Origin of the sequence: Thermopolyspora sp. NPDC052614, assembly GCF_040678635.1 — a bacterium.
GTDB lineage: Bacteria > Actinomycetota > Actinomycetes > Streptosporangiales > Streptosporangiaceae > Thermopolyspora.
The window spans coordinates 499759-551892 of sequence record NZ_JBFATZ010000005.1 but is presented as its reverse complement, the minus strand read 5'-3'; the positions used below and the strand labels follow the sequence as shown (position 1 = coordinate 551892).

36 protein-coding genes and 1 pseudogene (1 of these 37 only partly in view) are annotated in these 52134 nt (G+C 68.5%); 24 read left to right on the top strand and 13 right to left on the bottom strand.

The annotated features are described in order from the left end of the window. Positions 1-769 precede the first annotated feature (769 nt). Both AB0K60_RS14540 and AB0K60_RS14535 read right to left on the bottom strand, forming a co-directional pair. Positions 770-973, bottom strand: coding sequence for a LuxR C-terminal-related transcriptional regulator (locus tag AB0K60_RS14540; RefSeq protein ID WP_364053505.1), 204 nt, complete (start codon positions 971-973; stop codon positions 770-772). A 426-nt stretch (positions 974-1399) separates the two neighbouring features. Then, positions 1400-2410, bottom strand: a complete 1011-nt coding sequence (locus AB0K60_RS14535) for an NADP-dependent oxidoreductase (RefSeq protein ID WP_364053448.1) — start codon at positions 2408-2410, stop codon at positions 1400-1402. Positions 2411-2526: 116 nt separating this feature from the next. Here AB0K60_RS14535 and AB0K60_RS14530 point away from each other — a divergent pair, with 116 nt between their 5' ends. From AB0K60_RS14530 to AB0K60_RS14505, 6 genes are all read left to right on the top strand, one after another. Then, the gene (locus AB0K60_RS14530; protein WP_364053445.1) at positions 2527-3099 is read left to right on the top strand and encodes a helix-turn-helix domain-containing protein; all 573 of its coding nucleotides are present in this window, start codon (positions 2527-2529) and stop codon (positions 3097-3099) included. A 407-nt stretch (positions 3100-3506) separates the two neighbouring features. Continuing rightward, positions 3507-4295 (top strand): 4-oxalocrotonate decarboxylase, encoded by a 789-nt coding sequence (locus AB0K60_RS14525; RefSeq protein ID WP_364053442.1) that lies wholly within the window; start codon positions 3507-3509, stop codon positions 4293-4295. 2 nt (positions 4296-4297) lie between these two features. After that, positions 4298-4537: a tautomerase family protein gene (locus tag AB0K60_RS14520; protein ID WP_364053439.1), complete on the top strand. Its 240-nt coding sequence runs from the start codon at positions 4298-4300 to the stop codon at positions 4535-4537. Between the two features lie 189 nt (positions 4538-4726). After that, positions 4727-6454 (top strand): PEP-utilizing enzyme, encoded by a 1728-nt coding sequence (locus AB0K60_RS14515; RefSeq protein WP_364053436.1) that lies wholly within the window; start codon positions 4727-4729, stop codon positions 6452-6454. A gap of 106 nt (positions 6455-6560) precedes the next feature. Continuing rightward, a complete protein-coding gene (locus tag AB0K60_RS14510; RefSeq protein WP_364053433.1) occupies positions 6561-7475 on the top strand; it encodes a PEP/pyruvate-binding domain-containing protein in 915 nt (304 codons plus the stop codon). Positions 7476-7814: 339 nt separating this feature from the next. Then, positions 7815-9068 (top strand): MFS transporter, encoded by a 1254-nt coding sequence (locus AB0K60_RS14505; RefSeq protein WP_364053430.1) that lies wholly within the window; start codon positions 7815-7817, stop codon positions 9066-9068. Between the two features lie 138 nt (positions 9069-9206). On the opposite strand, the gene AB0K60_RS14500 is transcribed toward AB0K60_RS14505, so the two are convergent. Next, positions 9207-10019, bottom strand: coding sequence for an SAM-dependent methyltransferase (locus AB0K60_RS14500; RefSeq protein WP_364053427.1), 813 nt, complete (start codon positions 10017-10019; stop codon positions 9207-9209). A gap of 133 nt (positions 10020-10152) precedes the next feature. Then, positions 10153-12657, bottom strand: coding sequence for a DUF262 domain-containing protein (locus tag AB0K60_RS14495; protein WP_364053424.1), 2505 nt, complete (start codon positions 12655-12657; stop codon positions 10153-10155). Between the two features lie 283 nt (positions 12658-12940). Here AB0K60_RS14495 and AB0K60_RS14490 point away from each other — a divergent pair, with 283 nt between their 5' ends. Both AB0K60_RS14490 and AB0K60_RS14485 read left to right on the top strand, forming a co-directional pair. Beyond that, positions 12941-13402 (top strand): DUF4365 domain-containing protein, encoded by a 462-nt coding sequence (locus AB0K60_RS14490; RefSeq protein WP_364053421.1) that lies wholly within the window; start codon positions 12941-12943, stop codon positions 13400-13402. Next, the gene (locus tag AB0K60_RS14485) at positions 13399-14499 is read left to right on the top strand and encodes a hypothetical protein (protein WP_364053418.1); all 1101 of its coding nucleotides are present in this window, start codon (positions 13399-13401) and stop codon (positions 14497-14499) included. The genes AB0K60_RS14490 and AB0K60_RS14485 overlap by 4 nt, the downstream gene beginning before the upstream one ends. A 163-nt stretch (positions 14500-14662) precedes the next feature. Here AB0K60_RS14485 and AB0K60_RS14480 read toward each other — a convergent pair whose 3' ends face one another. Then, entirely contained in the window at positions 14663-15205 is a 543-nt protein-coding gene (locus tag AB0K60_RS14480) for an ATP-binding protein (RefSeq protein WP_364053415.1), read from the bottom strand. A gap of 178 nt (positions 15206-15383) precedes the next feature. Here AB0K60_RS14480 and AB0K60_RS14475 point away from each other — a divergent pair, with 178 nt between their 5' ends. After that, positions 15384-16628, top strand: coding sequence for a helix-turn-helix transcriptional regulator (locus AB0K60_RS14475; RefSeq protein ID WP_364053412.1), 1245 nt, complete (start codon positions 15384-15386; stop codon positions 16626-16628). Positions 16629-16731: 103 nt separating this feature from the next. On the opposite strand, the gene AB0K60_RS14470 is transcribed toward AB0K60_RS14475, so the two are convergent. Genes AB0K60_RS14470 through AB0K60_RS14460 form a run of 3 tightly spaced genes read right to left on the bottom strand, consistent with a single transcriptional unit; the run spans position 16732 to position 28693 of the window. Next, positions 16732-20808, bottom strand: coding sequence for a DNA methyltransferase (locus AB0K60_RS14470; protein WP_364053409.1), 4077 nt, complete (start codon positions 20806-20808; stop codon positions 16732-16734). After that, the gene (locus tag AB0K60_RS14465) at positions 20805-23660 is read right to left on the bottom strand and encodes a helicase-related protein (RefSeq protein WP_364053406.1); all 2856 of its coding nucleotides are present in this window, start codon (positions 23658-23660) and stop codon (positions 20805-20807) included. Before AB0K60_RS14465 ends, AB0K60_RS14470 begins: the two co-directional genes overlap by 4 nt. 8 nt (positions 23661-23668) lie before the next feature. Continuing rightward, entirely contained in the window at positions 23669-28693 is a 5025-nt protein-coding gene (locus tag AB0K60_RS14460; protein WP_364053403.1) for a DEAD/DEAH box helicase, read from the bottom strand. A 394-nt stretch (positions 28694-29087) separates the two neighbouring features. On the opposite strand from AB0K60_RS14460, the pseudogene AB0K60_RS14455 reads away from it, so the two are divergent. From AB0K60_RS14455 to AB0K60_RS14415, 9 genes and pseudogenes are all read left to right on the top strand, one after another. Further along, positions 29088-29316, top strand: a pseudogene (locus tag AB0K60_RS14455) (DNA helicase); the annotation flags it as partial. A 39-nt stretch (positions 29317-29355) separates the two neighbouring features. Then, positions 29356-29913, top strand: coding sequence for an ATP-dependent endonuclease (locus AB0K60_RS14450; protein WP_364053400.1), 558 nt, complete (start codon positions 29356-29358; stop codon positions 29911-29913). 139 nt (positions 29914-30052) lie between these two features. Further along, positions 30053-30928: a xanthine dehydrogenase family protein subunit M gene (locus AB0K60_RS14445; RefSeq protein ID WP_364053397.1), complete on the top strand. Its 876-nt coding sequence runs from the start codon at positions 30053-30055 to the stop codon at positions 30926-30928. A gap of 1 nt (position 30929) precedes the next feature. After that, positions 30930-31430, top strand: coding sequence for a (2Fe-2S)-binding protein (locus AB0K60_RS14440; protein ID WP_364053394.1), 501 nt, complete (start codon positions 30930-30932; stop codon positions 31428-31430). Continuing rightward, the gene (locus AB0K60_RS14435; RefSeq protein ID WP_364053391.1) at positions 31427-33817 is read left to right on the top strand and encodes an aerobic carbon-monoxide dehydrogenase large subunit; all 2391 of its coding nucleotides are present in this window, start codon (positions 31427-31429) and stop codon (positions 33815-33817) included. The genes AB0K60_RS14440 and AB0K60_RS14435 overlap by 4 nt, the downstream gene beginning before the upstream one ends. 10 nt (positions 33818-33827) lie before the next feature. Beyond that, on the top strand, positions 33828-34913 hold the full coding sequence (locus AB0K60_RS14430) for an XdhC family protein (protein WP_364053388.1): 1086 nt from the start codon (positions 33828-33830) through the stop codon (positions 34911-34913). A 45-nt stretch (positions 34914-34958) separates the two neighbouring features. Continuing rightward, a complete protein-coding gene (locus AB0K60_RS14425; RefSeq protein ID WP_364053385.1) occupies positions 34959-35897 on the top strand; it encodes a MoxR family ATPase in 939 nt (312 codons plus the stop codon). Between the two features lie 28 nt (positions 35898-35925). Continuing rightward, positions 35926-36804 carry an SRPBCC family protein gene (locus AB0K60_RS14420; protein WP_364053382.1) on the top strand — a complete coding sequence of 293 codons (879 nt, stop codon included), beginning with the start codon at positions 35926-35928 and terminating at the stop codon, positions 36802-36804. 244 nt (positions 36805-37048) lie between these two features. After that, positions 37049-38269: a VWA domain-containing protein gene (locus AB0K60_RS14415; protein WP_364053379.1), complete on the top strand. Its 1221-nt coding sequence runs from the start codon at positions 37049-37051 to the stop codon at positions 38267-38269. 173 nt (positions 38270-38442) lie between these two features. Here the strand turns inward: AB0K60_RS14415 and AB0K60_RS14410 are convergent, their stop codons facing one another. From AB0K60_RS14410 to AB0K60_RS14400, 3 genes are read right to left on the bottom strand one after another with little or no spacing between them, the layout of a single operon-like run. Beyond that, the gene (locus AB0K60_RS14410; protein ID WP_364053376.1) at positions 38443-40545 is read right to left on the bottom strand and encodes a hypothetical protein; all 2103 of its coding nucleotides are present in this window, start codon (positions 40543-40545) and stop codon (positions 38443-38445) included. Beyond that, on the bottom strand, positions 40542-41729 hold the full coding sequence (locus AB0K60_RS14405; RefSeq protein ID WP_364053373.1) for a 5'-methylthioadenosine/S-adenosylhomocysteine nucleosidase: 1188 nt from the start codon (positions 41727-41729) through the stop codon (positions 40542-40544). The genes AB0K60_RS14410 and AB0K60_RS14405 overlap by 4 nt, the downstream gene beginning before the upstream one ends. Continuing rightward, positions 41722-42453 carry an NUDIX domain-containing protein gene (locus tag AB0K60_RS14400; protein ID WP_364053370.1) on the bottom strand — a complete coding sequence of 244 codons (732 nt, stop codon included), beginning with the start codon at positions 42451-42453 and terminating at the stop codon, positions 41722-41724. The genes AB0K60_RS14405 and AB0K60_RS14400 overlap by 8 nt, the downstream gene beginning before the upstream one ends. Positions 42454-42767: 314 nt before the next feature. Here AB0K60_RS14400 and AB0K60_RS14395 point away from each other — a divergent pair, with 314 nt between their 5' ends. After that, complete coding sequence (locus AB0K60_RS14395; protein WP_364053367.1) at positions 42768-44057, top strand: ATP-binding protein; 1290 nt, start codon at positions 42768-42770, stop codon at positions 44055-44057. A 251-nt stretch (positions 44058-44308) separates the two neighbouring features. Here AB0K60_RS14395 and AB0K60_RS14390 read toward each other — a convergent pair whose 3' ends face one another. Further along, positions 44309-46924, bottom strand: coding sequence for an ABC transporter substrate-binding protein (locus tag AB0K60_RS14390; protein WP_364053364.1), 2616 nt, complete (start codon positions 46922-46924; stop codon positions 44309-44311). 150 nt (positions 46925-47074) lie between these two features. After that, the gene (locus AB0K60_RS14385) at positions 47075-48034 is read right to left on the bottom strand and encodes a LysR family transcriptional regulator (protein WP_364053361.1); all 960 of its coding nucleotides are present in this window, start codon (positions 48032-48034) and stop codon (positions 47075-47077) included. Positions 48035-48143: 109 nt separating this feature from the next. Between AB0K60_RS14385 and AB0K60_RS14380 the strand changes: the two genes are divergently transcribed. The 5 genes from AB0K60_RS14380 to AB0K60_RS14360 all read left to right on the top strand — a co-directional run. Further along, a complete protein-coding gene (locus AB0K60_RS14380; protein WP_364053358.1) occupies positions 48144-48800 on the top strand; it encodes an ankyrin repeat domain-containing protein in 657 nt (218 codons plus the stop codon). A 379-nt stretch (positions 48801-49179) separates the two neighbouring features. Then, the gene (locus AB0K60_RS14375; RefSeq protein WP_364053355.1) at positions 49180-49425 is read left to right on the top strand and encodes a hypothetical protein; all 246 of its coding nucleotides are present in this window, start codon (positions 49180-49182) and stop codon (positions 49423-49425) included. A 23-nt stretch (positions 49426-49448) separates the two neighbouring features. After that, positions 49449-49676: a hypothetical protein gene (locus tag AB0K60_RS14370; protein WP_364053352.1), complete on the top strand. Its 228-nt coding sequence runs from the start codon at positions 49449-49451 to the stop codon at positions 49674-49676. A 132-nt stretch (positions 49677-49808) separates the two neighbouring features. Then, entirely contained in the window at positions 49809-51734 is a 1926-nt protein-coding gene (locus tag AB0K60_RS14365; RefSeq protein ID WP_364053349.1) for an AAA family ATPase, read from the top strand. Positions 51735-51744: 10 nt separating this feature from the next. After that, on the top strand, positions 51745-52134 hold the start of the coding sequence (locus AB0K60_RS14360; RefSeq protein ID WP_364053346.1) for a UvrD-helicase domain-containing protein. It continues 1071 nt past the right edge of the window; the window shows 390 of its 1461 coding nt (coding positions 1-390); the start codon lies at positions 51745-51747; its stop codon lies beyond the right edge, outside the window.

Genomic DNA, 52134 nt, shown 5'->3' with positions numbered 1-52134 from the left:
CGCTACCGCCCCGGCGAGGTCATGCGGCGGCTGGTCCAGGCCCGCGACCAGACCTGCCGCTTCCCCACCTGCCGCCGCCCCGCCACCGGCTGCGACCTGGACCACACCCGCCCCTACGACGAAAAGGGCCCCACCTGCCCATGCAACCTCGCCGCGTTGTGCAGGCGGCATCATCGCCTGAAACAGACCGATGGGTGGAAACTCACCCAGCCCAGCCCCGGCACCCTGGTGTGGGAAACCCCCGCCAAACGCACCCACACCGTCCGCCCCGACCTGACAACCCCCCCGGGGGCAACACCCCCCACCCCACAACCACCCCCGCAAGGACCCCGGCAAGGACGAGGCAAGGACACCGGACGAGGCACCTCGCCACCGACCGGTACCACTACGCACGCCGCCTCGGCTGCCCATCCTGACCGTCCGTCCCGGCTGCCGGTTCCGGCGGAAGACCGACCCTGGCACTGATTCGGTGATCTTCCGCCGGTCGGCTGCGGGGGTTGCCGACCATGTCGGATGACGATCTCGGAGTCGCTCGCAGGCTTCTTTCCCCTTTGCGGGCCGATCGCGGAGAGGATGAACGTTGCCATCTCAACTCGACTCCTGCGCCTGCTCTGAGCTGCACGATCAAGTTGGAAAAGCCTCCTTGAAGCGGCTGCCCGGCGGCGTACCCGAGCCACGGTAGTCGGATTCCGCGACGGCCGCCGTGAAAAGCGCCAGGGGGACGACGACCGCGGAGAGCCGGTCGGCCCCGGTGGCGCTGCCGCTATGGTCAGCCCGTCATCAGGCCGGTGACGTAGCCCATCTCCCAGGCCCGTACGGCGATGCCCACGCGGTTACGCACGCCGAGCTTGCGCTGGATGCTCGCGACGTGGGTCCTCACCGTTCCCGGGGAGATGAACAGCTCCGCGGCGATGTCGGCGTTGGTCTTGCCCTCGGCCGCCTTGCCGGCGATCTCGATCGCGCGCTCCGTCAGCGGCTCGAGGGGCGGTCGCGCGTCCCGTCCCCGGCCGGTGACGTGGCTGAGCAGCCGAACGGTGATGGACGGGCTGAGCGGGGGCCGAAGAGATCCGGCAGGTGTATGAGCGACTGGTGGCCGATCGGCCTGTCTTTGCTCGCGGGCGGCAGCAGCCGACGCTGTGTAGTGGAGATCTGGCTCTCACCTCGGTGCGTTTGCCCGACGGGGGCGTCACCGTCGAGGTGGCTCGCCGTCAGGATGACGGGACGTGGTTGTGGGTGATCGATCGGCCCAGGCTTGTGGGATAGGCCGTTCGTTGGGGGGTGCCGTTGGGGGCGGTTGTGGGGTGTCGGGGCCGCCTTCGTGGGTGTGGTTCAAGGCGTTGTGTGAGGCGTTGAGTGAGAGTGGGCGGCGATGGAGCAAGGGTGGCGGGCTGATGCGGCGCTAGGCGGTCGTGAGGACGATCTTGCCTTGGATGTGTCCTCGGGCGGCGCGTTCGTGGGCTGCTTGGGCGTCCGCGAGGGGGAATGTGCTGTCGATCGCGGCGCGGATCGTGCCCGTGTCGAGTAGGCGGCCTAGTTCGGCGAGTTGTGCGCCGCTGGAGCGGACCTGGGTGGATGAGACCGTGACGTTTAGTTTTGTGAGTTCTTCGGGGTCGAATTCGGCGAAGAACACCGGGTACAGGGCGCCGCCGGGCTTGAGCGTGCGCAGGAAGCGGTGGCTACCGGGGCCGCCGACGGTGTCGAGGACGAGGTCGAGGTCGTGGACGTGGTCTTCGGGGCGGTTCCTGGTGTAGTCGATGAAGCGGTCGGCGCCGAGTTCGCGCAGGAACGATTCGTGTGCGGACGAGGCGACCGCGGTGACGTGCGCGCCTTTCCATTTGGCCAGTTGCACGGCGAAGTGGCCGACGCCGCCTGCGGCGCCGTTGACGAGCATTCTCGTGCCGGGGCCGAGCGGCGCCGGGCGATGCCGCTCCGCCTGGAAGGGCGACGGGTGGTCGTGGCCGAGTTCGATGAGGAACTGCCAGGCGGTGAGGCCGGCCATCGGGGCCGCGGCGGCGTGCACGTGGTCGATGCCGGGGGGTTTGCGGGCGAGGTCGGCTGCCGGTGCGGTTACGTACTCGGCGTAGGCGTTGGCGCCGACGGTGGGGAAACGCAGGAGGCCGAAGACCTCGTCGCCGACGGACAGGCCGGGTACGTCGCCGGCGACGGCCTCGACGACGCCGGATGCGTCCGTGCCGGGAATAAGGGGCAGGTCGATCGGGGGTCTCATCTCGGGGGGCACGTTGGTCAAGCCGTCGCGTATGTACCAGTCGGGCGGGTTGAGGCCGGCCGCGTGGACGCGTACGAGCACCTCGCCCGGCTTCGGCTCGGGGATGGGTACGTCCTCGTAGCGCAGCACCTCGGGGCCGCCGTGCTCATGAAATCGGACGGCCTTCATCGTGTGTGTCGGCATCGCTTTCTCCCGCTTCCGCTACGGCATAGGCTGATCGGATCGGTGATCCGGTAAATCGGATCACTGATCCGAATATGAATATACGGATCACTGATCCGGTTGGTCAAGAGGGACGGATGCGCGCCGACGCCAGGAAGAACCACGATCACCTACTCGCCGTCGCGGACGCGGTCATCACCGAGCAGGGCGCCGACGCCTCGCTGCGCGACATCGCGCGCAGAGCCGGCGTGGGCCTCGCCACGCTGTTTCGTCACTTCCCGACCAGGGAGGCGCTGCTCGAAGCCCTGCTCCGAGACGGCTTCGACGAGCTGACGGCGAGGGCGGCCGAACTCGAAACCACGAGCCCGCCCGAAGAGGCGCTGGTGGCGTGGCTGCGCGACTTCGTCGCGTGCGCGCACAACTATCGCGGTGTCACGGCGGCGATGATGACCGCCATCGAGGATCCGCAGTCCGCGCTGCACGCCTCGTGCGAGGCGATGCGCTCCGCCGGCACGCGACTCCTCGCCCGAGCCCAGGCCGAGGGCGTGGCGCGTACCGACATCGACGGCACCGACCTGTTCGCGCTGGCCGGGTCGCTCGCCTGGCTGCACGACCAGCCTGCGCTCGCGCCCCGCGCCGATCGACTCTTCGGCGTCGTGGTGAACGCGATCCTGACGAAGAGCGGCGTGGCGTCGGCCGGGGAGGGGTGAGGTGCTCAGCGACATCCGGATGCCGCTCCTGGAGGGCACGGCCGCCCGGCGGCGTCTCAGCGCGGAATCACCCAGCCCGGCACCCGGGCCGTGCGCGTCACGCCGCCGTCCGGCCTGGCACGGCGGCTCCACCACCCACCGGCGCCCACCGGCTCATCTCACCGGCTCTTTCGCCCGGTGGCCGCGCTTCCGCTCGCCGTACCCGATGACCGGCTGACCGTGCCTGGTCGTTCCGGTGCGCGGAACGCATGGAGGAGGCGGCCTCGCCGGGTCTTAGTCTGCCGGTGCGGCCGTGTGTGCCGGAAAACGATGAGGAGTGGGCGATTGAACGGGACGACGCGGGGGTGTGCGGCACCTGCCGGAGACTGCCGTACGGGCCGGGGGCGGCTGACGGGTGAGGTGCGGGCATGAGCGGGGCCGTTTGGACGGTGGATCGGGCGGCGGAGGTGCTGCTGGAGGCCGAGCGGGTACGGCGGGCGCGAGGGCCGATCACCGAGGAGTGGCCGGAGCTGGATCTCGACACCGCCTATCGGGTGCAGGACGAGCTGCTGCGGCGCAAGCAGGCGGCGGGGGAGCGCGTCGTGGGGGTGAAGCTGGGGCTGACCTCGCGGGCCAAGCAGCGGCGGATGGGGGTGGACTCGCCGCTGACCGCGTGGATCACCGACGCGATGGTGCTGCCGATCGGGGAGCCGGTGCCGGTGGGGGAGCTGATCCATCCGCGGGTGGAGCCGGAGCTGGTGTTCGTGATGGGGGAGCGGCTGTGCGGGCCGGGCATCACGGCGGCTCGGGCGATGGCGGCGGTGGCGGCGGTGCACGGCGGGCTTGAGGTGATCGACAGCCGGTACGCGGACTTCCGGTTCACGTTGCCGGACGTGGTGGCCGACAACGCGTCGTCGGCGCGGTTCGTCGTCGGCGGGGTGGCGGCGGATCCGCGTGGGCTCGATCTGGCGATGGAGGCGTGCCTGCTGGAAGTGGACGGGCGGGTGGCGGACAGCGCGACCGGCGCCGCCGTACAGGGGCATCCGGCCGAGGCGCTGGCGCTGGCCGCGAACGCGCTGGGGGAGCGGGGCATCGCGATCGAGGAGGGGTGGCTGGTGCTCACCGGAGGCATGACGGACGCGGTGCACGTGCGGCCGGGGACCAGCGTCGTGGGCCGGTTCACCCATCTCGGCACGGTCGCGTTGCAGGGGGTCTGACCATGCCGCTGGTGGAGATCACCATGATCGAGGGGCGCCCCCCGGAGCGCGTCAGGGCCCTCATTCACGAGGTGCACGAGGCGGTACGGCGCAGCCTGGAGGCTCCGCCGGAGAGCATCCGGGTGGTCGTCCGGGAGGTGCCGCCGACGCACTGGGCGGCTGGCGACGTCACCATCGCCGAACGGCGGGCCGCGAGCGGGGCCGCCTCGGCGGACGGCGGCGGCGAGGGCGCGGGGGGTTGACGGCCCTCCCTCGTCTACACCCCTGGTTCTACTTTGTAAAGGACGTGGCGTCGGCGCGCGTTCCTCCTCAGCCGTGCTCAGCCGTACAGAATCAGGGCGATCGACGATGAGATCGGGCTGAACTGATCATTCCAGGCTTGCTCGGCGGTTGTATCGTTCGGTCATCGCCGTGAGCAAACAGGGACGCACATGAGATCAGCCCCCGCCACCCGCCGTGCCCTATCCGTCTTCCCGGCCGATGAGCCCTGGTATCCGCACGGACCCGAGCCGGGTGAGGCGGTGGCATGGGGCAAGCGCGGAGGTGAGCCTCCCGCCGTGCTCGCCGCCGGTGACCTGCGCAGGTCGTGGCATCTGGACTTCCACCAGCCGCGCGGCGTCGTCCCGCTGGGAACCGGGCTCGTCGCCGACCTCGCGGACGGGGCGCAGCGGGCGGCGGAGGAGCTGCGGCTGGAGCACACCGGCGGGCTGGCCGTACGGTTCGTGGGGCCGCACGTCTATCTGGGGACGGCGCCGGCGGGCCGGCAGCCCGCGGCGGAGGTGGAGCGGGCGCGGGCCGCCATCCGCCGCTACCCGGAGGAGTTCCCGCGCGCCTGGCAGGCGGCACGGTCGCGCCTGGAGACCGCGTTGACCGCGCTGCAGAGCGAGCCGCTGCACGACCGTACGCCCGCCGAGCTGGGGGAGTACCTGAAACGCGCCTGGGCCGTGCACGCCGACGCGTGGCGGGTGCACTTCGCGGTGATGTACCGCCTGCTGCTGTGCCACGAGATGCTGCGCGCCGAACTGGCCGAGGCGGGGGTGGGCGAGGAGCTGCTCACCTCGGTGCTGCAGTCGGCGGGCAACCGGGTGCTGGCCACCGACCGGATGCTGCACGCCCTGGCCCGGCGCGCCCGGGACGACGGCCTGGCCGGGCTGTTCGAGGCGGAGGGGGCGCTGCTGCCCCGGCTCGCCGCGCATCCGCCCGCCGCGGGCTGGCTGGCGTACTTCAACCGGTTCATCCGGGATCACGGCCATCGCGCCGACGCCCCCGGCGACCTGACGAGGCCCTCCTGGCGGGAGGACCCCGAGCAGGTGGTGTCCCTGCTGCGCCCGGTCGTTCTCGGCGACACCCCGCTGCCGGACGCCGCGCCCGGCCTCGCCGAGATCGGCCGCGACGGGGCATGGCCGACAACCGGCGTTCGTGTCCCGAATCTCAGCGACACCGCCGCCGCCCTGGTCGGCGAGGCGGTGACCGCCAACGTGGTGGAGTGGAACGAGGACCACAACCTCGTCATCGACCTGCGCGCCCACCTCCCGGTCCGCGCCGCCGCCCTCGCGCTCGCCGCGGCCACCGGCGCCCCCGCGGCGGACGAGGTCCTCTTCCTGTTCCCCGCCGAGGCGATGGACCTCGCCCACGGCGTCGTCACCTGGGGCGAACTGGCCGGCCGTACGGCGGCGCGCCGCGAATACCACCGTTCGTGGCTGACCTGCCGCGCCGCCCTGCCCCGCAAGATCGGGGACGGCGGAGATGAGACGCCCGATCCGGTGATCGCCCAAATCCTCTGCGCGGACGTCCACCGCCTGCCGCTCCCCGACCGGCCCCTCGCACTCACCGGCCTGGGCGTGTCCCGCGGCGTCGCCACCGGTCCCGTGCGCGTCATCCGCTCCGCCGACGCGTTGTCCGCCGTACGGCCCGGCGACGTCCTGGTCTGCGAGGCCACCTCGCCGAGCTGGACCCCGGTGTTCAACCTGCTGACCGCCTGCGTGTGCGACACCGGCGGCATGCTCACCCACGCCGCCGCGGTGAGCCGTGAGTACGGCATCCCCTGCGTGTGCGACGTGCGCACGGCCACGACCACGCTGCGCGACGGCGACGTGGTCGAGGTGAACGGCACCACCGGCGTCGTCACCATCCTGTCTCGCCGGGACGGCACGACGTGATCGTCGTCGGCGGCGGCCCGGCGGCGGGGCCGTTGCCGCCGGGTCCGGGATCGCCGGAAAGGGTCGGGTGTCCCGGGGCCGCCGTATGAGCTCGTGGGTGCTGCCGGTGGGCACCGATCCTCGCCTGTGCGGGAACAAGGCGGCGGCGCTCGCGCGGGCGGCCGAGGCCGGGTTGCCCACCCCCGGAGGGTTCGTGATCTCGGCGGACGCCTTCGCGGCGCTGGTGCCGGTGCGCGAACTGGCCGAGCCGGTGCGGGACGCCTCCGGGCGCGGAGGCGCCGATCTGGCCCTGCTGGGCGCGGTCGCCGAGCGCGCGGCCGAGGTGATCAGGGCGCTGCCGTGGCCCCGGGCGTTCGCCGGTGAACTGGGGGAGCGGCTGCGCGCGCTCGGCGGACCGCTGGCCGTCCGCAGCTCGGCGACCTGGGAGGACACCGGGGCGCGTAGCTTCGCCGGGCAGTTGAGCAGCGTGATCGGAGTGAGCGGCGAGCAGGCGGTGCGGGAGGCGGTGGCGGCGGTGTGGGCGAGCGCCTTCTCGCCGGGGGCGATCAGCCAGTTGCTGCGGGCGGGAGCCTACGAGCCCGGCCCGGTCGCGGTCGCGGTGCAGCCGCTGGCCGCCGCCGAGCTGTCCGGGGTGGCCTACTCGGCGCATCCGGTGACCGGGGACCCGGAGGTGCTCGTCGTCGAGGCGGTGGCAGGGCTGGCCGGGCCGCTGGTGGAGGGCAGGGTCACGCCCGAGCACGTCGAACTGGACCGCGCCGGGCGGGTGCTGAGCCGCCGTCCCGGCCGCCAGCATCTGATCGCGGCCTACGATCCGGCGGCCGGCGCCGTCGTGGAGCGGCCGGCGGAGGCCGAGGTGGAGCTCGCCGCCGGGTGGTTCGATCCGGTTCACGCCGCGCTGCTGCGGGCCGAGGCCGCGCTCGGGCGGCCGGTGGACATCGAGTGGTGCCTGAGCGGCGATCGTGATTTCACTTTGATCCAGGTACGGCCCATCACCCACGTGACCGCTCGCCACCCGACCTGACGCGCTCGGCCTGAAGTCGCTGCTGGTGGCATGGTGAGCGAGCGCCACCGCGAACGCGCGGACCGACCGAGGGCCTCCCGCGGGTCCGGCGGTCGCGGATCGGTTCACGTGGAGGGAGATCATCCTTTGAAAAACTCGGTGATTTCCGCAGGGTGGCCATGTCAACGTGGGTAACAGGAGCGTCGGCCCGGGGATCGCGCGGACGCGGGCCGGGCGACGGCGACGACAGGACCGACCGCTAGCATGAGACCTGTCTGGCGCTCCTGGTGATTCCGTTGTTCGCCGACGACCCGCGCGGGTGTCTCCGCGTCCGGTCGCGGGTTCCGAGGGGAGACTCACGTGTTGCCTGGAGGCCAACAAGTCGTGCTCGGCCGCCGCTGGTGGCTGCCGGTCACCGTGTCGTACGTCGCCTTCATCATCACCGGGGTGGGCGCCGCCGCGACCGGGGTGCTGCTGCCGGCGCAGATCCGCGACTACGGCGTGGACATGGCCACGATCGGCACCACCTTCTTCGCCTTCTCCGCCGGCTTCATGCTGGCCGGGTCCACCGCCGGCCCGGTGATCCACCGTTTCGGCATCCGGGCCGCGCTCGTCATCGGGGGCGGAGTCTACGTGGCGGCCTGTCTCTACACCGCCCTGCGGCCGCCCTTCCTGGCGTTCGTGGCCGTACAGGTGGTCGTCGGGCACGGCATGGGCACGCTGGAATCGGCCCTCAACACCTTCCTCGCCGGCCTGCCCAATTCGACGACCCTGCTCAACCGTCTGCACGCCTTCTTCGGCGTCGGCGCCCTGATCGGCCCTCTGCTCGCCACCTGGATCCTCGGCTTCGCCCCGTGGACGATGGTCTCGCTGGTCCTCGCCGTGGCGACCGTCCCCGTGCTCGTCGCCTTCGTTCTCACCCTGCCCGCCCGACCCGCCCCGGCCGCAGAAGCCGCACCGGACCGTACGCCCGAGGCCGCCCCGAAGCCGGGGGAGAAAGGCGGCGGCAGCCTGCTCGGCGCCGTCGCCCGGGAGCCCGCCGTCCTGCTCGGCGCCGCCTTCCTCGCCGTGTACGTGGGCACCGAGATCAGCGTCGGCAACTGGGCCTTCACCTTCCTCACCGAGGAACGCGAGCTGACCGACCGATTCGCGGGCTACATCGTGTCCGGCTACTGGCTCGGCCTGACCGCGGGCCGCTTCCTGATCAGCCCGCTCGCGACCAGGCTCGGCCTTACCCCGATCGGCATGACCTTCCTCTGCCTGTTCGGCGTCACCACCGCGGCCCTGCTCACCTGGGTCTTCCCGGGCACCATCATGGCCGCCGCGAGCCTGACCCTGTTCGGCTTCTTCCTCGGCCCGCTCTTCCCGACCACGATGGCCGTCGCCCCCCAACTCGCCTCGCCCGCCCTGGTCCCCACCACGATCGGCCTGCTGAACGGCGTCTCCGTCATCGGCGGCGCCGTATTCCCCTGGCTGGTCGGCGCCATCGCCGAAGGCATCGGCGTCTGGACCCTCCCCCCGTACGCCCTGACCTTGGCCTTCCTCCAACTCACCCTCTGGTGGGCGGTCGCCAACCGCCTGTCCCCCACCCCCGCCCTCCCCACCACGCCGTAACGGGCCGAGTCGAGCGAGACTGCGTCGTCAGGTGTTGCGCAGGCCTACAGCATGTGGGGAAAGACCGATCAAGCCGTACGTGCCTCGCTCGTCGCTGAGAGGATCGCGCCCCTCGAACTCACCAGACCCGGCCATCGATCAGCGTGCGTCGGTGCGGATGCCGACCCCGGCGTAGCCGTCCACGCCCGGAAGGGGTGGGAGGGCGAGTTCGTCGTCGAGCCACCGGCGGGTGGGGACCAGACCGGGCCGCAGGAGGTCGAAGCCGTCGAAGAAGCGCAGCACCTGGGCGTGGGTGCGGGGGGTCGGCAGGCCCGTGTCGGCGCGGGCGTAGACGGCCTGGCCCTCCTCCACCTGCTTCTCGTCGAGGTCGCCGCTGGTGAGGTGGGTGATCGCCAGGGCGCTGCCGGGGACGAGACGGTCGCGCAGGGTGGCGACGATGCGCTCGGCCTCGGCCTGGTCGGGGACGAAGTGCAGGACGGAGAGCATCAGCAGGCCCACCGGCTTGGTGAAGTCGAGGTGGGCGGTGACCTGCGGGTCGTCGAGGATCGCCTCGGGTGTGCGCATGTCGCCGTCGAGCACGATCGTCTGCTCGTTGTCGGCGAGCAGGGCGCGGCCGTGGGTGAGCACGATGGGGTCGTTGTCGATGTAGACGATGCGGGAGTCGGGGGCCGCGCTCAGCGCCACCTGGTGCACGTTCTCCTGGGTCGGCAGGCCCGCGCCGATGTCGAGGAACTGGTGGATTCCGCGTTCGGCCATGAGCAGCACGGCCTGTTTGAGGAAGCGCCGGTTCTCGCGGACGCCCTCTCTGACGTTCGGCGTGATCTCGAGGAGTTTCTCGGCCGCCGCCCGGTCGACGGCGAAGTTGTCCTTGCCGCCCAGGAGGTAGTCGTAGATCCGTGCGGCGCTCGGAACCGTGGGGTCGATCCCGCGCGGCGCCTGTTCCATTTCCATCAGGTCCAGCCTTCGGGGTTGGTGCCACTGATCCCCAAAATAGTGGATCGATCACCTTCCGCGGACCGGTGCCGAGAAAGAGCATCAGGGCCATGACCCCGAAGCCGATTGCGCCGCCTCCCGACACAATGCGTCATCTGCCGTCGGCTGCCTTGACCCGGTCGGCGCACCAGTCGAGAGCCGCGACTACGATGTCCCACACGGCCTCGTTGGCCAGCAGCGTGATCGGGACAGACGGACGGAGTTCCAGCTTCGCCGCCGGAATGTCCACGCCCGGAGCCTCGTTTAAGCGGCGCCTCAGCTCCTCGCGCAGCTCCGGATCAGTGAAGGGCGCCCGCTTCTTCAACGTGTCGAACGGAATTTCGACGGTATCGGAGTAGAAGCGAACAGGGTGCACCATTTCGTGGCCGCGCTTGACCGTCGGCGCGCATGACGCCCCCGCCGATTGGCCAAACCGCACCTCACCACCCCGGCTCCTCCACCAGTCCAGCAGGCGGGACACCGCGCCCGCGACCTGCGGCCCGCTCGCTTCGCCGAGCTGCTGGAAGAAGCGCTGCTCTCCGTCGTCGATCGTCTCCAGGTCGGGCGACGCGGCCTCGGCCTCACTCAGGTCGTCGGCACCCGGCAGACCGAGCAACTCGGCGAGTTCCCGTGCGTTGATCCGCTGAGCGGGGTCGGCCCGCCCGACCTCATCGAACTTGACGCCATCCGCCATGAGGACCTCATGGACGTCCCGATCGTCGTCCTCGTCCGGCCAGCGGAAGCCGTCCGACACCTCGCCTGTGCTCCTCAGCACGCGATGCGCATTCAGGCCACCGCCCGCGAGGTGGACGCCAACGGGCACCGGGTGCGAGCCGATCAGTTCCGCGAGGTCGCCGTAAGTGGTCCAGGTGCCGGGCGGCAGCGCGGCGAGCGCCGAGTGAAGCAGGCTCCAGTCGCGGGACGGGCCGGCAGGGGCGGTCTCGACCGGGCTTGGCCAAATGCTTACCGCGCGGTCGGCAAGTTCCTCCGCTCGGGCGATGATCTCGGCCTTCCCCCAGCGCTCCCGCTCGGCGATCAGCTGATTCATCACCAGTCCGCTGTGTGAGAGAAGGTCCTTCTTCTTGGCAAAAGGCATGTTGCCCAGTTCGGAGTTGTAGCCCGTGAGCGTGAGGTTGCCCAAGGTGTGCACCAGCTCCTTGTGCAGAACATTGGGGTCGCCCTCGGCCGTCAACTCCTGAAGCCAGCCAACGTCCGGGCTTTGGGGCAGCACGTGCTCAATAGTGATCTTCTTGTCGGACAGGTCCACGCGCTCTTTCGCGCCGTAGGACTCCTCCAGGCGCCGCAACACCAGCTTCTGCTGCGCCGTACGGCCTTGCCAGTAGAACGCCTTTTCCTTGATGTCCCTGCGGAACTGCTCGTCGGAGGACCAGTAGAACCGGGGCTGGGACAGGGCGGAACGCAGCACCTGCGCAACCGATTCGTCGCCCGTGAGCTGACGGGTCACCCGCATGAAGATCCTGTTGAGGTTGGCGGAGGTGACGCCACCGATGAGCCGGCGGACGAGGAAACTCTCGATGTAGCCGAGTGCCTCGGCGACCTCCTTGTCGGTGGCCTCACCCTGGTCGCGAAGCTCCAGGAGCCGCATAATCGTCGGGTAGGCCGTGTTCGCCTTCCAATCGTTGAGGAAGCGGAGCCGGGCGTCGATGACCGTGTCGCCCTTGGGCTCCAGAATCCGGTGCAAGTAACGTGCCCGCCGGGCCAGGTCCTTCACGTACTGCTCGATGAGCTCCTCACTGCCGCCGGTGGCGCGAAGGAGCTCCTGATGCCCCCGGTAGGCGTCCTTGTACTGGGCCTCGTCACCGTGCTCCAGCACCAGCACCAGGTACATGAGCTGATCAAGGCCCTTGGCGCCGAGGAGTTTCTGCGTCGGCAGCCAGTAGGTGCCGTAAACATGGTGGCTCCTGGTCGGCAGGCACATGAATATGTAGTTGCGGATCAGGTCGACCTGGCTGAGCCCCATGCCGGTGTTGTTGATGGACTCGAAGATGCGGAAGGCGTTGTCGTCCTTGTCGACCTGGATGTGCACGAGGCTGAGCCGATCGAGCACGACGCGTTCGATGCGGTGCACGTCGTGCTCGTCCGCTGGGTCGTCGATTTCGACCAGTTTGGCACGGAAGAACTGGTAGGCGCTGCCCACCCGGCTGTCCGGGTCGGAATGCGGGTAGCCCTCGATGCAGGCCTTGAACGCCTCGCGGTCGACCTGTGTCGGCAGCAGCCGATAGCGCAGGTCGCCGTCCTTGTATTTGTTGATCAGGTGAAGTTCGTTGATGCGGTCCACACTGCGGGGATCCTCGGCGGCCTGGTGGTCGCGGATCGCGCAGAGCGCCAGCAGCAGCGAGGTGAGCCGCTGCTGACCGTCCACCACCACCCACTGGTTGAGGCTCGGGCTGAGGTCCGGTCCGGGAGCGAGCACCACCGAGCCGAGGAAATGGCTGGCGATCTGCCCTTTCATCAGTGCCTCCGCCTGCGCCTCGATATCGGCCCACAGCCGTCGCAACTGTTCGCGCTCCCATGCGTACGGCCGCTGATACAGCGGAATGATCAACTGGATCTCACCCTGGACGAGGTTCCGCAGAGTGGTTTCGTTAGCCTTCACCGCAAGCTCCTGGACCGGTGCATCAAGTACACGCCGATGATGGCACAGCACGCCGACAGTCCACGGACGCATGAGAAATCGTCGGAATCCTGCACAAAACGTTGCCTAGTTGGCCCGTTGCCCCTTATGGCCGCTACTTTAGTAACCACCGAAGACCTTGTAGCGTGTGCTGGGAATAACGGTGTGACCCAACAAAGGCGCCAGGGAAACGTGGAGGCGTGCCCTGAACTGCGAGTGGTGTCTGGACAGGAACAACCACCAGGGCTGGTACGGAGAGTGCTTCGTGCAGGTGCTGGGCGCCGCCGCCGGCCTTCAGGTGACCTCGCTCACCCCGGACTGCACCGGAGCCGACTTCTACCTTGGCCTGCCCCGCGAGATCGACGGCGACTTCCCAAGGATGGAGGTCCAGGTGAAAACCTGGTCGGTGCCGAGAAAGCGCGACGGCTACTGGCGTTACCGGGAGCTCACCGAGAAGCGGTTCAACGCGCTCGCCGGCACGCGCCGCATACCCCGGTACCTCTTCCTCGTGATCGTCCCTCCAGACGTCCGCGACTTCGCCCACGCCGATGAGCGGGCGCTGCGGCTCAGCCATGCCGCATACTGGGTTTCGCTGGAGGGCGAGCGGCGCATCACCGCACCCGACTGCAAGCGGAAGGTCGAGGTGCTGGTCCCGGAGAGCAACCTGCTCACCGTGGACAGCCTACTGAAGCTGTTCGACCCTCTCCGGACGGTGGAGGCGCCATGAGCGACCCGACGAGCGCCGTCGACCCGGATGAACTCGTCGACTACCTCGCAAGCCGGGGCTGGCGGCACGAGGGCTCCTGGCGCGGGGCGATGGTCTGGCGGCGCGACGCGGCGGGCGAGATTCTTGTCCCGGCCCGGCGCGAATACCCCGACGACGACGAGTTGCTCCAAGCCGTGGTGCGCAGGCTCGCCGAGTGCGAGGACCGCCCCGAACGCGATGTGCTGCTCGACATCGCCGAACCCGCGATCGACATGCCCTCGTTCACTCTCAAGCCCGACACACCCTCGGGCACGATTCCCCTGACATCGGCGGTCAAGGCGGTGCAGGGCATCCACGACCTGCTGAAGATCGCCGCGCACACCGTCGAGACCGGCCCGCGTCCGCTGCTCTCCCGCCAGCGCTCCCGACCGGTGGACAACTTCCTGAAACGGGTACGGCTCGGCACCACCCGGCCGGGCAGTTACATCTTCGACGCCCGCATCCCGATCACCCAGCCGCCGTCGACGTTCCAGTCCATGTCCTGGAACGACGAACTCTCTGGCCGAGACGTAACGGCCGCGCTGCACAGGGCGCTGCGCGCTGCCCATGCGGCCGCCACCACGGCGATCGCACGCCACGACGCCTCCGACGTTTTCGGCGATCATGTCGAGGACGGGCTCTCGGCGAACCTGTGCACCGCGTTCAGCGACCTCAGCGACAGCAACCCGCTCACCGTCCGCTTCACATGGGCACGCGCGGAACCGGTCGAGGTCCCTGCGGAGCCCCTCGACTTCAGTACGCCCATGATCCGCGCCCTGGCCGCGGCGGGCAAGGAAATGGAGAAGATCGCCAAGACCGGCAGCGCGACGTTGATCGGCGAAGTCGAGACCCTCCAGCAGCCGCAGGGCGACCAGCACCGCGTCAAGATTCGCGGCGAGCTCCACAGCGGGTCCCATGTTTCCCGCCGCTCCGTCTGGGTGGTGCTGAGCTTCGCCGACTACCAGCACGCCTTCCACGCCCAGATCCAGAAGCGGCGTCTTCGGATCACCGGTCAGCTCGATCCCCACCAGCGGCGATTCGAACTACGACCGGACGAGGGCGGGTTCGAAGTCCTGTGACACGGACCGTCAGCAGGACGTTCGACTCCACCGAGCAGCAATCTACGCGGTGAGCCTGCAGCAAGCGTTCCATTCCCGCTCGCCGCAGGCTCGGGGGTCGCCGCCTTCATCGTTGCCCGACATCGTACGGCAGCACGATGACCGGGTGCCTTCGAGGCCGGTTCTAGCCGGTCGCGGGGAGGGCCAGCTCGAACCACGTGGTTCGGCCGGTCCCTGCCTCGTACCAGCCCCACTTGGTGGCGATGCTCTCCACCAGCAGCAGCCCGCGTCCATGCTCGTCGTCGTGATCACCGTCGAGACGAGGGCGCGGCTCGCTCACGGGCGATCCGGAGTCGGTGACCGCCACGCGCAGAGTGCCGGGGATGGGCTCGCGGAGGGTCAAGGTCACGGTCTCGCCGGGCCGGTGAGCCGAGTCGGAGTGCCGGACCGAGTTGGCGACCAGTTCGCTGACGAGCAGGACCACCTCGTCGCTCACCTGGAGGAACCGGGGAGTCAGGATCTCGCGCACAAAGCCGCGGGCTCGCCCCGCCGACTGCTCCCGAGCCGGTAGCCGGATGTGACCGAGGTGCCTCGACACCGCCTTCGGTCCGTCGGCGTCGAGCGGTTGCCCGTGCACCTGTACGGCGGGGGCGACCACGGGGGGCGTCCGTGTCCTCGGTGTGCCGGGTGGGTCCGGCTGGGGAACCGCCATGTCCGGCTGTGTCATGGGCGGTGATGCCTCCTCTGCGTAGCTTCGGGGTGCGGACGCGCTGAACCTGGGCCGGTAGCCGTAATGTGATTGCAAAGAGCGTTCGCATGATTACGCTTGGCAGCATGCGTGGACGGTCCGGGACCACGCGAGGGGGACGCCTCGGGAAGCAACCCGGCAACCTGGGGAGGCAACCATGACCTTCGGTCGGCAACTGCGGCACTGGCGGCAGCAGCGCGGCATGTCGCTGGCGGCCCTGGCCCGGGAGAGCTATGTCTCCAAGGGATACCTCAGCCGCGTTGAGCGAGATTTGCGCCGCCCACAGCGGCGAATCGTCGAACTCCTCGACGCGGCGTTGTACGCGGACGGGGAACTGTTCGCGGCATGGGCGAGTGAGCATGAGGTGCCTATCCTGGAGAGGACCGCAGGAGGTGACACCACGAAACGGCGGTTGTTTATCAAGAGTGCGGCCCTGGCTTCGGGGCTGGGCTTGAGCGGTGAGCATGTCCGTGCCGATCAACGCGAGGCCCAGGTCGCTTTGCTGCGTGACGCCCTGATTCCCGATTCGCCGACGAGCGCCGATGCCCGTGAGCCGATGGTCAACTACTCGCGGGCAATCGCTATCGCCCGTCGCGATTTCGCCGCAGCCAGATACGAGCTCCTTGCCGACAAGCTGGTGCCTTTGACCACCGCTGCCCGCAACGCATCCGGTCCCGAGAACCTGGCCCTTGCCGCGCAGGTCTACCATCTGGCTGCGCGAACCCTTATCAAACTGAGCGCGACGCCATACGCCTGGACAGCCGCACACCTGGGCGAGCGGGCCGCCAGCGCCAGCGGGGATATCGGTGCGATGCTCCAAGCCCGCCGGAATTTGGTTAGTCTGCTCCACCGTGTCGGCGACTACGGAAAAGCTCGCGACCTGGTCACGGCCACCGCAGAAACCATGCGTCCATACCTGGCTTCGGCACGCCCGGCCACTTGGGGAGCCTATGCGGCTCTACTGTCAACCGGCGCTATAGCGGCGGCCTACGTAGACGACCGTGAGAATGCCAGCGACATGCTGAACGAAGCTGGACATGCTGCGAACCGCGCCCCTGCGCTACTATGCGGACCAGGGCATGTGGCCACCTATTGGATTGGAGTTTCCGTTATTCTCGGCGATGCCGGAACCGCCATTCATCACGCCGACCGTATTGCTCCTGGCCAAATCCCCACGGCCGAACGCCGCGCTAGCTATTACACGGGTATGGCGCAGGCGTACACCATGTGGGGAAAAATCGACCAGGCCCTACGCGCGCTGCTGATCGCCGAGAAGATCGCGCCCGCAGAGCTTACCAGATTCGGCACGCGTCAGACTATCGCTGATTTGCTCACCCGTGACCCCAAAAGCCGACTCTCGGGCCTCCGTGCCCTCGCTCACCGTGCAGCGGTGATCCTTTAAAAGCTGCTGCGTTTCGTCCGCAGGAAAGGCATCGAGCTTAACCGCCGCGGGTTCCACCGTGCGTGGAGGCTCGTTCCAGCCCGCCGCCCGCCTGGAGTGGGAATCAGCGCTTTGGGTAGCGGGGACCCTCGCCAGGAGGTGGGGAGAGGGGGGTCTGGTAGGGCCTGTACCCGTCGATAGCGCTCTGCATGGCGTCGTAGATCTCAAGAATCAATCGCTTAGTGCGGAACTCACCATATTTGGCTAGGTCTTTACGCTTAACGATTGTGAACGTCTCCAGTATGTGATGTATGTCATCCCGTGCGACGCCATAGAGGTGGAAGAGTGCCGCATCGAGCTCCGCTCGAATCAGTTCTCGCCGCTCCACATTCCATACAAACGGCGTTCCGTTATCGCCCAGATCTCGGGCAAACGGCTCCATATCATAGGCGGTATAGGAGAGTTCGAAGACTCTGCTCTCGATCCACGATGATAAATCACTCTCTCCCATGCCCTCTGCGGATTGCCGCCACGGGATCCCACCTTTGAAGACTTGAGGGATGGGTACGGGGATCTGCTCGGAGGTTGATTGGGGAATGCTCGGCTGCGTCAGGCTGCCGCGCAGCAAATAGTCGTAGACGAATGAATTGAAGACGGCGGCGAGAAGGGTTAGCTCAAGAGCTGATGGTCCTGCTGAGATGATCCATCCATATGAAGCGGCTCCCCAGGGCATGAGAGTGGCGATACAAGTTCGATCGTCAGTGTTTCTGGCCACTCGCCTATGTCCGAGAAACGCCGTACGACACCTGAATGTGTGACGCGCCTGCTCCTGTTCGGTAGCTGATTCGGGTACCCAATATCGGGGAATAGAGAGGATGTCTGGGCTCGATTTGACGATAGGGCTCAAATCGGTATCGCCCGGTCCTGTGAACATTGAGAATCTATGGTCGAAAGCATGCCCCATTTTACCCTCTTGTAAGGGGAGCATGCGGGCATCATTTTTCACATAGATATTACCCTTCGGTTCCCAGGAGTCGGATTCAAGTTGTTCTCTTGTGTGGAATAGATGCGCATCGTCGGTCATGTCGAACATGCGTGTGAAATTGACGTTCCACGAGTTAACTTCCGGCGCGCTCTTCCTGATGAATATAGGTACTCGTTGATAGATGCCCAGAGTGATCTCGGCGTCCCGGCGTGTACGAAAGACTGGGCATGTGCCCGTGTTGGGATTGAGTGTATTGATTTCACTGGCAGTCAGAGTAAAGCGAATTTCTCTGTCGGTAAGATGTGATGGGTCCTGGAGGAAGAATGCAAAATCAATGTTAGCTTCTCTGTGGTTCGACCTGATGGCAGTGAGAAGGCTGAACTTATAGCTACGGTGTACTCTCGGGAAGAGTGCTCTGGAATTCTCAAAGTCGTAGAGAGAGACCAGAGAGTGTTTGGCTAGTAGGTCTTTAAATAGAAATTGACTAGCAGCATCCGTTGCGAAGTTGGTCGGTATTATCAGGCCGAGGCGGCCGGTTGAGCTGAGAAGAGTTCGATTCTTCTCTATAAATAGAGTGTCTGTTTTATAAGTGTTGACTCCTCGAACTTCTCTCATGCCGCGAGAATTAAGAGGGAAAAGGTTTGATGTGCCGACTAGATGGTGAGTTGCCTTCGTTGCCCGAACGGCAGCTTGATATTCGGACGCCAAGGTGGGGTTGTTTTTTGTTAACCCTGCGATCAGATGTTTCCTTCTGACGCTCGTTGCTTTGGCGATATCCGGGGCCCGGCTTCCAAAAAATTCCTTATCATTGAATACTATGCTGTCCCATGGTGGATTACCGAGAACGCAGTTAAAACCGCCGGACCAGCCGGTTTCGGGGTTGATGCCGGGCACGGATCCGCCGGTGCGAAATACGGCGGGGAACTCCAGATACCAATGGAAAAAGCCGTACTGCTGGCGCAGCCTCCGCAGTTCGTCGGCCCGATCCTGCGCGAGTGAGACCCCGGCCTCTAGGCTGCGGATGGTGGCGGTGGTGATCGCATCGGGGGCTTCGTCGTGTTTGCGCCAGACGAATGCGGCGCACCAGGAGTCGGCGACTAGGCGGGCGCGCTTGAGGTCGTCGGATTTATCCAGTTCATAGAAACGCCGTTCTTGCTCACGGACGTCGGCGACCCTGGAGACTGACATGGTTGCCAAGGCGCGCGTCTCTTCGGCGAGTTTCTGATTGCCCGGCAGATCTGTCTCGTCGAACAGCGCTTCCTGCGTGCCGCGCTGGGCGCTGTCGGTCTCCCGGAGAGCACGCTGTACCTCTCGCGCGTTTTGCCTCTTCAGGGCGCTCACGACTTTCCTGTCGTCGCCTTCGATGGGTTTGAACGCGTCGTCGGGGATGCCAGCGGTGATAAGTCGAGGCGTGGTGCCAAGCAAGGAGTTGCCGACCTTGATGTGGGCGTCGAGGAAGGCGAGGGGCTTGCCCGGTTCCAGGGACTCGATCCACAGCGAGACCTTGGCCAGTTCGGCGGCGAGTGGATTGATGTCCACGCCGTAGATGCAGGTGGCGACGACCTTGTACATGGCCTCGCGGACGGCCGAGGGAACCGGCTCGTCCTCGCCGGTCACCATCGCCGCGTGGCGCTTGGCGATGCGCCGGGCGGCGGCGACCAGGAAGTGTCCGGAGCCGCAGGCCGGGTCGCAGACGGTGATTTTGAGCAGGTCATCAGGATTGCCCGACTTGGCGTGTTCGTCGATGACCGGATCGAGTGCGGTGTCGAGCAGCGACTCGATGAGGGAACTGGGGGTGTAGTACGAGCCGGTGAGCTTACGGTCGTTGCCGGAGACCTTCTCCTTCAGCTCGAACTTCGTGCCGGCGCCGTTCGTCTCGGCGTACGGCACGAGTTCCAGCAGGGATTCGTAGATGCTGCCCAGTTCCTCTGCCCCCAGGTGCCGGTAGTCGACGTCGCGCGGGCGGCCGTCCTTGGCTCGGACCGTGCAAATCTTGCGTACCGCCGTGAGCAGGGCGTCGTTGGAGAGGTCGCAGCGCAGGAGTTGGTCGGGCCGGGGCTCATCGGTGAGGACGGCGGGGGAGTCGGCCGTACGGAAGAAGAGGCCGCCGAGACCGGGCAGGGCGAGGCGGGGCAGGCCGTCGTCGTCGCCGAGGGCGGCGATCACCATGGCGGTCGCGCGCCACAGGTCGCTGTGCCGGTCGCCAGAGCGGCGGATCGCCAGGCGGCGCAGGCGGCGGCTGGAGAAGTAGGCGGTGTAACGGTCCTTGGCGTCCTGGGGCGCGTCCGGGTCGAGCAGCGCGCCGCGGTCCTCAGAGACGAAGATGAAGATGAGCTGGTAGGCGAGCCGCAGCAGCTCGTGGTGGAACTCCTCGCGGCTGAGTCTGCCGGAGGAGAGCTGCGCGCGCAGCTTCGGGTTCCCGACCAGGAAACCGGTGCCGAGTGCCTCCAAGGCAGCCTTCACCCCGTCCCGGAGCTGGTCGCGGGCGCGCAGGCCGGTTTCGGCTGCGAACGCGCGCCACTTCTCCAGCCAGCAGTCGGCGCACGTGGGTGTCGCGTCGTCTCCGGCGATCAGCTCGAAGCGGGAGGCGTGCAGCAGCGTGTAGAGCAGCACGAACTCGGCGTACAACTCGCCATCGAAGATCGCTTCGAGGTCGAATTCGACGTACGAGGAGCCGACGAGCGAGGTGGAGTCGCGTAGGACGCGCAGCCGCCGGCCGTTGGACAGCACGCCCCACAGGTGGTCGTCGGAGAGGTTGAGGAACTCTTGCAACATCGGCTGCGGCGCCCGCCTGGTGACGCCGGGAATGCTCTTGTCGAGCTCGGTGTGCCACCCCAGCAGGTGCATGGGAACGCTGTGCCACAGGTGGGAGATTGGGAAGTCTTTCCCGTCCGCCTGCAGGCCGCCCCGGTTGAACGGGACCCGGCCGAAGCCGAGTTCGCTCAGCAGCACGAGCAGCCAGCGTTCACGGGTGAGCGTCGTCGCGGCCTCGCCTCCCGGAAGCTTCTCCAGCCGCTCGCGGAATGCCCGGTAGGCGCCGAGGAGGTAGTCCCAGCGGCGGCTGGCCGCGTCGCCGAGCCGTTCGGAGGCGGCGAGATGGTAGTCCTCGGGCCGCATGCCGGGCAGTTCTCTGTCGGCGGAGGCTATCCGGGAGAGCACGTCCTGCGGCAGCAGGCTGCCTTGTACATCGACGGCGAGGTAGGTGGTGTTGCTCACCGGGCACCGCCCGCCGGGAGGTAGACGTAGACGCCGAGCACGTCAGCGGGATGGTTGGGGGTCACCTTCAATCCTCTCGTTCCCGAGCCGATCACGCCCCGGACCCGCTGGTGCGCCTCGGCGAGCCGGGCGGCCAGCGCGTCCCCACGGGCGCGTAGCGCCTCCGCGAACTCGGGGGTCGGCTCGCGGCTGACCATCCCGGTTTCGTCGTCCTTGGTCTCGGCGACGAGTTCGCCGATGACCCGCTCGGCCGTACGCTGGACCAACTCGGGCAGCGTGTTCTCCGGCTCGGCGGCGAGCACGGCCTCGATTTCCTCGTCCGTGAGCCACTCCCGGCCGGACGCGCCACCCCGGTAGCCGATGATCTGCGCGTCCTCGGCGATGATCGTCCGGGAGCCGCCGGACCCGGGCCGACCGGGCAGCGTGACGTGGAAGCGGTAGCGGACCAGCAGCAGTACCGTGCGCAGCGGCACCGCGCCGGTGCGGACGACGCCGCAGCGCCGGGCCGGGCCAGTGCCGTCGAGGGCGGTGTCGAGCACGGTCCGGGCGAGCGCGCGGACCATCGGGTCGGTGCGGACCAGGGCGTGCTCGCCGGGCGGCGCCGGGACGTCGGCGCGGAAGCTCAGCCTCTCGGGCGTTCCGTCGAAGCTCAGGCCGAGCGCGTGCCGTACCGGCACGGGAAGCTGCCGAGTGTCGGCGCGGAACCCGTCCGGATGGGCGTCGATGATCGCGCCGAAGCCGGACAGCGCCTCCCGGGCGAAGCGGGACATGTCGGCGGGGCTGCCGAGGGCGGCGCGGATCTCCGCCACTTCCCGCTGCACCTCCTCCAGTCTGATGGCGGAGTGGGCGTACTTGGTGAGGGCCTTGGACTCGCGCTCGGCCGCGCTCTCCCACACCCGGTGGACCTGGTCGCGGGTCCTGGTCACGCCCAGATCCAGGCCGAGTTGGTCGGGGTTGTCGTCCTTGCGCAGCAGCAGTCCCTCGACCAGCGCCTTGATGATGTCGTCGCCGCCCGTCGGGACGGGTACGGCGACGCCGGTCTGGCGGGCGATCGTGCGGTGCTTGCGGATGAGCACGTCGAGGACGACGCCGTCGATGCCGTTGTCGAGGCCGTACATGGTGATCGCGCGGACGATCGGGGCGCGCTGGCCGAACCGGTCGACGCGGCCCTCCCGCTGCTCGTGGCGGGTCGGGTTCCAGGCGAGATCGTAGTGAATCACCGCCTGGAAGCTCTCCTGCAGGTTGACGCCCTCGGAAAGGCAGTCGGTCGCGACCAGCACGTGCTTGCCCGGCTCGCGGGCGAGGTCTGCGATCGCCTCCTGGCGGGCCTCCGGCGGAAGCTGCCCGGTGACGTGGCGGACGTTCGCCCGCCTGCCGAGGGCCTTGGCCAGGTGCTCGGCGACGTACTCGGCCGTGGGAATGAACCGGCAGAACACGATCGGGTCGTATCCGTCCTTGAGCAGCGCCTTGACCTCGTTGATCAGAGCGGCGAGCTTGGCGTCGGCCTCCGGGCCCTCGATCGCGCGGAAGCCGCGCGCCAGTCGTTTGAGGCGTTCGCCGTCGTCATCCTCTCCGCAACGGCCGCCCGCCGCGGCGTCGATGCCCTCCAGGGCCTCCTCATCGGTGAGGTCGAGGACGCTGGAGCGGCCCAGCTCGTCCGCCTCGGCCGCGGTTTCGGCGGCAGCGGCGGCGGACCGGGTGCGGAGGGTGGCGGCGGCGGCGCGGGGGGAGGAGGCCACCGAGCGGAGCAGCGCAAGCGCCGACCACCAGGAGACCCGCTGGCGCAGGCCGCTGCCCGGCCTGCGGACCGTTTCCTGGGCGTAGACCAGCACCTGCTGGGCGAGCTTGGCGTACTCGCCGGTCAGGGCATAGGACACGTCGCGGGTCTCGCGATCCTTGGGGAAGGGCGTCTCCTCGTCGAGGTAGCGGCGGATGTCCCTGCGGCGGCGCTGCACGAAGTGTCTCGCCAGTTCCTGCCGGCCCTTCACGTCCTCCAGGTTGAGGGTTGCCAGCTTCGGATCCAGCAGGCCGACCAGGTCGCGGAAGGCGTCCTCCTTACCGCTGTGCGGGGTGGCGGTGACCAGCAGCAGGTGCCGGTTATGGTCGGCGGCGAGCTCCTGCAGCAGCCGGTAGCGGAGCTGGCGCTGCCTGCTCGACGAGCCGGTGGCCACGCAGGTGTGCGCCTCGTCCACGATGACCAGGTCGGGGCAGGTACGGACGAAGCGCTGGTAGCGGCGGTCGGATTTGATGAAGTCGAGCGAGACGACGGTCACCGGGTGCCGGTCGAAGATGGACTCGTCGAGCCGCAGCTCCCGTTCCAGGCGGGTGGCCGTCGAGGGGAGTACGAGCGTCGCGTCGATGGCGAACTTGTCGCGCAGCTCGGCCTGCCACTGCTCGGCGAGCGCGGGGGAGCACAGCACAGTCAGGCCGCTGGCCTCGCCGCGTTCCATTAGCTCCTTGGCGATGAGGCAGGATTCGATCGTCTTGCCGATGCCGACGTCGTCGCCGATCAGCAGGCGTACCGTCGGCATGCGCAGGGCGAGCAGCAGTGGGACGAGCTGGTACTGCCGGGGATCCACGGCGATCGACGCGAGCGAGCGCAGCGGCCCGGCGCTGGCGGTGAACCCGGTGCGCAGGGCGGTGCGGAGCAGCCCGGCGGCGGCGTTGTCGCCGACCTGGTCCGGGGTCGGCGGCGGGAATGTCGCGTCGGCGACCTCGTCGGCGAACAGGCAGGTCTCGAAGTCGGTGTCGCCGTTCAGCGGGCGGGCGAGCAGGAAATCGGTCCCGCTGCCCGGCTGAACGACCCACTCGCGTCCTCGGGCGGTCACCAGGCCGCCGACGGCGTACCTCATCGTCCGGCTCATCGGCCGCCTCGCCCGGTGCCGAAGACGCTCGGATACCTGCGCACGATCTTGTCCCAATCCTCGTCGTGTCGGAATCTGATGACCAGCCAGCCAAGATCCATCAGGCGGTCCTCCGCCGCCATGTCGCGCTCGGCCACGGCGGGAGCGTCATGGTGAGGACCGTCGATGAAAATGGCGATATTTCCTGCCTTTGTGCGGTAGATGAAGTCGGGCTTCGCGTAGGCGTCGGAGACCAGTACCTGGACACCGTCCGGAAGGCGGTAGTCGCCGGTGCGGAGGAAGTCCAGGAAGGTGTGCTCCAACTCGCTGTCGGCGGACTCGTGCAGCGCGTCGGCGTGCTCCTCCGCCGTTCGGTGCTCGCCGGTCGGTTCGGTAGTGGACCGGGACAGGTCCATGAGGATCGCCACCACGCTCAACCGGTCGATATTTCGATGCCAGCGCTGGTTGGAGTAGGAGAGCAGGCAGTCGTAGCAGCCTCGCTCGCACCGCTCCCGGGCTCCCTCGGCACGGTCGCGATCCTCGCCGGTGTCGGAATTAACATGGATGATCTCGAGCGCGCGCCGCGCCACGTTGGCCAGCGCGTCCTTCTCGTCGTGCAGGCGTCGCAGGGCTCCCGCCCCGCCCTCGGCGCTCTCGATGAACAGCATCCGCCCCCGATGGTGCGGGTCGGGCAGCGGCTCGCTGGTGAGTTCGGCGTCCTCCAACTGGAACTCGGCCTCGATGCCGCGCTCCAGCGCGTACCGCAGGGTGGTGGCGACTGTCTCACTGACCGGGGTGGCCAGCCGTAGGACACAGATGTTCTTGCGATCCTCCACGTAGGGCACGACCTTGACGACGCGCTTGGCCTTGTCGAGCGGCAACAGGCTCGCGTCCTCGGGGGCCTGATTCGACCTGTCGGAGTCCTTCGCCCATCGGCCGCGCACCGGGTCGAGCCAGTAGCCGATGTCGTTGCGGTTCTTCCGCCCGAGACGTCCCCGGTTGATCACACGTACGGTGGCGGTGTCGCCGTAGATCAGCCCGGCCACCTGGTCGTCTTCGTGCTTGACCTGCGCTTCCAGCCGACCGGGGCGCACGCTGTGGCTGTTGAACGCGTAAGTGATCAACAGGTCGAATCCCGCGCGGCGGCGTTCCTCCTCATCCGAGGAGATCCGCTGACGGCGGATGGTCTCCACGGTCTGCAACGGCATCAGCCCGGCCAACGAGGTGAGGCGTTGACTGTCGCACGCGTCACACTTGTCCGTCCCGGCCTGCCGGTTGTACCAGTAGCCGCATCCGGCGCAGATCCTCGCCTCGGAGGTGATGACCTCGCCCTCGTCTCCAGTCGGTACTTGAATCTTGGCGACCTCGTAGCGGCCTCCCTCGTGGTAGATGAGGGCGCCGGGACCGAACTCGCTGATCGCGATGAAGCGGGGGCGCTGAATGTACTCGCCCTTGCGCCGCTCGCCCGGTATGTAGGCGGCCAGGGGGAGCCGGGGGAAGGAGTATCCGGGCAGGAAACCCTCGGAGGCGAAGTAGCGGTAGGTGTAGAAGTCGCTGAACTGGCGGTCGGTGTCCTCGTTCTTCAGCAGCCGGAGCTGGTTCTCCGCCTGCTGCCGTTGCCGCTGGGCGATGCGCTTCTCATCGGGGGATGAGGAGTAGTCCATGACCCTGTTGTTCTGCTCACGCTGTTCGGCCAAGGCGGCCCGGTACAACCCGCGCCATCGGTCGCAGCGCTCGTCGAATCGCTTCGCCGCGTTGCGTACGGTGTCCTCGATCCACCCCTCGTGCCACCAGCTGCTCTTGGTGACGTTCTCGCGACCCAGGACGTCGGCGAGGACGTTCTTCGCACGCTGGACGGCGCGGCGCTTCGCCGCCTCGTCGTCGAACTGTGTCCGCAGATGCTCGCGGAGCGGCAGAGCGTCTTCCTGGGAGATGTCCAGCACATCCGGCATCCGCGAGTACAGGGAGGCGCCCGTCTCCGCCAGCCAAATGGCGTGGACATGTGAGCTGACCAGGTCCTCGTTGGTCAGATCGAGCCGGGGTGCTTCGACGCTTCCGGACACCATGCGCTCCGGGCGGCGGAAGTAGTACTGGTCGTGCGGGCTGCCGGTGGAACAGTAGGTGGTGATCAGCGCGGGCCGGCCGCTCCGCCCGGCGCGGCCCGACCGCTGGGCGTAATTGGCGGGGGTGGGCGGGACGTTGCGCATGGCGACGGCGTTGAGGGTGGCGATGTCGACGCCCAACTCCATGGTGGGCGAGCAGTACAGCAACGGCAGTCGCCGGCCGTCGCGGAAGAGCTTCTCCCGCTCCTGCCGCCGGACCGCCTGCACCTGCGCGGTGTGCTCGGCCGCCTGGATGCCGACGAACTCGCCCGCGACGGTGGCGTACAGATCCTTGAAGAACTCGCTGACCCGGGTCCCGACCTCCGGGTCGACCGTCTTCCGCAGCGGATCGGACGCGCCGCTCTTGCCGTCTCCCGCCCGCCAGATCAGCTCGGAGGCCTTAAGCCGGTACCCCTTGGCGCCGTCTCGCGTCTCCGCCACCTCGGCCAGCAGGCCGTACTTCTCCAAGGCCCAGAGCAGCCGCTCAATGAGGAACTGGGCCTCGTCGATAGTGAGCTGGCCCTGATGGTGTGAGAAAGCGCGATGGCGGCGAAAATAGCGTCCGAGCGCGTTGCGGCCGGTGAAGTTGACCCGGTTTCTGCTCTCACCGGGCCGCCCTGGCTGAGCGAAAACGGTCGTCGCGTCGACGCGGGTGTCCGGGTCTCCGAGCATCCACACACCGGTCAGATGTTGCTGGGACTGGTTGAAGACGCGCTCGTACCCCTCATAGGTCAATACGTCCACGTCGACCGCGAGGGCGCGCCGCATCTCGTCCAAGACGATGCGAATCAGATCCGCGCGGTGGCCGGGCTCGTCGTCGCGAAGGAGCGGATGGGCCTCGGCCCAATACTCGTTGTCGTGGGCGATCTCGTCGAGTGCGACATAGTCGAAGCGGAGCAGGCCGGTCTGTTCCAGGTTCGGCATGGTGATGCGCCAGCCGCGCGCCAGGTCCACGTAGATCAGGTAGGAGAGCGCGCCGCGCAGTGCCTTCATCACGTGCTCGCGCTGGCCGAACTTGACGTCGGGGTTCTGCGCGAACGCGGTGAGCGGCAGGTTGAGCACCCGGGCGACCCGCTGGGCGATGTCGTCGTGCCGCAGGCCGTCCTCCCCGGCGGTGTCGGCGGCACGGAACAGGGCACCCCGTACCTGCGTGACCTGCACGAAGTCGTTGAGGTGACCGGCCTGGAGGCTGGCGTCCTGCCGGTTGTCGACGAAGGTCAGCAGCTTGCGGGACCGCTCGTCGAGTTCGGTCTGGTGGCGCAGATTGCGTACGATGCTGGTGCTGATGAGCGACACCGCTGAACTGCGGCCCTCCGACGCGAAGGTGGCCAGTTTGGCGAAGTCGCTGCCGCGTGCCTGCTCATAGGACACCCGACAGCGCAGGCAGAACTTGAACGGCTCGCGGAAGTACCAGGCGCGCTGTCCCTCGCCGGCCGGGGTCTCTCCGCCTCCCGGGCCGAGCCAGATCTCCTTTGGGAGATCGTCGCGCCGTGTGGACCGGACCTGGGTGCCGCCATCGGCGGCTGGCTCCAGCCACGAATCGGGAAGCCTGCCCTCGGCGACGGGATCGGCCGGCCAGGGATGGTTGGAGCTGACGTACAGGTATCCGTTGACGGCCTCGCCGCCCGCGACGTCCGCCTCGGGCCGGGCCTCGTAGCCGCCGCCCTTGCGCTTGCTGACGACGAGATACTCCTGGCCGCATTCCCGGCAGAAGGCCAGCGGGAACAGCATTTTGTCCCGCTGGCCGGGGACGCTGATCTGGTACTGGCTGGTGATGTGCCGGTCGGTTTCCGATTCAAGGCTGACGTAGACAGTGTCGCCCTTGGACAGAAACTGGTGCAGCCGGAACGCGAACAGCGGCTCGTTCTTGTCCGGGTGGAGCGCCTTGGCGCCCTCCTGCAGGAGCTTCTCGATGACGAGGGCGCAGTCCTGCGGGGATCGTCCGGTCAGTTCGGCGAGACCATCGGCGGCGTCGGCCACCCGGGTCGGCGTACGGCGCACCAGCCGGTCAGTCCTTGGCTCCCTGTCCAGGCCGAATGTGGACTCGACCCAGCTCGCGAGCGGGTCGGCCGCGAGCTCGGCGTAGCCGCGGCCGCTGCCTGCCGACTCCATGGCGGCACGCAACTGGGGACCGGTCGGCTGCTGGTCGAGGGTGGCTCTGACCAAGGTCTCGCCGATGACCCGATCGGGCGTCACATCGGTGCCGAACAGCCGGGTCGCGACCTGCGCGATGACCTCCTGCGCTTCGGCGAAGGTCGCCGTGGTGGCCATGGTGGCGGAGGTGCCCACACACTGCAGCCCGGGTGCCGCGCACGCGTCGCGGAGTCGACGGACGAGGAGGGCGACGTCGGCACCCTGCCTACCGCGATAGGTGTGCAACTCGTCCAGGACCAGAAAGCGCAGGCCCTGCGCGGCCCCGATCAGGTCCCTGCGCTCGGCAGGGCGGGTCAGCAGGTATTCGAGCATGACGTAGTTGGTCAGCAGGATGTCCGGCTTGCGGTCCAGGATCCGCTGACGCTCCTCTTCGCTCTCCTGACCGGTGTAGCGGGCGAACGTCACCCGCTGCTCATGTCTGGCCAGGCCCCACAGCAGGTAGCGTTCGAGTTCCTCAAGCTGGCTGTTCGCGAGGGCGTTCATCGGGTACACGACGATGGCCTTCACCCGGCCCGGCTCCGGGTCGCGCAGGACGGAGTCGACGATCGGCACCATGTAGGTGAGGCTCTTGCCGGAGCCGGTGCCCGTGGTGAGCACGTAGCTGGCGCCGTCGCGAGCGGCCTCGATCGCTTCATGCTGGTGCCGGCGGAGGGAGAGCGGCCGAGCCCCTGGATCGTTCCTGTCGGTCTTGATCCGGAACAACCGGTCGCACATGGGGTGCAGCAGGTTGGTCTTGACCAGGTCGGATACGGTGCCGCCGTCGGCGAAGCTCGGGTTCAGCGACACCCATGGATGCGGCCAGCGAACGCGAGCCTGGCGCTCATCTTCGAGATGTTGGCGTATCCGTTCGTCGCGGACATGGACAAGCGATGAGGTGAACTCGTCATAGTCCGCGATGAGCTGTTCGTGCACCTGGAAGACGTCCATTGCCAGGCCACTGCTCCCTAGATGGTGACATGTGGATTATATGTTCGATTTATTTCATGGGTTTGCGAAGTGCGATTTCGACGATATTGCTAGAGGATGGTGGTGAGCTAGGGATCTTCATGGAACTGTCACCATGAAGATGGCATTGCGCGTACATATCATTACCGTCGGTGGGCTTCGTGATTGCGTGGAGGGTGCGTGTGGCATGACACGGTTTGGTGCCTAGAGGGACTTCTTCCGGCGTTATGTCAAGCTGGAGAAGCCCGTTCGGGACCAGGTCGTCACGGTGTTCTGCGAAGTTTGAGGCGGCCACGTATGTAGGTCTGCACTCGGAACAGGTGAAAAACGACCGTGATGGTCGAATATGTACTATTCGTGTCACAAACTTCTGGCGTGGTGTCGTGCTCGCGCCCGAGAAAGGCGACCTATACGTCCTGCTCAACATGCTGCCGCATGACAAGGCATACGAGTGGGCCCCACGGTGAAGCGTCACAGCCAACGCGGCAACGGGTGTCATCGAATTGCGGGAGGTTGGAGGAGTCAGCGGCAAGTCGGCCGTCGAGGCGCTGGCCGGGCGTCTGGGGCGGGACCTGACGGCCGAAGGCATCTGTCTCGTGGCGATGGGCGGCGCCACGAACGTCGGGAAGTACCTCGGCATGTACGGCCCGCGCGGTCGCGGCCTCCGGGTAACCGGGCTGTGCGACGCCGGGGAGGAGGACGGCTTCCGCAGGAGGCTGGAGCGGGCCGGGCTCGGATCCGGGCTCAGCCGCAGCGATCTGGAGGCGCTCGGGTTCTTCGTGTGCGTCGCCGACCTGGAGGACGAGCTGATCCGCGCCCTCGGCACCGCCGCGGTCGAGCGCGTCGTCGAGGCCGAGGGCGAGCTCGGCTCGTACCGCACGATGCGCAAGCAGCCCGCGTGGCGGGCGAGCACCGCGCACGACCGGTTGCGCAGGTTCATCGCGGCGGGCAGCGGCCGGAAGATCCGTTACGCGAGCCTGCTCGTCGCCGCGCTCGACCTCGATCGCGTGCCCCGGCCGCTGGACCTGCTGCTGGACCACCTCGATTCGGCAGGTCGTTGACGGCGTCGCCGCCCTCCGGGGCGGAAAGCCCGGCGGGCAAGGCGTTCCGTGCCGATTAAGGGTTTGCTTAGGTCGGCGTTGACAGCGATCGGGGTTGGTCGTGGACTGAGCGTCTACCGTCGCACGAAGGGGTGCTTTCATGCAGGTACCGGCGCCGCTGGAGTACGAGCGTGCCACCAGCGTCGATCACGCCATCGGGCTGCTTGAACGGCTGGGCGGATCGGCGCGCATCCTCGCGGGCGGGCACAGTCTGCTGCCGATGATGAAGCTTCGGCTGGCCAGCCCCGAGTATCTGATCGACATCAACGAGCTGCACGCCGAGCTCGGCTACATCCGGGTCGAGCCGACGCGGATCCGGATCGGGGCGATGACGCGGCACCGGGAGCTGCTGGAGTCCGACGAGCTCGCCGAGTCGTTCCCGATCTTCCGGGACGCGGAGAAGGTGATCGCGGACCCGATCGTGCGCAACCGCGGCACCCTGGGCGGCTCGCTGTGCCAGGCCGATCCGTCGGAGGATTTGTCGGCGGTGTGCACTACCGTGGCCGCCGAATGTGTCATCCGCAGCAGCTCGGGGGAGCGGGTCGTGACCATGGAGGAGTTCCACCGCGGGCCGTACGAGACGGCCGTCGGCGACGCGGAGATGCTGACCGAGATCCGCGTCCCGCTGCGGCCCGGCGGCTCCAGCGCGTACGAGAAGGTGGAGCGGCGCGCGGGCGACTGGGCGATCGTCTCGGCGGGCGCGGCCGTCTGGCTGGACAACGGCGTGATCACCGACGCCCGGGTGGGCCTCGCCGCCGTCGGCCCCAACACCACCGGCATCCCGGCCGTGTCCGAGCTGATGCGCGGCAACCCGCCCTCGGAGGAGCTGTACGAGCGCGCCGGCGCGATCGCCGCCGAGAGCTGCACCCCCGTCACCGACCAGCGCGGCAGCGCCGACTACAAGCGCCACTTGGTCGCCGAACTCACCAAGCGGGCCCTGCGCCGGTCCGTCGCCCGAGCCAACGAGAGGGTCTGACATGCAGGTTTCGATGACCGTGAACGGCGAGCCGGTCGGCGGCGAGATCGAGCCCCGCCTGCTGCTCGTCCACTACCTGCGCGACCACCTCGGCCTGACCGGCACCCACTGGGGCTGCGACACCAGCAACTGCGGCGCCTGCGTGGTGTGGCTCGACGGCGAGCCGGTCAAGTCGTGCACCGTGCTCGCCGCCACGGCGAGCGGCCACGAGGTGCGCACCGTCGAGGGCCTGGAGCGGGACGGCGAGCTGGACCCGGTGCAGCGCGGGTTCACCGAATGCCACGGCCTGCAATGCGGCTTCTGCACGCCCGGCATGATGATGACGGCGCGGGCGCTGCTCGACCGCAACCCCGACCCCTCCGACGAGGAGATCCGCGAGGCGATCTCGGGCCAGATCTGCCGGTGCACCGGCTACGCCACGATCGTCCGCTCGGTGAAGTGGGCCGCCGCGTACGAGGCGGGACAGAAAACGGCCGCGAGCAGCAACGGGAGCGCGTCATGACCGCCGTCGAGCACCGTCCCGCCGGGTTCGAGAACAACGACCAGAAGCCGGTCGGCTTCGGCCGCATGCTCCGCAAGGAGGATCCGCGGTTCATTCGCGGCAAGGGCCGGTACGTCGACGACGTGCAACTGCCCGGCATGCTGCACCTGGCGATCCTGCGCTCCCCGCTGGCGCACGCCCGCATCGTCAGCGTCGACACCAGCGCCGCCGAGGCCCACCCGAAGGTGAAGGCCGTCGTCACCGGCGCGATGCTGGCCGAGAAGGGCCTGGCCTGGATGCCGACGCTCTCCAACGACGTGCAGGCCGTGCTCGCCACCGACAAGGTGCGCTTCCAGGGCCAGGAGGTCGCGTTCGTCGTCGCCGAGGACCGCTACGCCGCCCGCGACGCGCTGGAGCTCATCGACGTCGAGTACGAGCCGCTCGACCCGGTGATCGACGTGCGCAAGGCCCTCGACCCGGACGCGCCGGTGATCCGCACCGACCTGGAGGGCAAGACCGACAACCACATCTTCGACTGGGAGACCGGCGACGCCGAGGCCACCGAGGCCGTGTTCGCCTCCGCCGACGTGGTCGTCAGCCAGGACATCGTCTACCCGCGCGTGCACCCGGCCCCGCTGGAGACGTGCGGCGCGGTCGCCGACTACGACCGCGTCGACGGCAAGCTCACCCTGTGGTCCACCACGCAGGCCCCGCACGCCCACCGAACCCTGTACGCGCTGGTCGCGGGCCTGCCCGAGCACAAGATCCGGGTGATCGCGCCGGACATCGGCGGCGGCTTCGGCGGCAAGGTGCCGATCTACCCTGGGTACGTGTGCGCGATCGTGGGCTCCCTGCTCACCGGCAAGCCGGTCAAATGGGTCGAGGACCGCTCGGAGAACCTGATCAGCACCGGCTTCGCCCGCGACTACGTCATGCGGGGCGAGATCGCGGCCACCCGCGACGGGAAGATCCTGGCGATCCGCACGAACGTGCTCGCCGACCACGGCGCGTTCAACGGCCAGGCCGCGCCGCTGAAGTTCCCGGCCGGGTTCTTCGGCGTGTTCACCGGCAGCTACGACCTGCAGGCCGCGTACGCCAAGGTGACCGCCGTCTACACCAACAAGGCCCCCGGCGGGGTCGCGTACGCGTGCTCGTTCCGCATCACCGAGGCCGTCTACCTGGTCGAGCGCATCGTCGACTGCCTGGCGTACGAGCTGAAGATGGATCCGGTCGAGCTGCGCATGAAGAACTTCATCCGGCCCGACCAGTTCCCGTACCAGACCAAGACCGGCTGGGTGTACGACTCGGGCGACTACGAGCCGACGATGCGCAAGGCGATGGAGATCGCCGGCTACCACGAGCTGCGCGCCGAGCAGGCCGAGCGGCGCGCCCGCGGCGAGATCATGGGCATCGGCGTGTCGTTCTTCACCGAGGCGGTGGGCGCCGGGCCGCGCAAGAACATGGACATCCTCGGCCTCGGCATGAACGACGGCTGCGAGCTGCGCATCCACCCGACCGGCAAGGCGGTGGTGCGGCTGTCGGTGCAGACGCAGGGCCAGGGGCACGAGACGACGTTCGCGCAGATCGTCGCCGAGGAGCTCGGCATCCCGCCCGCCGACATCGAGGTCGTGCACGGCGACACCGACCAGACCCCGTTCGGCCTCGGCACGTACGGCAGCCGCTCCACGCCCGTGTCCGGCGCCGCGGCGGCGCTGGTGGCGCGCAAGGTGCGGGACAAGGCGAAGATCATCGCCTCGGGCATGCTGGAGGTGTCGGTCGCCGACCTGGAGTGGACGAAGGGCGCGTTCCACGTGGCGGGCGACCCCACCCGTTCGGTGACGATCCAGGACATCGCCATGCGGGCGCACGGCGCGGGTGACCTGCCCGAAGGTCTCGAAGGCGGCCTTGAGGCGCAGATCTGCTACAACCCATCGAACCTCACCTATCCGCACGGCGCGTACATCTGCGTCGTCGACATCGACCCGGGTACGGCGAAGGTCACCGTGCGGCGGTTCATCGCCGTGGACGACTGCGGCACCCGCATCAACCCGATGATCATCGAGGGCCAGGTGCACGGCGGCCTCGCCGACGGCGTCGGCATGGCGCTGATGGAGATGATCGCCTTCGACGAGGACGGCAACTGCCTCGGCGGCTCGCTGATGGACTACCTCATCCCGACCGCCCTGGAGACGCCCGACTGGGAGACCGGCTACACCGTCACCCCCTCGCCGCACCACCCGATCGGCGCGAAGGGCATCGGCGAGTCGGCCACGGTGGGCTCCCCGCCCGCGATCGTCAACGCGGTCGTCGACGCGCTCAGGCCGTTCGGCGTCCGGCACGCCGACATGCCGCTGACCCCCTCGCGGGTGTGGGACGCCATGCGCGGCGTACCGCAGCCGCCCATCTGAGCGGAGCACCATGGTGTCGAGCATCTCCGGGTCGAGCCTTTCCGGGTCGAGCATCTCTGGGTCGAGCATCGCCGACCGCATGAAGGAGCTGGCCGCCGACCGCGTGCCGTTCGTGCACGCGGTCGTGGTCCGCGCTCAGGTCCCCGCCTCGGTACGCCCCGGGGACGACGCGATCGTCCTGCCCGACGGGTCCATCGAGGGCTTCGTCGGCGGCCAGTGCGCCGAGCAGTCGGTCCGCACGGCCGCGCTGGGCACCCTGCGCGACGGGCGCAGCCTGCTACTGCGTGTGCTGCCCGAGGACGAACAGGACTTCCCCGACTCCCCGGGCGCCCAGGTCGTCGTCAACCCCTGCCTGTCCGGCGGCGCACTGGAGATCTTCCTCCAGCCGCTGCTGCCGCCCCCGGTCCTGTGGATCGTCGGCGACACCCCGATCGCCAAGGCCCTCGCGCAACTGGCCGCCCCGCTGGACTTCGCCGTCCGGCCCGCCGCCGACGAGCAGGGCCCCGCCGGCGCGACGGCGGTCGTGGTGGCCAGCCACGGCCGCGACGAACCGGCCGCCATCCGCGCCGCCCTCGACGCGGGCGTCGGCTACGTCGGCCTGGTCGCCAGCCGCCGCCGCGGCGAGGCCGTACTGACCGAGATGGGCCTGACCGAGGACGAGCGCCGCCGCGTACACTCCCCGGTCGGCATCGACATCGGCGCCCGCACCGCCCCCGAGATCGCCCTGTCGATCCTCGCCGAGATCGTCCGCGAGATCCGCAGATCCGACCTCGGCCCGGCCCCGCTCGCCAAAGCCGACCAGCCCGCCGCACCCACGCAGGCGGTCGATCCGGTGTGCGGCATGTCGGTGACGGTGACTCCGCAGACCCCGCATCTGCTGGTCGGCGGCGAGGATGTGTGGTTCTGCGGCACCGGCTGCCGCGACCGGTACGCGGCGGCCCGGCAGGCGGAAGCGCCGGTGCAGGCAATTGATCCGATTTGTGGTATGACGGTGACCGTCATGCCGGATACGCCCCATTTGGCGATTGATGGCGAGGATGTGTGGTTCTGCGGCATGGGCTGCCGCGACCGGTACGCGGAGAAAGGCGGGCGGTAGAGGCGTGTTCGCCACCCGATCCGGTCGTGGCACGGGTGCCACGCGGTGAGCCACGTGTTCGCCGACACCGAGGAGGTGCGGCGGCGGCTCGACGAGGTCGGGTATCTGGTCGACGAGGGCATGGCCGCCGCGCTGTTCTTCGCGCTGACGCTCGGGCAGCCGCTCCTGCTGGAGGGCGAGCCCGGCGTCGGCAAGACCACGGCGGCCAAGGCCCTGGCCCGCGCCCTCGGCACGCCGCTGATCCGGCTCCAGTGCTACGAGGGCCTCACCGCGAGCGAGGCCCTGTACGAGTGGAACCACCAGCGCCAGCTCCTCGCCATCCGGCTCGCCGAGGCCCGGCACGACCGGCTCGCCGACGCCGACCTGTTCACCGAGGAGTTCCTGCAGGAACGTCCGATCCTGCGGGCCGTACGCCACCGCGGCCCCACCCCGCCGGTGCTGCTCATCGACGAGATCGACCGGGCCGACGACGAGTTCGAGGCCCTGCTGTTCGAATTCCTCGGCGAATCCTCGGTCACGATTCCGGAACTCGGCACGTTCACCGCCGAACGCCCCCCGATCGTGGTGCTGACCTCGAACCGCAGCAGAGACCTGCACGACGCCCTGCGCCGCCGCTGCCTCTACCACTGGATCGACTTCCCCTCCCCCGAGCGGGCCGCGGAGATCCTGCGCCGCTCGGTCCCCGCGGCGAACGAGCCGCTGATCAGGTCGGCCACCGAGTTCATCGGCCGGGTACGCCGGCTCGACCTCGACAAGGCCCCCGGCATGGCCGAGACCATCGACTGGGTCGCCGCACTGTCCGCCGTCGGCGCGACCGAACTCGTACGGCAGGACGTCGTCCGCACGCTGAGCGCGATCGCGAAGACCCCCGACGACCGTGAGACGATCGTCGCCGCGCTCGACGAGCCGGACAACCGCGACGAAGGACGGCACCGGACTCCCGGCGTCCCCGCCGCCGCGTCGCGGCCGTGGCCCGAGGCGTGACCCTGAGCACACCCCCTGGAGAAACCCAATGAAGATTGACAACGAGTTCACCGTGAGCGTCCCGATCGACCGCGCCTGGGCGGTGCTCACCGACCTGGAGGCCATCGCCCCCTGCATGCCCGGCGCGCAGCTCACCGGAGTGGACGGCGACGTCTACTCCGGCAAGGTGAAGATCAAGGTCGGCCCGGTCGTGTCGCAGTACGCCGGAACCGCGAAGTTCCTGGAAAAAGACGACGTCAACCACCGCGCCGTCATCGACGCCAAGGGCCGCGACTCACGCGGCGCCGGCAACGCCTCGGCCGCGATCACCGCCCAGCTCCACCCGGACGGCGACCGCACCCGCGTCACCGTCGAAACCGACCTGAAGATCACCGGGCGGATCGCCCAATTCGGCAGCGGCATGATCAAGGAGGTGTCGACGAAGCTCCTCGGCCAGTTCGTCGCCAGCCTCGAGGAGAAACTCCTCGCCGACAACGCCCCCACCGAAACCTCCACCGCCGAGTCCACCACCTCGACCACCACCGCCCCCGCCGAGACCGCTCCCGCTCCCGCCTCCGCCGAGGCCCCTGCGGCCGAACCCACCCCCGCCGCGACCACGACCGCCGAAAGCGTGGCCGCCGAAAGCCCCACCGCGCCCATAGGTGCCCCCTCGGCCGCCACCACGACCACGGAGGCGGCCACCACGTCCACCGCCACGTCCGACGAACCGCCGTCCGCCGCGACCACCACGACCACCACGACCCCAAAGCAACCCGCCACCGGTGCCCGCGTCATCGCCCCGGCCGCCGAGGCCGAACCCTTGGACGTACTGAGCCTCGCGGGCGGCTCCATCTACAAGCGCCTGATCCCGGTCGCCATCGCCGCCGTCGTCATCATCGCCATAGTCGTCTATCTCGTTGTCTCCTGACACCTCTCTTCCCACGAACGGCCCGCCGCCCGAGCGCGGGCCGTCCAAGCCGAGGCCGCCCGAGGCGGAGTCGCCTGAAGCGGGGATCGTCGAGCCGGGGTCACCTGAGCCGGGGTCGCCTGAAGCGAGGACCGCCGACCTGACGACATCGGACACGAGACCGTCTGAGATGAGGACTTCCGGGTCCAGGTCGTGGGAGTGGAGGCCGTCTGACCTAGAACCGTCCGAGGCGGAATCGCCGGAGGTGAGGCGGTCGCCGAATGGGACGACGACCCCGGGTGGCCTGCTGGCGAACGTGGACCGGGCGGCGCTCGCGGTGGCGTTCGCGGAGCGGCTGCGGCGGCGGGGAGTGCCGGTGGGCCTTCCCGCCGTCGAGGCGTTCGTCCGCGCGATGGAGGTCTCCCCGCCCGACTCGATGCCGCGCCTGTACTGGGCGGCCCGCATCGCCCTGGTACGGCACCGCTCCGAGATCGAGATATTCGACGCCGTGTTCGCGGCGGTGTTCGGCGACGTCACCCTCGGCGTCGACCCGCACGCGCGCCGCCGCCGACGCCCCCTCCCGCCCGCCGCCACCGGCCGCTACATCACCGCCCCCGGCACCGCGGGCGCGAACCAGCAGGGCGGCGGCCTGCCCTGGGCGACGCCGCCCCGGGTGATCGGCGACGCGGAGCCGTCCGACAGCCCCCTGACCGTGCCCGAACCACTGCCCAGCGCCGTCGCCGCCTTGGCCGACACCCCCTTCGAGCACCTCGACGACCACGAACTCGACCTCCTCGCCACCTGGCTGCGCTCGGCGATGACCGACTGGCCCACCCGCCGCAGCCGCCGCTTCACCCCCGACCCCCGCGGCCGTCGCATCGCCCTGCGCGCCACCATCGCCCGCTCCCGCCGTACCGGCTGGGAACCCCTGCGCCTGATGCGCGAACGCCCCGCCCGCCGCCCCCGCCGCCTCGTCATGCTCTGCGACGTCAGCCAGTCGATGCGCCCGAACGTGACCGCCTACCTGCACCTGATGCGCGCCCTGGCCCTGTTCGCCGACGCCGAGACCTTCGCCTTCGCCACCACCCTGACCCGCCTCACCGCCGCCCTGCGCCACCGCTCGACCCGCCTGGCCATCGAGCACGCCTCCGAAAAGGTCACCGACCGCTACGGCGGCACCCGCATCGCCACCAACATCGCCGCCCTGCTCGCCTCCCACCACGGCGGCCTCGTCCGCGGCGCCGTCGTCATCATCGCCTCCGACGGCTGGGACTCCGACCCGCCCGAGGCCATGACCGCCGCCATGACCCGCCTGCGCCGCCGCGCCCACCGCGTGATCTGGCTCAACCCCCGCGCCGCCGCCCCCGGTTTCGAGCCCCGCGTCGGTGCGATGGCGGCGGCTCTGCCGTACTGCGACAACATGCTCCCCGCCGACACCTTCCACGCCCTGCGGCGGGTGATCGAGGTCGTCGCCGACATCCGTTGACGTGCTCTGCGGCGGCTTCCGGTTCTCGCGGTCGCGTTCGCGCCTGCCCGGCGGTACCCGACCCCATACGGACGCCGTTTCAGCCGGTACGGCGAGTCGGCCGTTCCCACCTGCTGCGCGGGAGAGCCCGCGTGACGGCCGGAGCGGCATGGGCGAGCGGCCGCGCAGGGCCGTCAGGTGCCGGCGAGGTGTTCCCGGCCGGTGTCGCCGGACTGCGGAGGCCGCCGCAGCGCGGACGAGGTCTCGGCGCGGTTGCGTTCCTGGTCGATCCACTTCTTGCCCTCGGCCGCGATGCCCGCGAGAACGTGCAGGGTGTGCCGGATGCCCGCCGCGTCCAGGGTCGCCTCGGAAACCGTGCCGGGGTCCTCGCCCTGCTGGAGTTCCTCCACACCCGGCTCGATCAGCAAACTGATCTTCTGGCCGTCGAGAAGGGACAGCTCGAAGGTGCGCTCGCCGGTGTCCGCCTGCCGTACGCGTACCGACGAGATCGTCTCGAATCGGTAGTTCAGCTCGTCGTGATCGTGGAACTCGCCGGTCTCGAAGTCGAGGGTCGCGGTGAGCTGACGCACGCCCCTGGAAGTGAGCAGGAAGATGAGCAGCCGGTACTTCCTGTACCGCCATGGGCCGCCGCGCACCCGGGCTCGGTCGGCGGAGCCCTGGTGGGGAGCCTCGATGAAGGCGTGGGCGACGACGTCGCTCATGCTGAGCCGGTAGTGCTCCAGCGTCTCGGCCAGCAGCACCTTGCGGTCGTGGTCCAGCCAGGCGGCCATCTCCCGGTCGTCCGGCCGGTCGGCCAGCCGTTGCCGCCACCGGTGCAGCGCCGCCCGGCTGTCGTCCAGCAGGCGGTTGGACTCGTGGACGTCCGCGGCGTATCGGCGGCGTTCGATGACGACGCGCATGCCGGAGCGCCCGGCGACCCACCCGGCCGCGACGATCAGGACCAGCGACCGGACCGCCTCGAACGAACTGACCTGGATCGCGCCGCGCGCCGCGAGGATCGTGCTGATGACGCAGGTCACGGTGCCGAGTACGGCGGTCGCCCGCATGGTCGCGGGGACGGCGAGCGCCCGGCGGTAGTCCCACAGCGTGCCGTCCGTCCAGCGGGCGACGACGCGCCCGGTCCGGTAGCGGATGAGCCAGTTGATCCGGTTGACGGCGACCCCGGTGTCCCGGTAGGCGTCGGCGACCTCGTCACGCAGGCTCGCGCGGATGCCCGCCGTCCACTCCAGCCAGTCTTTGCGCTCGACGCCTTCCGGGACGTACTTGGCGAAGTAGTACTCGAATCGCCGGTCCACCTGGCGGGCGAAGCCGTCGGCCGGCGGGGCGGGTCTCCGGCGGCCGGAGAAGCCGAACCCGTTGCCGTGCCACTCGCCGTGCTCCGCGTCCTTGGCCCGTCGTCGCGCCGTGCGGAACCGCCACTCCGCGCCGTCGCGGAACGCCAGCCAACCGCTCACGACGCTCAGCGCGTACGCGACCAGGGCGGCGGTCCGGCCGCCCTGCACGAGCAGCGCGCCGATGTGCGCGGTCGCCGCGGCCAGGACGATCGTGCCGCCCACGGCTCCCGCCCAGGTCCCGGCGGAGATGGCGACCGATTGCGGCGGCCGTACGCGCGTCTCCCCGGGCGACGGCTGGAAGAACGTCCAGACCCGCTTCGCCCGGTTGCCGGACATCTGCTCAGCGGCGGCCCGTTCCAGGCGAAGCCGCCACATCTGGTCGTTGAGCGGACCTTCGAGGAACAGCTCCAGATGGCGGAGGATCATGGCCCGCTGGGTCTCGGGAAGCTCGTCGAACTCCTTCATCGGCAGGCGGATGTCCGCGTCCGGCCGCGCGGCGGCGTCCAGCAGCCGCCTGATCGTCCGTACCCCGTCCGCCCAGGGGCCCTCGCCGACGGCCGGGAAGAGCCGGTCGACGTCCCGGAGCTGAGTCGCCTCCTCGGCGGACAGCTCGCGTCGCGTCCTGCCGCTCAACAGGGCGAGCAGCCAGTGGAAGAGCACCTCGTCGGTGCGGTGGCCGCGCACGACGGCGTCGTGGATGAGCCGCCAGGCGGTCTGTGGCATGCCCCCGTCGAGATGGCGTGCCCCCGCCTCGAACCTCTCCCGCGGCGACGGATCCGCGGGAACCACGTAGTTGACGTCTCCGTGCACGACCGCCGCCTGCACCGCGACCTGGGCGGAGTCGGCGGCCATGTTGATTGGCACGTTCAACGGCACGTTGATCGGCACGTTGATCGGCGCGTTGAGCGGCACGTTCATCGGCACGTCGTCGGGCGGGGTCATCGCAGGGCCTGCGCCAGCGTGATGATGGTCGTCAGGTCGCCCGCGAGGTCGGCGGCGTCGGCGAGCAGCCCGCGCAGCCGCTTGAGCGCCAGGGTCAGCTTGCCCTTGCTCTGCGGCGTCTCGGCGCGGAGGGCGTCGTCGGCGATGGCGAGTTCCTCCTCGGCAGCCGCGAAGGTCTCCTCGTCCAGGCGGCCGTCCGCCCGTGCGCGCCGGAGCAGCGATCGGAACTTGGTGAGCGCCTGCACCAGGTCCTCCGGGCGGCTCTGCCCCACGCTGTAGTTGATGTCGCCGTGCACCTGGCCGACCTGAATCCCCACCTGGGCGTTGCCCTGCGCGACGTTGTGGTACGTCACCCCCGCGGGATGGCGATCCCCCTCGTGAGCGTCCTCGCGAACCCGCATCGCCGTTCCTCCCGCCGTCTTCGGCCACCGGCCCCGCTCGTCCTCGGCCCCGATCGCCTCCGCCAGCGCCGCAGCGAACGCCGCCGCGTTGGCCGCCGCCCTCTCCTGCCACCGGTCGCGGTCGGTGATCTCCTTCGTGCCGTCGGCGCGATCGCTGACGCCGCGGATGACGACCATGGGCAGGGCCCCGTTCAGGTGCGCGGCCTGCGCGACGCCCGCGCCCTCCATCTCGATCGCGTACGCGTCGTTGTAGTTCTGCTCGATCCACCGGGCGTGCCCGGACACCTTGGAGTTCAAGACGACCTCGCCCGCCGCGATCGGCCCGAAATGCACCTGGGGCGCGGGCCCGTCGAGGTCCCCCGCCCACCCGCCGTCGCGGCCGATGTGACGGGCGAGCTGCTCGGCCGCGTGCGAGGTCTCCCAGCTCCGTGGACGGCTCCTGAGCCCATCGTCTTCGCTCTTTCCCCCGTGGTACGCGTAGACGCGCGTCGCCACCACGACGTCCCCGAGGGCGATGTGCGGGCTCAGCGCGCCGGCGACGCCCACGAAAAGCAGAGCGGCCGGGTCGAACTCGCGGATGGCCCGCTCGGTCAGCACCGCCGCCGCCTGGTTGCCGGTGCCCACGTTCGCCAGCGCCACCCGGCAGCGTCCGCTCGCGAGCCGGCCGACCTCGAAGAGGGTGCCGTGCGGATGCCGGTGCAGCCCCGGGGCGGCGAGATGCCTGCGGACCGCCTGATACTCCAGGTCGAGCGCGGTAAGGATGACGACGTGTCGATCACTCACTCTCCCACTCCTTCACGTGCGGCTTGTCGGGCCGGACCATCGGCGGGTGGAGGACCGTGCGCGGCCCCGCCCGGAACAGCCGGGCCGGACGCCCGGCGGCCCTGCGGGCGGTGCCGGCCGGAACGATGAACCCCTCGGTGTTCTGCACCTTGCGATAGAAGTTGCGAGGGTCGAGGGTCGTCCCCCAGACCGCCTCGTACACCTCCTGCAGCTCCGTGATCGTGAACGTAGGGCCGCAGAACGCCGTCGCAAGGGCCGAATGCTCCAGCTTGGCGCGGGCGCGCTCCACCCCGTCGGCGATGATGCGCCGATGGTCGAACGCGAGCTCGATCTCCCCGGAGAGCACCGCCTCGGCGGGCCGCCACCCGGCGCTCGCGGCGTCCGTCCCCGCGGTGGGCTCGGGCAGCCGGGGCGCGATGGCCAGATACGCCACCGACACCACCCGCCCCCGGGGATCCCGCCCCGGCTCGCCGTACACGCCGAGCTGCTCCAGCCGAAGCGTCTCGACGTCCAGATCGGCCTCCTCGGCCAGCTCCCGGTGGGCCGCCTCGACGATGCCCTCCTCGACGTCCCGCAGGAACCCACCCGGCAACGCCGCCCTGCCCTTGTACGGCTCGACCCCCCGCTCGACGAGCAACACCTGCAGCCGCGACTCACGCAGCGTCAAAATCACCAGGTCCACGGCGAGCAACACAGCGGGCGCCACCCACGAATCGTCCGTCATGCGGGGAAGGCTAGCTTTTTGTCGCTTTGACAAGAATGACGGAAAGGTAAGAAGTGTCAGTCCTGCGGCGGGCGCGGTGTGCGCGGTCGCGCCACTACCAGGGGGCCGACGCCGGACCGGCGCGACCCTCGCGATGACGGCATGTCCGGCAGGTCGGACCAACGGTGAACACCACGTCGTGGGCGTGCGAAGGGGTGCGCGGGTCACCCGTGTGTGCTGCCGCAGTTTTGACTCGGACGTGGACGCTGATCAATGGCGCGAATGTATCACGCGATGTAGGGTGAGAGTCCATATGAGGAGAGGCTGCAACCGGGATGTTGCTGAGTTTCCGCACGGCGAACCATCGATCCTTGCGTACGGAGCAGCAACTGCTGCTGACGCCCGCTTACGCCGAAGAGGACAGGCCGAACGCGACCTGGCAGGCCGTACCGGTTGTGGCGATCTTCGGCCCGAACGCCTCGGGAAAGTCCAATCTGCTCGACGCGATCAGGTACATGGCCTACGTCGTCAGATGGTCTTTCCTGGAGAACGAGCCCGGCGGAGGCATGCGGCGCAACCCGTTCGCGCTCAGCGCCGACGAGGCCTCCACGTACGTAGTGGACCTGTCGATCGACGGGGTTCGTTACACATATGGCTTCTCCATCGATGACGTGGCCGTGGTGGAGGAATGGCTGTACAGCTACCCGCAGAGAAGAGAACGAAAGATTTTCGAGCGGGGTGCCGATGGTTTCACCTATGGGGTGCACACTCCCGACTCGGTGAAAAGCCTGGAAAAGCTTGTCGAGCCGAACGTGCTGCTCCTGTCGGTCGGTGCGCGTGCTCGCCAGGACATGCTGCGACCGGTTTATGGCTGGTTCGCCGCCCAGAGCTTTCGAGCGCCGACGGTCGGCCGTGGGTCGTTCATGAGGAACAGGTGGAACAATCTGGAGCTATCCGGTCTGCAGGATCGGATAACGGCTCTGATGCGTGCCGCGGACACCGGTATCGACGGCTTCGAGATCGTCGAGGAGACCGATGAGGAACCGGCCCTTCGGGCTGCCGCTCTGCGACAGAACTCCGGCGGCAAAACTTTTCCTCGGCGTCAGACCATGCTGCTTTTCAAGCACAGGTGTGACGCGGGCGAGTTCGTTCTCCCATTGGAGGAGGAATCCGACGGTACGCAGCAGATGTTTCACCTGGCGGTATCGGTGCTTCCGGTCCTGGAGTCCGGAGGCGTGCTCCTCGCGGACGAACTGGACGCGAGCATGCACACCTATCTGAGCGCGAAACTCATCCAGCTTTTCCAGGATCCGGCCACCAATCCGCGCGGTGCCCAGCTCATCTTCACCAGTCACGACTCCGCGCTCCTCGGCCGCGTGCAGGGCCGCGACATCCTGCGGCGTGATCAGATCTGGTTCACCGAGAAAGACGACGATGGGGGCACCCAGGTGTTCCCATTGACAGATTTTAAGCCCCGCAAAGAGGACAATAGAGAACGGCGGTATCTAACCGGACGATACGGCGCCGTTCCCAATGTGGACGATGAACTTTTTGCGGCGGCGCTCGCGACACATGTAGATCCGCCTCACGTCCCCCCGGCAGTCCACGAGCAAATCCCCGGTTGACTCGCCGGAACCCGGTTGAGAAGGGTCCTTGCTCGACCGCAGGCCATCCGGCGGACGAGTCGAACGTAAGCGGTTTCTTATTCTCTGCGAGGGGGACACCGAGGAGAAATATTTCTCGATGTCGTCATGCCGGGAGTTCGTCATTTGCAGGCGATCGACGAGGCCCGACGACGCCGTGATGCCGATGATTACGACGAGGAAGACGAGGTGTGGTGCGTCCTCGACACTGAACTCGACCGCAGACTCGCCGCTTAAGGGACGTTCTTCGGAATGTCGGGCAGGTCGACGCAGGGCTCATCGGTTGGCAGCGACTCGCTGGGGTGCAGTCTGCCGCAGCGGACCTCCACGCTCGAAGCGTCGGACTCAACCCGCATGATGGCGATCGCCTTGTTCACCGGGTCGTGTCGCTCGCCCCAACCGAAGTCGATGACACCGCTCGAGCCGTTCCAAGCGGATTCGCCGAAGGTGCGGGACAGCCGGAACAGGACGTCTCCCGAACTCGGTAGCCGACCTCCTGGTCGATGCGCCTTATTGGCGGCACGGTAGATGACGTCGAGTGCGTCATAAGTGAGGATGAGGGTATCGTCCACAGCGGTTTTGTGTGCGCCCTTGATCAGCCTGCTGATGAATTCGGTCGCGTGGAACGCGTTGTCTTCATTCCCCTTCCATATTTCTCGGTTGGCCAGAGAGGCATAGTAGACCATTACTCGTCGCATATTGGTGATCTCTCCGCTGTGGGCGGCGACGACCCTGCTGACGTCGTCTCCTGCGATCACCCTGGCGGGCAGTCGGTCGCCGCAAGGTCCACTGCCTTCGATCGCCCTGAGGAAGTCCAGGAAATCCGAGGCGCGGCCCGCATACATGAAGACGTGGGGTTTCCGCGCACATGCCTTGGCGACGGCAGGGGTCATTTGGTCCTGGGAGTCGCCATAGGCGATCGGAGAACCGACGGTGAATTTCTCCTTCTGTAAGGCAGAGGCGAAATCAGCCGCCAGGTTGTTGGTGTAGGTGTCCTCATCCATGCCGTCCTGCACGATCACCGCCGAGGCCCTTTCGGCGGTGGTGGGCAGAGTCTTGCGCGCGAAGCGGGCTGCGAGCGTCGCCTGGCGGAAGTTGGTCGGGCTGAGATGGAAGTAGTAGGGGGAAGGTCTGCCGTTGACCATTCCGAGGTCGTCGGCGGTGGCGGTGGTGGACACGACGGGAATCTTCGCGGCGTCGAATTGGCTGACGGCCTGTTCGACGCCCGCAACGCTGCGCGCCAACCCCACGACGCCCATGAGGTGGGTATCCTCCTCGGCGAGCTTTGTGACCAGTTCGGCGGCTCGTTTGCCCTGCCGGTAGTTGTCTCCGGCGTTGACGATCAAAATCTTGACGCGGGGAGCCCTCATCACGGCGCGCTGGAACTCCTCGGCGGCTGTCAGTTCGGAAAGGGCGCTGGCGTATCTTTCGTCAGGCCACGACGTCTCCACCGAGTACTCGCCGAACAGGGCCAGGCTCACATACTCTCCGGCGCGGTCGACGGCCCGGTTGGTCGCGTCGATCTTCTGCATGATCGCATAGATTTCCGCTTTGAACAGGTCGCGGGGGACGTCGCGCGTGGCGTTGATGACGCCGATGCACTCACCTCCCAGGCGTTCGACGTGGGTGAGCCCGCCGCAGCTTGCCGCCCGGCCGTTGATGGTGCTCAACGCCAACCAGATGATCAGGCCGGGCAGCCCCAGCAGGACGACGCCCCAGTAGCCGATCGCGCGAGCCTGGTGTCGCCAGGGCCGCAGCCGGTACGGCGGCGCGGGCGATGGGTGATGTCCGTTCGATCGGACCACGAGACGGAGCGACGTTCGATGCCGTAGCCGTGCCCGGCGCCATTTCCTGACGTTTTCGGTGAGCGCGCCCAGTTCCGCCGGCGCGGCCGACAACCGAGGGCCCGCCAGTTCGTCGGGCACGGTGGCGATCACCAGCATCGGCAGGACCAGGCCGGTCGTTTCGCATGTGTCTTCCAGCAGGCGCAGGAACCGGGCGTTGACGCTCTGGACGTCGTCGATTTCGATGTGCAGGAGGCAATAGAGCCCGCGTCCCCAGCTCGGCCAGGGTATCGGCCATTTCTTGTACGCCTGTCGGAGGTCCTCGCACAGGGCATGGACCAGGAGCCTGTCGCTGTCGTCGTCGGTGGCGTTGGCCAGACGCAGGGCGTACGTGGCGAGCCGTTCCCAATAGCCCCTGCGTGTGAACTGCTGCCGTTTGAACCAGCCGTAGAAGAACGAACCACGGAGGGAACCGAGACCTTGGGCGCAGATGCCGATCGTCGCCACGAGGATGCCGAGCAGCCACGGCAACACGCCGACGAGATCGGATGGCCCCGCGGCCAGCCACACCACCAGGGTTCCCAGCGGGACCCAGGTGACCGCGGCGCGCCCGAGGAAGAAGTCGACGACCAGCCGCCATGTTCCCCCCGACGTGGGCCTTTTCCGCCGCCATTCCTTCAGGCGCGTTTTGAACACCTGGAAGCCCTCGTGCGATTGCGGGTCCGGCGGCCAGTTGCCGGAATCGGGCGGCTCGTCGCGCTGCTTGCGGGCCCACAGAACGAACTGCGCGAGTGGGAAGCGCGGTGCGGGGAGGAATGATCCGTCCACCGGTTTTCCCAACTGGCCACGGGATCCTGCCAGCGCGGCCACCAGCGCGGCCACCGAGGCGTGATCGCCCTCTCGTACCGTGGTGCTGGGCAGATGCTTCGCGAACGGGGCGATCGCCTCTTCGGCGACCACGGCCGCATCGGGACCGGTGACAAGGAGGAGCGGCAGTTGCCGATCCCGGCGCCAGAACCAGGGCCTGCGGATGAATGTCGCTATGACGCTGCGCAGATCGGCCATGCGCCCCGTCCCCTCGACTCGTCGGATCCACCCAGGGCATCGTCCTGTCACGGGCCGGGTACAGGACCGATCCCAATCTAACTAACCCTGAGTCATCGGGTGACAGCCATCGATCAGATGCGAGGCCGGGCGGTCACCGGTGTCGGCGGGTCAGCTCCACAAGGTGACGTGGATGGAGGGGCGGAAGCGGCCGACGCTGACGCCGGGGCCGCGGAGCATCGCCTGGGTGGCGCGCGGGGTGGTGACGAAGCGGACGAGTTCCTCGGCGGCCGGGGGAGTGCCCTGGGAGGCGAGGGTGAGGGTGGCCCAGACGCCGTCGAAGCGGAGGGACGGGCCGGGGACGCGGACGAGGGTGCCGTTGGCGAGGTCCTTGGCGATGGCGAAGGTGACGGCGGGGGCGAGGCCGTTGTTGCGTTTGACCTCCTCCAGGGCGGCGGCGTGGCTCTGGAAGATCTGCTGGTTCTCCTCGGGTACGCCGATGCGGCGCAGCAGGGCGGGGACGACGCCGACGTCGGTGGCGGCCGACGGGCCGAGCAGCCATGTCTGGTCGCGGAGCTGGCCGAGGCTCGCCTCGACCTTGGCGAGGGGGTGGTCGGGGCCGGTCACGATCGTGAGCTGGTAGTTGAGGAACGGTTTGCGGATCAGCGACTCGTCGCCGGCGGCGGCCACGTGCGGGCCGATCGCCACGTCCAGGGTGCGGGAGTGCAGCAGGTCGGGGAAGCGGCGGGGGTCGTGCACGCTCAGCTCCACGTCGAGGTCGGCGGCGCGGCTCGCGAACAGCTCGATGAGGCCGGGGGCGGCGTACTCGGCGAAGACGCTGGAGGCGCCGACGCGCAGCAGGCGGCGGCCGGCGCCCGCCTGGCTCACCTCCATGATGGTGCGCTCCTGCAGGCTGAGCAGTTCGCCGGCGCGGCTGGCCAGGCGCAGCCCGCCGGGGGTGAAGGCGAGGCCCGACGCGGTCCGGGTGAAGAGTTGGTCGCCGAGTTCCTTGCGCAACTGGCCGATGTGGAGGGAGACGGCCGCCTCCGAGACCTCCAGCTCCGCGGCGGCGCGTTTGACCGAGCCGAGCCGTACCACGGCGGCGAAGGCGCGAAGCTGGGTGGGCGTCATGTGGGCAATTTACTGCAGTTTATTCGAATTGCGGCAGTTGGTCGATGGCGAGGCGGAGCCGGCCGCGCATGCCGGGCGGCGGGCCGTACCGTCGCCTTATCGTGAGGTGGTGGGCGGTCACATCGACTTTAGCGCCGTCGCCGAGGTGGTACGCCGGGGCGACCTCGCGGCCCTCGCCGGACTCGTGGCCTCCGGCCGGCCGGTCGACGAGGACGACGGGGTCACCGGCACGACGGCGCTGCTGGTCGCCTGCGAGAGCGGGCAGACGGAGATCGCGGAATTCCTCCTGGCGCGCGGCGCCGACCCCAACCGTGTGCACCGCGACGGCTGGAACTGCTACGACTCCACTAAGGCGCCGGCGATCCGGGAGCTTCTGGTCCGGCACGGTTTCGCGCTCACCCTGTGGCAGCCGACCCGGGGCGCGGCGCTGGAGCAGCTCCGCGTGCTGTCCCCGGCGCGACCGCTGACCGAGAGCTGGTCGGGCACCCTCACCGGCACCGCGCCCACCCTCGAATACCGCGCTTATCCGCAAATGTCGGGCAGCGTCTTCATGAGCGTCACCGCCGCCGGGCACACGCGTTCGTACGCGGTCACCACCCCCGGTCACCTCGCCGCCGCGCTGCCGGGGCGGGCCGAGCCCGGTCCGGCCACGCTCCGCCTGCGCCTGGAGGGGTTCCGCGGCGAGTTCCGGGTGCGCCTGTACTGCGCGGACCGCGTCCCCGGAGACGGCCTGCGGGATTTCTGGCTGCCGGACTGGACCGGCTGAAGCACTCGCCCCGGTGGGGGCGGCCGCCGTGCCGGGCCGGTCGAGTCGTGACAGAACGTCGCCGTGCGCTTACGGGAACGCGGCGGCCGGAGCGGGTGGCGGTTCCTCACGCCGGCGCCGCACCGCCTCATATGCCTTCGACGGCGATGAAATTCTCGTTTCCTCGTATTTCCGGCAGGATGGAAAGGGGGTTTCGGGTGATATCTCGTTTGTTGCCTTGGGCTGCTGGTGTAGCCTCTGTGCTGGCTAGAAGACACGAACGCGGCATCGTGGGGAGAACCGGGCACCTTGCAATTATTGCCCATTGACAGTTGAAGCGCTGTGCAGATCATAAGCCTGTCTTGCTGTAATTGGGCTGCGTCAAAACGATACATCGTATTTGACCGAAACCCTTGTTTCGGTCTTTTCGGTGTTTCGCAAGGTGGCTCCCCGCCGCCAGGAAAGCCAGTGGGTGTGGTTCTCGCCGCACGCCGTACGTGGGGAAAGGGATGTTATCCGTGAGTGTGTCGGGCGGTCAGGGAACCGTTCCCCGATATTGGCGGAGGAGGCGGTGAGCGCGTTTGCCGAGCTCGCGCTGGCGGTCACCGAGACGGTCACCGCCGGACCGGCGCACACCAGCGAGTAGGAGACGGGCGCCCTGCCGACGCCATGCCGGGCGACGGGCAGTTCCTCGTTGGCGAGGACATCAGGCCCGGCACGTACAAGACCGCCGGGCCGGATGGCTCCACCTGCTATTGGGCGCGGCTGAGGAACGCCTCCGGCGAGCTCAGCGCGATCATCGCGAACGATAACATCACTGGTCCGGTACGCGTCGCTCACAAGAAGGGCGAGTACTTCGAGAGCACTCGCTGCCAGGAGTGGAAGCGGGTCGGCTGACAACCGACGATCATGCCCCAGACCGGAAGGAACTGTGTCACGGCGCATGTCCTGTCTGGGGCCTGGCAGACGCACCCGGCCCGCCGTCGGTGGGCCGGAGAACCAGCAGTCACTTGATGAGCAGGAGGACAGATGTTTCTCAGGCGGGTCGCCGTCGAGGGATTCAGGGCAAGCGCTGGGGGGTTGATCGAGTGTCACTTTCCCGGACGGTTCTCGACCCTCCTCGGCCCCAACGGCGGAGGGAAGACCACGATCAGTGACGCGATCTATCTCGCGCATCAGATGACCTTTCCCTGGCTGAACCCGTTTCCCGCGACCGCGCTCGGTCAGGATCCCCGCTACGTGGAAGTGACGTACCAGAATCCTCAAGACCCCAACGCTGCGCCTGGCACCCTCGATCGGATGCTCTACAACCAGGGGGCCCCGGCGGAGCTCACCTGGTCCCGTCGGCTTGTGCCGTGGATGGGCCGGATTCGGAAGGAAGGGCCGAGTCGCACACCTGGAGCCGCAGGCCGCATCCGCCTGATCTACCTGCCCGCCAGCCGGAACCCGGTCGACGAGCTCGCGCGCCGTGAAGTTCGCGTGCTCATCGATCTGCTTCAGGCACACCAGCAGAGACTTACCGGTTATCGGAGTCTGCACGACCTGCGGCAGCACGCGAGTCAGCTACTGGACCGGCTGGCCCGGCACAATCTCATCCAGGAGGTGGAGGAACGCATTGGCGCCTACCTCTCCGACCTCTCCGACGGGGTCAACCAGCACATTCCGTTCGTCGGCGGCCAGCAGGTGGACGATGTCTACCTGGCGCGTGTGCTTGAGCTGCTGCTGGCCACAGCGGATGACCGGGCGGTGGCCAAGCGGCTAGAGATCAGCAGCCTGGGATACGTCAACCTCCTGCACATCGCCCTCACCCTGGCCGCGATCCCGGACCTCACGGCTCCGAGGACGAGCCGTCGGACCGCGGGTATCTCCGGCGAGGCGCCGACGGATCGCGAGGCCGAGCACGATGAGCGGGCACGTCTCGCGGAGGAGGAGGCGGCGCTGGAGGAGGAGTCGTTCTTCCCCTCCCACTCCTTCCACGCCACGGTGGTTATCGAGGAGCCGGAGGCCCACCTGCACCCACAGCTTCAAAAGGGCCTGGCTCGCTACCTGCGCGCCCTGGTGCGTAACCGGCCCGAGATCCAGGTGATCCTTAGCACGAACGCGACGGATGTCATCTCCGCCTGCGATCCGACCGAGCTGGTCGTCCTGCGCCGCCTTGCCGACGGAAAGAGGGCCGCCCGTACTCTTGCCATGCTCCCGATTAAGGGGCGGAACGAGGTGTTCACCAGAGCCCGGCTGCATATGGACGCCATGCGATCGTCCGCGCTCTTCGCTGAGCGGCTCGCCGTTGTCGAGGGCGTGACTGACGTGCTCATATTGCGTCAGTTCGGTTTGGTGTGGGCAGGTGATGATCAGCGAAAGCGGTCGTTCATCAACGCCCTGGAGATCGTGCCTGTCGGTACGAAGGTGGGGCCGTGGATCGTACGTCTCCTGGCGACGAAGGAGCATGAGCTCTGCGCACGCATCGCGATCATGCGTGACTCAGATCAGCCCCTCGATCAGCTTCCGACGCCGCCGCCGTGGCTCGCCGAACACGACGATCGGGTGGTGGGCTTCTTCCCCAGCCACCCGACGCTGGAGCCCGCCATCACCGAGGGCAACGAAGAGATCGTGGCTCGGGCGCTGGACGCCCTGAGCGTGCCGAAGCCCGACGTGATCAGTCCGACGACGATCTACGAGCTTTTCAGGTCCCAGGGTAAGGCGACAGACGGCACCAAGCGGTCGGCGGGGCCGGCCGCCAAGCTCAAGGGCGAGTTCGCCTTGCAGGTGGCTCAGATCGTGGACAAGGTGGTGCGGGGCGAGATCGACTGTCCCGTGCAGGTGCCGAAGCACATGGCCGATCTATTCGACTTCGTCTACCAGACCGAAGACGACGTGACCGCAGGCGAGGCAGGTGCGACGGATGACTCGATGAAGGACGACGGTGACACCCTGTCCGGGAGCTCCGATGTATAGGCCTCCCGAGTTGATTGACGAGCAGCTGCGTGCGGCGTCGGCCGTGGATAAACGTCTCTACATCGAGGCGTCTCCCGGAGCCGGGAAGACGAGTGTGGCGGCGGAGCGGTTCGGCCTGCAGCACTACGGAGCTCCGGCCGACGGCCGCGCCACCCTTGGTTTCGCGTATACCCGGCTGGCAGCCGCCGAATTATGCGAGCGGGTCCGATCCCGCTGGGGTTCGGCCGCGTTGAGGTGGCCGAACCGTATCGACACTCTCGACTCCCTCCTGCGCGACATCCTGACTTGGCTCCTCCGGATGGGGCAACTGCGCTGGCCCGGCGGTCATGAGGAGCTCAAGGTCAGTGATACGTGGGAGGCATGGGGCGTGCGGACGTGGCAGTCGTGGAAACCCCGTCTG

What these genes read in the sequence shown, in the direction of transcription:
- AB0K60_RS14535 (WP_364053448.1), bottom strand. Translation starts at nt 2,410, where the DNA reads ATGCCGACACACACGATGAAGGCCGTCCGATTTCATGAGCACGGCGGC.
- AB0K60_RS14530 (WP_364053445.1), top strand. Translation starts at nt 2,527, where the DNA reads ATGCGCGCCGACGCCAGGAAGAACCACGATCACCTACTCGCCGTCGCG.
- AB0K60_RS14525 (WP_364053442.1), top strand. Translation starts at nt 3,507, where the DNA reads ATGAGCGGGGCCGTTTGGACGGTGGATCGGGCGGCGGAGGTGCTGCTG.
- AB0K60_RS14520 (WP_364053439.1), top strand. Translation starts at nt 4,298, where the DNA reads ATGCCGCTGGTGGAGATCACCATGATCGAGGGGCGCCCCCCGGAGCGC.
- AB0K60_RS14515 (WP_364053436.1), top strand. Translation starts at nt 4,727, where the DNA reads ATGAGATCAGCCCCCGCCACCCGCCGTGCCCTATCCGTCTTCCCGGCC.
- AB0K60_RS14500 (WP_364053427.1), bottom strand. Translation starts at nt 10,019, where the DNA reads ATGGAAATGGAACAGGCGCCGCGCGGGATCGACCCCACGGTTCCGAGC.
- AB0K60_RS14485 (WP_364053418.1), top strand. Translation starts at nt 13,399, where the DNA reads ATGAGCGACCCGACGAGCGCCGTCGACCCGGATGAACTCGTCGACTAC.
- AB0K60_RS14480 (WP_364053415.1), bottom strand. Translation starts at nt 15,205, where the DNA reads ATGACACAGCCGGACATGGCGGTTCCCCAGCCGGACCCACCCGGCACA.
- AB0K60_RS14475 (WP_364053412.1), top strand. Translation starts at nt 15,384, where the DNA reads ATGACCTTCGGTCGGCAACTGCGGCACTGGCGGCAGCAGCGCGGCATG.
- AB0K60_RS14465 (WP_364053406.1), bottom strand. Translation starts at nt 23,660, where the DNA reads ATGAGGTACGCCGTCGGCGGCCTGGTGACCGCCCGAGGACGCGAGTGG.
- AB0K60_RS14445 (WP_364053397.1), top strand. Translation starts at nt 30,053, where the DNA reads ATGCAGGTACCGGCGCCGCTGGAGTACGAGCGTGCCACCAGCGTCGAT.
- AB0K60_RS14440 (WP_364053394.1), top strand. Translation starts at nt 30,930, where the DNA reads ATGCAGGTTTCGATGACCGTGAACGGCGAGCCGGTCGGCGGCGAGATC.
- AB0K60_RS14435 (WP_364053391.1), top strand. Translation starts at nt 31,427, where the DNA reads ATGACCGCCGTCGAGCACCGTCCCGCCGGGTTCGAGAACAACGACCAG.
- AB0K60_RS14430 (WP_364053388.1), top strand. Translation starts at nt 33,828, where the DNA reads ATGGTGTCGAGCATCTCCGGGTCGAGCCTTTCCGGGTCGAGCATCTCT.
- AB0K60_RS14420 (WP_364053382.1), top strand. Translation starts at nt 35,926, where the DNA reads ATGAAGATTGACAACGAGTTCACCGTGAGCGTCCCGATCGACCGCGCC.
- AB0K60_RS14410 (WP_364053376.1), bottom strand. Translation starts at nt 40,545, where the DNA reads ATGACCCCGCCCGACGACGTGCCGATGAACGTGCCGCTCAACGCGCCG.
- AB0K60_RS14400 (WP_364053370.1), bottom strand. Translation starts at nt 42,453, where the DNA reads ATGACGGACGATTCGTGGGTGGCGCCCGCTGTGTTGCTCGCCGTGGAC.
- AB0K60_RS14395 (WP_364053367.1), top strand. Translation starts at nt 42,768, where the DNA reads ATGTTGCTGAGTTTCCGCACGGCGAACCATCGATCCTTGCGTACGGAG.
- AB0K60_RS14390 (WP_364053364.1), bottom strand. Translation starts at nt 46,924, where the DNA reads ATGGCCGATCTGCGCAGCGTCATAGCGACATTCATCCGCAGGCCCTGG.
- AB0K60_RS14385 (WP_364053361.1), bottom strand. Translation starts at nt 48,034, where the DNA reads ATGACGCCCACCCAGCTTCGCGCCTTCGCCGCCGTGGTACGGCTCGGC.
- AB0K60_RS14370 (WP_364053352.1), top strand. Translation starts at nt 49,449, where the DNA reads ATGCCGGGCGACGGGCAGTTCCTCGTTGGCGAGGACATCAGGCCCGGC.
- AB0K60_RS14365 (WP_364053349.1), top strand. Translation starts at nt 49,809, where the DNA reads ATGTTTCTCAGGCGGGTCGCCGTCGAGGGATTCAGGGCAAGCGCTGGG.